General features: G+C 42.6%; 61 protein-coding genes (1 of these 61 running past the window's edge). 47 read left to right on the top strand and 14 right to left on the bottom strand.

What is annotated here, in order from left to right; genetic code table 11:
- The 4 genes in view from coxB to EAG18_RS18015 are tightly spaced (at most 1 nt apart) and all read left to right on the top strand, a layout consistent with a single transcriptional unit that may run on beyond the window.
- Positions 1-727, top strand: partial view of a cytochrome c oxidase subunit II gene (gene coxB, locus EAG18_RS18030; protein WP_125253752.1) — the 3' portion only. It extends 416 nt beyond the left edge of the window; only the last 727 of its 1143 coding nucleotides appear in the window; its start codon lies off the left edge, out of view; it ends in the stop codon at positions 725-727.
- Positions 727-2301 (top strand): cytochrome c oxidase subunit I, encoded by a 1575-nt coding sequence (gene ctaD, locus EAG18_RS18025; protein WP_125253751.1) that lies wholly within the window; start codon positions 727-729, stop codon positions 2299-2301. Before coxB ends, ctaD begins: the two co-directional genes overlap by 1 nt.
- Positions 2301-2867 carry a cytochrome c oxidase assembly protein gene (locus EAG18_RS18020; protein ID WP_125253750.1) on the top strand — a complete coding sequence of 189 codons (567 nt, stop codon included), beginning with the start codon at positions 2301-2303 and terminating at the stop codon, positions 2865-2867. Before ctaD ends, EAG18_RS18020 begins: the two co-directional genes overlap by 1 nt.
- A gap of 1 nt (position 2868) precedes the next feature.
- A complete protein-coding gene (locus tag EAG18_RS18015) occupies positions 2869-3744 on the top strand; it encodes a cytochrome c oxidase subunit 3 (protein WP_125253749.1) in 876 nt (291 codons plus the stop codon).
- On the opposite strand, the gene EAG18_RS18010 is transcribed toward EAG18_RS18015, so the two are convergent.
- The gene (locus tag EAG18_RS18010) at positions 3644-3946 is read right to left on the bottom strand and encodes a DUF2909 family protein (RefSeq protein ID WP_125253748.1); all 303 of its coding nucleotides are present in this window, start codon (positions 3944-3946) and stop codon (positions 3644-3646) included. The two genes, EAG18_RS18015 and EAG18_RS18010, sit on opposite strands and share 101 nt — an antisense overlap.
- 11 nt (positions 3947-3957) lie before the next feature.
- Here EAG18_RS18010 and EAG18_RS18005 point away from each other — a divergent pair, with 11 nt between their 5' ends.
- The 13 genes from EAG18_RS18005 to EAG18_RS17945 all read left to right on the top strand — a co-directional run bounded on the left by EAG18_RS18005 (position 3958) and on the right by EAG18_RS17945 (position 16309).
- The gene (locus tag EAG18_RS18005; RefSeq protein ID WP_125253747.1) at positions 3958-4686 is read left to right on the top strand and encodes an SURF1 family protein; all 729 of its coding nucleotides are present in this window, start codon (positions 3958-3960) and stop codon (positions 4684-4686) included.
- Positions 4679-5170: a transmembrane cytochrome oxidase associated protein gene (locus tag EAG18_RS18000; protein WP_125253746.1), complete on the top strand. Its 492-nt coding sequence runs from the start codon at positions 4679-4681 to the stop codon at positions 5168-5170. Before EAG18_RS18005 ends, EAG18_RS18000 begins: the two co-directional genes overlap by 8 nt.
- Positions 5171-5180: 10 nt before the next feature.
- Positions 5181-6188: a COX15/CtaA family protein gene (locus EAG18_RS17995; RefSeq protein ID WP_125253745.1), complete on the top strand. Its 1008-nt coding sequence runs from the start codon at positions 5181-5183 to the stop codon at positions 6186-6188.
- Positions 6172-7071 carry a heme o synthase gene (gene cyoE, locus EAG18_RS17990; protein WP_125253744.1) on the top strand — a complete coding sequence of 300 codons (900 nt, stop codon included), beginning with the start codon at positions 6172-6174 and terminating at the stop codon, positions 7069-7071. Before EAG18_RS17995 ends, cyoE begins: the two co-directional genes overlap by 17 nt.
- Positions 7068-7661, top strand: coding sequence for an SCO family protein (locus EAG18_RS17985; RefSeq protein ID WP_125253743.1), 594 nt, complete (start codon positions 7068-7070; stop codon positions 7659-7661). Before cyoE ends, EAG18_RS17985 begins: the two co-directional genes overlap by 4 nt.
- Before the next feature lie 153 nt (positions 7662-7814).
- On the top strand, positions 7815-8087 hold the full coding sequence (locus tag EAG18_RS17980) for an STAS domain-containing protein (RefSeq protein WP_125253742.1): 273 nt from the start codon (positions 7815-7817) through the stop codon (positions 8085-8087).
- 9 nt (positions 8088-8096) lie between these two features.
- Positions 8097-8459, top strand: a complete 363-nt coding sequence (locus EAG18_RS17975; RefSeq protein ID WP_099643757.1) for a response regulator — start codon at positions 8097-8099, stop codon at positions 8457-8459.
- 18 nt (positions 8460-8477) lie between these two features.
- Positions 8478-10571 carry a chemotaxis protein CheA gene (locus EAG18_RS17970; RefSeq protein WP_125253741.1) on the top strand — a complete coding sequence of 698 codons (2094 nt, stop codon included), beginning with the start codon at positions 8478-8480 and terminating at the stop codon, positions 10569-10571.
- Complete coding sequence (locus EAG18_RS17965) at positions 10568-11089, top strand: chemotaxis protein CheW (protein WP_125253740.1); 522 nt, start codon at positions 10568-10570, stop codon at positions 11087-11089. The genes EAG18_RS17970 and EAG18_RS17965 overlap by 4 nt, the downstream gene beginning before the upstream one ends.
- Position 11090: 1 nt before the next feature.
- A complete protein-coding gene (locus EAG18_RS17960; RefSeq protein WP_125253739.1) occupies positions 11091-13778 on the top strand; it encodes a methyl-accepting chemotaxis protein in 2688 nt (895 codons plus the stop codon).
- Between the two features lie 61 nt (positions 13779-13839).
- On the top strand, positions 13840-14670 hold the full coding sequence (locus EAG18_RS17955) for a protein-glutamate O-methyltransferase CheR (RefSeq protein WP_125253738.1): 831 nt from the start codon (positions 13840-13842) through the stop codon (positions 14668-14670).
- Entirely contained in the window at positions 14657-15271 is a 615-nt protein-coding gene (gene cheD / locus EAG18_RS17950) for a chemoreceptor glutamine deamidase CheD (protein ID WP_125253737.1), read from the top strand. The genes EAG18_RS17955 and cheD overlap by 14 nt, the downstream gene beginning before the upstream one ends.
- A gap of 9 nt (positions 15272-15280) precedes the next feature.
- Positions 15281-16309, top strand: coding sequence for a chemotaxis response regulator protein-glutamate methylesterase (locus tag EAG18_RS17945; RefSeq protein ID WP_125253736.1), 1029 nt, complete (start codon positions 15281-15283; stop codon positions 16307-16309).
- Between the two features lie 314 nt (positions 16310-16623).
- On the opposite strand, the gene EAG18_RS17940 is transcribed toward EAG18_RS17945, so the two are convergent.
- The gene (locus tag EAG18_RS17940; protein WP_125253735.1) at positions 16624-17673 is read right to left on the bottom strand and encodes a polysaccharide deacetylase family protein; all 1050 of its coding nucleotides are present in this window, start codon (positions 17671-17673) and stop codon (positions 16624-16626) included.
- 27 nt (positions 17674-17700) lie between these two features.
- Here EAG18_RS17940 and EAG18_RS17935 point away from each other — a divergent pair, with 27 nt between their 5' ends.
- A complete protein-coding gene (locus EAG18_RS17935) occupies positions 17701-18969 on the top strand; it encodes an MATE family efflux transporter (protein ID WP_125253734.1) in 1269 nt (422 codons plus the stop codon).
- Here the strand turns inward: EAG18_RS17935 and EAG18_RS17930 are convergent.
- Both EAG18_RS17930 and nfuA read right to left on the bottom strand, forming a co-directional pair.
- Positions 18966-19244, bottom strand: coding sequence for a hypothetical protein (locus EAG18_RS17930; protein ID WP_125253733.1), 279 nt, complete (start codon positions 19242-19244; stop codon positions 18966-18968). The two genes, EAG18_RS17935 and EAG18_RS17930, sit on opposite strands and share 4 nt — an antisense overlap.
- Positions 19244-19819, bottom strand: a complete 576-nt coding sequence (gene nfuA, locus EAG18_RS17925; RefSeq protein ID WP_125253732.1) for a Fe-S biogenesis protein NfuA — start codon at positions 19817-19819, stop codon at positions 19244-19246. The genes EAG18_RS17930 and nfuA overlap by 1 nt, the downstream gene beginning before the upstream one ends.
- A gap of 145 nt (positions 19820-19964) precedes the next feature.
- Here nfuA and EAG18_RS17920 point away from each other — a divergent pair, with 145 nt between their 5' ends.
- Complete coding sequence (locus EAG18_RS17920) at positions 19965-22490, top strand: M14 metallopeptidase family protein (RefSeq protein WP_125253731.1); 2526 nt, start codon at positions 19965-19967, stop codon at positions 22488-22490.
- Between the two features lie 50 nt (positions 22491-22540).
- Here the strand turns inward: EAG18_RS17920 and EAG18_RS17915 are convergent, their stop codons facing one another.
- Positions 22541-23209, bottom strand: a complete 669-nt coding sequence (locus tag EAG18_RS17915) for a phosphoribosyltransferase family protein (RefSeq protein ID WP_125253730.1) — start codon at positions 23207-23209, stop codon at positions 22541-22543.
- 57 nt (positions 23210-23266) lie between these two features.
- Between EAG18_RS17915 and bioH the strand changes: the two genes are divergently transcribed.
- From bioH to EAG18_RS17900, 3 genes are all read left to right on the top strand, one after another.
- A complete protein-coding gene (gene bioH / locus EAG18_RS17910; protein WP_125253729.1) occupies positions 23267-24004 on the top strand; it encodes a pimeloyl-ACP methyl ester esterase BioH in 738 nt (245 codons plus the stop codon).
- A gap of 107 nt (positions 24005-24111) precedes the next feature.
- Entirely contained in the window at positions 24112-24420 is a 309-nt protein-coding gene (locus tag EAG18_RS17905) for a hypothetical protein (RefSeq protein WP_125253728.1), read from the top strand.
- Positions 24420-25304 (top strand): putative metalloprotease CJM1_0395 family protein, encoded by an 885-nt coding sequence (locus tag EAG18_RS17900; protein WP_125253727.1) that lies wholly within the window; start codon positions 24420-24422, stop codon positions 25302-25304. The genes EAG18_RS17905 and EAG18_RS17900 overlap by 1 nt, the downstream gene beginning before the upstream one ends.
- Positions 25305-25441: 137 nt before the next feature.
- Here EAG18_RS17900 and EAG18_RS17895 read toward each other — a convergent pair whose 3' ends face one another.
- Together EAG18_RS17895 and greB are read right to left on the bottom strand one after the other, a co-directional pair.
- Positions 25442-27754 (bottom strand): Tex family protein, encoded by a 2313-nt coding sequence (locus tag EAG18_RS17895; protein ID WP_125253726.1) that lies wholly within the window; start codon positions 27752-27754, stop codon positions 25442-25444.
- 89 nt (positions 27755-27843) lie between these two features.
- Positions 27844-28329, bottom strand: coding sequence for a transcription elongation factor GreB (greB, locus tag EAG18_RS17890; protein WP_125253725.1), 486 nt, complete (start codon positions 28327-28329; stop codon positions 27844-27846).
- Between the two features lie 213 nt (positions 28330-28542).
- Between greB and ompR the strand changes: the two genes are divergently transcribed.
- The 5 genes from ompR to EAG18_RS17865 all read left to right on the top strand — a co-directional run bounded on the left by ompR (position 28543) and on the right by EAG18_RS17865 (position 32741).
- On the top strand, positions 28543-29262 hold the full coding sequence (gene ompR, locus EAG18_RS17885; RefSeq protein WP_125253724.1) for a two-component system response regulator OmpR: 720 nt from the start codon (positions 28543-28545) through the stop codon (positions 29260-29262).
- A 5-nt stretch (positions 29263-29267) separates the two neighbouring features.
- Positions 29268-30587, top strand: coding sequence for a two-component system sensor histidine kinase EnvZ (envZ, locus tag EAG18_RS17880; RefSeq protein ID WP_125253723.1), 1320 nt, complete (start codon positions 29268-29270; stop codon positions 30585-30587).
- A 93-nt stretch (positions 30588-30680) separates the two neighbouring features.
- Positions 30681-31349, top strand: a complete 669-nt coding sequence (locus tag EAG18_RS17875) for a hypothetical protein (RefSeq protein ID WP_125253722.1) — start codon at positions 30681-30683, stop codon at positions 31347-31349.
- Complete coding sequence (locus EAG18_RS17870) at positions 31333-32007, top strand: hypothetical protein (RefSeq protein ID WP_125253721.1); 675 nt, start codon at positions 31333-31335, stop codon at positions 32005-32007. Before EAG18_RS17875 ends, EAG18_RS17870 begins: the two co-directional genes overlap by 17 nt.
- A complete protein-coding gene (locus tag EAG18_RS17865) occupies positions 32007-32741 on the top strand; it encodes a hypothetical protein (RefSeq protein WP_185745618.1) in 735 nt (244 codons plus the stop codon). Before EAG18_RS17870 ends, EAG18_RS17865 begins: the two co-directional genes overlap by 1 nt.
- A gap of 60 nt (positions 32742-32801) precedes the next feature.
- On the opposite strand, the gene EAG18_RS17860 is transcribed toward EAG18_RS17865, so the two are convergent.
- From EAG18_RS17860 to hslR, 3 genes are all read right to left on the bottom strand, one after another.
- Positions 32802-34340, bottom strand: coding sequence for a phosphoenolpyruvate carboxykinase (locus EAG18_RS17860; RefSeq protein WP_125253720.1), 1539 nt, complete (start codon positions 34338-34340; stop codon positions 32802-32804).
- Between the two features lie 262 nt (positions 34341-34602).
- Positions 34603-35448: an Hsp33 family molecular chaperone HslO gene (hslO, locus tag EAG18_RS17855; protein WP_125253719.1), complete on the bottom strand. Its 846-nt coding sequence runs from the start codon at positions 35446-35448 to the stop codon at positions 34603-34605.
- 11 nt (positions 35449-35459) lie between these two features.
- A complete protein-coding gene (gene hslR, locus EAG18_RS17850; RefSeq protein ID WP_125253718.1) occupies positions 35460-35870 on the bottom strand; it encodes a ribosome-associated heat shock protein Hsp15 in 411 nt (136 codons plus the stop codon).
- A gap of 276 nt (positions 35871-36146) precedes the next feature.
- On the opposite strand from hslR, the gene gspC reads away from it, so the two are divergent.
- From gspC to EAG18_RS17785, 13 genes are all read left to right on the top strand, one after another.
- Entirely contained in the window at positions 36147-37031 is an 885-nt protein-coding gene (gene gspC / locus EAG18_RS17845) for a type II secretion system protein GspC (RefSeq protein WP_125253717.1), read from the top strand.
- Between the two features lie 27 nt (positions 37032-37058).
- Complete coding sequence (gene gspD / locus EAG18_RS17840; protein ID WP_125253716.1) at positions 37059-39125, top strand: type II secretion system secretin GspD; 2067 nt, start codon at positions 37059-37061, stop codon at positions 39123-39125.
- On the top strand, positions 39118-40704 hold the full coding sequence (gspE, locus tag EAG18_RS17835) for a type II secretion system ATPase GspE (RefSeq protein ID WP_125253715.1): 1587 nt from the start codon (positions 39118-39120) through the stop codon (positions 40702-40704). The genes gspD and gspE overlap by 8 nt, the downstream gene beginning before the upstream one ends.
- A complete protein-coding gene (gene gspF / locus EAG18_RS17830) occupies positions 40704-41930 on the top strand; it encodes a type II secretion system inner membrane protein GspF (protein ID WP_125253714.1) in 1227 nt (408 codons plus the stop codon). The genes gspE and gspF overlap by 1 nt, the downstream gene beginning before the upstream one ends.
- A gap of 64 nt (positions 41931-41994) precedes the next feature.
- Complete coding sequence (gene gspG, locus EAG18_RS17825) at positions 41995-42420, top strand: type II secretion system major pseudopilin GspG (protein ID WP_170178640.1); 426 nt, start codon at positions 41995-41997, stop codon at positions 42418-42420.
- Positions 42421-42423: 3 nt separating this feature from the next.
- On the top strand, positions 42424-43017 hold the full coding sequence (gspH, locus tag EAG18_RS17820) for a type II secretion system minor pseudopilin GspH (RefSeq protein ID WP_125253713.1): 594 nt from the start codon (positions 42424-42426) through the stop codon (positions 43015-43017).
- Complete coding sequence (gspI, locus tag EAG18_RS17815; protein WP_125253712.1) at positions 43014-43391, top strand: type II secretion system minor pseudopilin GspI; 378 nt, start codon at positions 43014-43016, stop codon at positions 43389-43391. The genes gspH and gspI overlap by 4 nt, the downstream gene beginning before the upstream one ends.
- Positions 43391-44026, top strand: a complete 636-nt coding sequence (gspJ, locus tag EAG18_RS17810; protein ID WP_125253711.1) for a type II secretion system minor pseudopilin GspJ — start codon at positions 43391-43393, stop codon at positions 44024-44026. The genes gspI and gspJ overlap by 1 nt, the downstream gene beginning before the upstream one ends.
- Complete coding sequence (gene gspK / locus EAG18_RS17805; protein ID WP_125253710.1) at positions 44023-45024, top strand: type II secretion system minor pseudopilin GspK; 1002 nt, start codon at positions 44023-44025, stop codon at positions 45022-45024. The genes gspJ and gspK overlap by 4 nt, the downstream gene beginning before the upstream one ends.
- Positions 45021-46226, top strand: a complete 1206-nt coding sequence (gspL, locus tag EAG18_RS17800; RefSeq protein WP_125253709.1) for a type II secretion system protein GspL — start codon at positions 45021-45023, stop codon at positions 46224-46226. The genes gspK and gspL overlap by 4 nt, the downstream gene beginning before the upstream one ends.
- Complete coding sequence (locus tag EAG18_RS17795; RefSeq protein WP_125253708.1) at positions 46223-46696, top strand: type II secretion system protein M; 474 nt, start codon at positions 46223-46225, stop codon at positions 46694-46696. Before gspL ends, EAG18_RS17795 begins: the two co-directional genes overlap by 4 nt.
- Positions 46697-46698: 2 nt before the next feature.
- Positions 46699-47457, top strand: a complete 759-nt coding sequence (locus EAG18_RS17790; protein WP_125253707.1) for a type II secretion system protein N — start codon at positions 46699-46701, stop codon at positions 47455-47457.
- A 291-nt stretch (positions 47458-47748) separates the two neighbouring features.
- Complete coding sequence (locus EAG18_RS17785; protein ID WP_125253706.1) at positions 47749-48318, top strand: UPF0149 family protein; 570 nt, start codon at positions 47749-47751, stop codon at positions 48316-48318.
- Between the two features lie 4 nt (positions 48319-48322).
- Here the strand turns inward: EAG18_RS17785 and EAG18_RS17780 are convergent, their stop codons facing one another.
- Both EAG18_RS17780 and EAG18_RS17775 read right to left on the bottom strand, forming a co-directional pair.
- Positions 48323-48526: a hypothetical protein gene (locus tag EAG18_RS17780; protein ID WP_125253705.1), complete on the bottom strand. Its 204-nt coding sequence runs from the start codon at positions 48524-48526 to the stop codon at positions 48323-48325.
- On the bottom strand, positions 48526-48885 hold the full coding sequence (locus tag EAG18_RS17775; RefSeq protein ID WP_125253704.1) for a hypothetical protein: 360 nt from the start codon (positions 48883-48885) through the stop codon (positions 48526-48528). Before EAG18_RS17775 ends, EAG18_RS17780 begins: the two co-directional genes overlap by 1 nt.
- Before the next feature lie 409 nt (positions 48886-49294).
- On the opposite strand from EAG18_RS17775, the gene ccoG reads away from it, so the two are divergent.
- From ccoG to EAG18_RS17750, 5 genes are read left to right on the top strand one after another with little or no spacing between them, the layout of a single operon-like run.
- Positions 49295-50752 carry a cytochrome c oxidase accessory protein CcoG gene (gene ccoG, locus EAG18_RS17770; protein WP_125253703.1) on the top strand — a complete coding sequence of 486 codons (1458 nt, stop codon included), beginning with the start codon at positions 49295-49297 and terminating at the stop codon, positions 50750-50752.
- 49 nt (positions 50753-50801) lie between these two features.
- Positions 50802-51776, top strand: coding sequence for a serine/threonine protein kinase (locus EAG18_RS17765; protein ID WP_125253754.1), 975 nt, complete (start codon positions 50802-50804; stop codon positions 51774-51776).
- 17 nt (positions 51777-51793) lie between these two features.
- Complete coding sequence (locus EAG18_RS17760; protein ID WP_125253702.1) at positions 51794-52417, top strand: thiol:disulfide interchange protein DsbA/DsbL; 624 nt, start codon at positions 51794-51796, stop codon at positions 52415-52417.
- 18 nt (positions 52418-52435) lie between these two features.
- Positions 52436-53065 carry a thiol:disulfide interchange protein DsbA/DsbL gene (locus tag EAG18_RS17755; RefSeq protein ID WP_125253701.1) on the top strand — a complete coding sequence of 210 codons (630 nt, stop codon included), beginning with the start codon at positions 52436-52438 and terminating at the stop codon, positions 53063-53065.
- A gap of 48 nt (positions 53066-53113) precedes the next feature.
- On the top strand, positions 53114-53572 hold the full coding sequence (locus EAG18_RS17750) for a DUF523 domain-containing protein (protein WP_125253700.1): 459 nt from the start codon (positions 53114-53116) through the stop codon (positions 53570-53572).
- A 10-nt stretch (positions 53573-53582) separates the two neighbouring features.
- Here EAG18_RS17750 and trmA read toward each other — a convergent pair whose 3' ends face one another.
- Positions 53583-54677, bottom strand: coding sequence for a tRNA (uridine(54)-C5)-methyltransferase TrmA (trmA, locus tag EAG18_RS17745; protein WP_125253699.1), 1095 nt, complete (start codon positions 54675-54677; stop codon positions 53583-53585).
- Between the two features lie 164 nt (positions 54678-54841).
- On the opposite strand from trmA, the gene EAG18_RS17740 reads away from it, so the two are divergent.
- Both EAG18_RS17740 and murI read left to right on the top strand, forming a co-directional pair.
- Positions 54842-55972, top strand: coding sequence for a DUF5610 domain-containing protein (locus EAG18_RS17740; protein WP_125253698.1), 1131 nt, complete (start codon positions 54842-54844; stop codon positions 55970-55972).
- A gap of 63 nt (positions 55973-56035) precedes the next feature.
- Positions 56036-56803 carry a glutamate racemase gene (gene murI, locus EAG18_RS17735; protein ID WP_125253697.1) on the top strand — a complete coding sequence of 256 codons (768 nt, stop codon included), beginning with the start codon at positions 56036-56038 and terminating at the stop codon, positions 56801-56803.
- A 6-nt stretch (positions 56804-56809) separates the two neighbouring features.
- Here murI and EAG18_RS17730 read toward each other — a convergent pair whose 3' ends face one another.
- A complete protein-coding gene (locus EAG18_RS17730) occupies positions 56810-57277 on the bottom strand; it encodes an RNA-binding protein (RefSeq protein WP_125253696.1) in 468 nt (155 codons plus the stop codon).
- Positions 57278-57671: the final 394 nt, after the last annotated feature.

Below are 57671 nucleotides of genomic sequence, written 5' to 3'. Positions count from 1 at the left end.
ATTTTACTCTTTACTATCTACACCAAGAGATGAAATCAATGATCTGCAAGATAAAAATGACAATTATCTTTTGGAAGTTGATAACCATTTAGTGATCCCAACGGATAGGAAAGTTCGCTTTTTAATGACGTCAGATGACGTTATTCACTCATGGTGGGTACCTGATTTTGCTGTTAAGAAAGACGCTAATCCGGGCTTTATCAATGAAGCATGGACCAAAGTTAATGAGGAAGGAATCTACAGAGGACAATGCGCAGAGCTATGTGGAAAAGACCACGGATTTATGCCTGTGGTGGTAGAAGCAGTAAGCCCAGAAAACTTTGAGGTGTGGCTCGATGATGCTAAAGCCGCCAAAGCAAAAGCTGCAGCAGAATCACAGGCGGTGGCAGAGCAAATTTTATCGAAAGAAGAGTTAATGGAGGTCGGCGAACAAACCTACATGGCATATTGTGCTGCTTGTCACCAGCCAACTGGGCTTGGCTTACCTGGCGTCTTCCCCGCTATGAAGGGGAGTGAAGTTGTCATAGGTGATCTTAAACCACACATTGATATCCTTCTGCTTGGTCGTCCTGGTACTGCTATGCAAGCATTTGCAAAGCAATTAACGATTAAACAAATTGCAGGAGTCATCACTTACAAAAGGAATAGTTGGGGGAATGACACAGGAGAGGTGATCCAGCCGAGTCAAATTCAGCAAGAAATTGATGCCTTAGAGGAGGCCAAGTAATGAGTGCTATAGTAGAAGAACATTCAAATCATGGAACTCCTAAAGGCCTAAAACGCTGGCTTTTTACAACCAATCATAAAGATATCGGCACGCTTTACCTATTATTCTCACTGACCATGTTTTTGATTGGTGGTGCAATGGCTATGGTGATACGGGCTGAACTCTTTCAGCCTGGATTACAGTTAGTCGATCCGCATTTTTTTAACCAAATGACGACTGTTCACGGCTTGATCATGGTATTTGGTGCAGTGATGCCGGCATTTACGGGGCTTGCCAATTGGATGATCCCGATGATGATCGGAGCTCCAGACATGGCGCTTCCAAGAATGAATAACTGGAGCTTCTGGATCTTACCTTTTGCGTTTGCCATTTTGCTCATGTCTTTGTTTCTAGAAGGAGGGGGGCCTGCTTTTGGATGGACTTTTTACGCACCACTATCTACAACCTACAGTAATGATAATACGGCGTTTTTTGTATTTTCAGTTCATATAATGGGGAYAAGCTCAATAATGGGCGCTATTAATGTCATCGTTACTATAGTGAACCTTCGAGCGCCAGGTATGACATGGATGAAACTACCACTATTTGTATGGACTTGGCTTATAACTGCATTTTTACTAATTGCAGTTATGCCTGTTTTGGCTGGTGCTGTCACCATGGTGTTAACTGATAAGTTCTTCGGTACGAGCTTTTTTGATGCCGCAGGTGGTGGTGATCCTGTTATGTTTCAACACATATTCTGGTTCTTTGGTCACCCTGAAGTATATATTATGATACTACCCGCCTTTGGGATTATCTCCACGATAGTGCCTACCTTTTCTAGAAAGAAACTATTTGGCTATGCTTCAATGGTATACGCCACAGCCTCGATTGCTTTACTTTCTTTTGTTGTGTGGGCTCATCATATGTTCACGACAGGAATGCCGCTAGCAGGTGAGCTTTTCTTTATGTATGCGACAATGCTGATTTCTGTACCTACAGGGGTAAAAGTATTTAATTGGGTCGCGACTATGTGGCGAGGGGCAATCAGCTTTGAAGTACCCATGCTCTTTTCTATCGCCTTTATTGTGCTATTCACGATAGGTGGCTTTTCCGGACTCATGTTGGCGATTACGCCTGCTGATTTTCAATATCACGATACCTACTTTGTCGTTGCACACTTCCATTATGTGCTAGTAACAGGTGCCGTGTTCTCTATTATGGCTGCTGCTTATTATTGGCTGCCGAAATGGACTGGCAACATGTTTGATATCAAACTAGCAAAACTGCACTTTTGGCTATCTCTTGTGAGTGTCAATGTATTGTTTTTTCCCATGCACTTTGTTGGCTTGGCAGGAATGCCTCGACGAATACCTGATTATGCACTTCAGTTCGCTGATTTTAATGCCATTATCAGCATTGGTGGCTTTGCTTTTGGTTTATCACAACTATTATTCGTGGCTGTTGTGTATAAGTGTGCCAAAGGAGGTGAGCAGGTGCCCGGTAAAGTGTGGGATGGAGCTGAAGGCCTTGAGTGGGAAGTACCGTCACCTGCGCCATATCATACATTTTCTACTCCACCGGAGGTCAAGTAATGCAACATGGACGCCTCCTTAGAAAGCTCCTGCTGCTGACTCTGGGCATGTTTGCTTTTGCTTTTGCATTAGTCCCACTTTACGACGTATTTTGTGATGTAACAGGACTCAATGGAAAACCTTCGATGAAAGTGGCAGAGCAAAGCGAGGCTATTATTGATAGCCGTCAAGTTGAGGTAAGTTTCACAACACATAGCCAGGGTCATGCACCATTTAAGGTTGATGCAGCTCAACACTTTGTCAGTGTGCAACCCGGAAAATTAACAGACGTGAAGTTTATTGCAAAGAATATGAGTGACAGTGATCGGATTTTACAAGCAATTCCCTCTGTATCTCCGGGGAAAGCTGCCAAGTATTTACATAAAATGGCCTGTTTTTGCTTCGATCAACAACCAATGAAGGGTAAAGAAGAGGTTGAGTTTGTATTGAGGTTTTATGTAGATACAGAACTGCCTGATGATGTGGAAGAACTAACGCTTTCATACACGTTATTTGATATTACAGAGCGAGTAAGCCAGACACAAAATGTGCAGTTGGGCCAGTTAGCCGCTCTAAAGGAGTTCTAACATGAACCATGAACAAGAAAAATACTACGTTCCAGAGCAAAGCCCTTGGCCTATTGTTGGCGCTTTTGCGCTCTTTTTTATCGCAGTGGGCTGCGCGCTTACAATCATTCAACTTGACTCCCCGAACAATAGTGGCGCAATCCTGTTACTTGTAGGTATCGCTACGCTGATCTATATGATTTTTGGTTGGTTTAGAAACGTAATTCAAGAATCCCAAGCTGGATTGTATTCAGAGCAAATGGATCGCTCGTTTAAACAAGGGATGGGTTGGTTTATTTTTTCCGAAATAATGTTTTTTGGTGCTTTCTTTGGCGCGCTGTTTTATGCACGCATGATAGCTGTTCCTTGGTTAGGTGGAGCAAGTAATAATGTGAGCACAAACGAAGTGCTGTGGCCTCAGTTTGAAGCCGCGTGGCCACTATTAACAACGCCAGATGGAACGGTAACACAAGCCATGGGGTGGCAGGGCTTACCATTGATCAACACCATCATACTGCTCGCCTCTTCAATAACGTTGAGTTTGGCACATGTTGCCCTAGAAAAAGATCAAAGGGCAAAAGTAAAAGCCTTTTTAGGGTTAACGGTACTGCTTGGTATTGGCTTTTTAACTCTACAGGTTGAAGAGTATATTCATGCCTATCAAGAACTTGGCTTAACTCTTCAATCTGGAGTTTATGGCAACACCTTCTTTTTACTAACTGGATTTCATGGAGTTCATGTCACGCTTGGGGCGATAATTTTATTTGTGATATGGGTGAGAGTTCTGAAAGGGCACTTTAGTGCGAAAAATCACTTTGCGTTTCAGGCTGGTGCTTGGTATTGGCACTTTGTTGATGTGGTGTGGCTGTGTTTGTTTGTATTTGTTTATGTGTTGTAGAAATAGGCGACGAATGTAATTTGATTAAATCAAACTGAGCAGCCAGACAAATAATAAGAATCACAGCTATAGAGGCGTATACTCGATTTAATAGCTGCTTTGCCATTGACCCTTGTTGCCCTGATTTGAGCATGACGAACATCGCTTTAAATAAACTAAGAAAAATAAATAGCAGAAGTACTACGATAATAATTTTAATCATAAGGAGTGTCCGTGAATTTAGGTGCACTTTTTAAAGGTAGATCAAAAACGCCTATATTGGCAGCGTTAATCGTGATGTTGTTATGTGTAGCTCTTTCATATTGGCAATGGCAACGTGCAGCCAAAAAGCATGCAATAAACCAACATATAGAGAAGCGACAAGACCAAAACCTTGCAAATAGAAATAATCCTGAAAGTAAAGTTCCTATCGAGCAAATTGATGGTGAAGTGCAACTAACTGGGCGCTTTGTTGCTGGTGCGGTATGGTATCTTGATAACCAAGTAGTAAAAGGCCGAGTAGGTTTTGACGTTATATCTATTTTAGAAGTGAGTAAGACTGGTGAATATGTTGTGGTAAATTTGGGTTTTGTCCCACAGCAAGCAAGTCGAATTCCAACACTCACTTCTCTTTCCGAAACTAAGGTAACTTTCCCTGCATACATTAAAACAAACGTGAGTAAAGGCTTTACGTTGGCTGACTCTGCAGCGGAAAGTCAGCAGGCTCATTCGATAATTCAGTATATTGATCTCGACTACCTATCTAAAGCTTCTAACCGCACTCTATTGCCTATCATTGCATACATGACACATGACGTACTTGGTAGTACTGAGCCACATTACCAACCAGTCGTAATGTCACCACAGAAGCATGAGGCTTATGCTGTTCAGTGGCTGCTGATTGCGTTTTCGGCACTAGTGATCGGATGGAAACTTTCAAAAAAGGAGAGTGGATATGTCTAAGACAGCGATATGGTTTGTCAGTTTGTTCATTATGCCATTACTACTAGCATTCGTTGCACTAAAGTTGGGTTGGCTTCCCAGTAGCACAACTAACCATGGTGAATTTCTACGTCAAGAGGTGAGGCAGCCTGCAGTCGTCCAAGATACAGAGTGGAGTATTGTGTATCAGCGTCCAAAGTCATGTAATGAGCAATGCTCTTTGTTGCTTAACAGTCTTCCTAATTTGTATTTGGCACTTGGCAAGCATCAGCAGAAGGTAACTATCGTGGTGTTGCAGAATCAAGGCGAACCTCTTATTGAGCACGCAACTTCATTGCCGCTACAAATCTCCCAACTGCAAGATAACTATATTTACTTGGTAGATAAGACTGGTCTATTTGTTCTTCAGTACGCGCCTATATTAGATCAAAGAAAAACGAGAAGTATACAAAAAGGCTTGCTAAGTGACCTCAAAAAACTATTGAACTACTCTCGCTCAAGCTAGGAGGTTATATATGAATAGAATCAAGCTCGTAATATTTACCTGTTTTGTTACGCTTGCGGTTGTCACTCTTGGTGCTTTCACACGCTTGAGTGACGCAGGTCTTGGCTGCCCTGATTGGCCTGGGTGCTATGGTTTTTTGACTGTGCCCAATGAAGCTCATGAGTTAATCGCTGCAAAAGATCAGTTTCCGCATTTAGAAGTCGAAGCCGACAAAGCTTGGATCGAGATGATCCATCGTTACTTTGCTAGCTTTTTGGGGGCCATTATTCTCCTCCTGGCATGCTTACAATTCTTTAAAAAGCCACAGGTTGAAGGCCCTAATAAACATTACTATTTACTTCTGCTGTTAGTGTTGTTTCAAGGAGCTTTAGGAATGTGGACTGTAACAATGAATTTACAGCCGATAATAGTAATGGGGCATTTACTAGGAGGGTTCAGTATTCTGGCGTTGCTTGTTTTGCTTGCTTTACGACTGAAGCACCGTGACATTATCGCTGATGTCCCAAAACGCCTTGCTCTGATGTGTTATGTAGCGCTTTATATTTTGGTTATTCAAATTGCGCTTGGAGGTTGGCTAGCTGCCAACTATGCTGCGCCTCACTGTACAGGCTTACCGCTTTGTGACAACTTACAATTGTTTTCTTGGCAAAGTCTATTTACCCTGCCTGAGCCTTCAGCCACCTACGAGTTTGGCGTGCTCCCTTTTGAATCAAGGGTGTCTATCCATTTTACTCATAGAGTGTGGGCAATTATAACCGTATTCAGTTTACTTATAGCATGCTGGCCTTTATTAAAGCAGGCACAAAATCAGGTGATCAGAAATTCAGCTTATCTGGTATTAGTGCTGATTACTCTGCAAGTGGCCGTCGGCGCCGCTATCGTTCATTTCCAATTTCCATTGCTACTCACCTTATTTCATAACTTTATGGCAGCCATGGTATTACTAGCTATGGTGAGACTATGCTTTTTTGTGAATTTAGCGCAAAAAGTAGGAGATAAATATGCACCAGTTAACTAATACTTTTGAATATCAAAGAATAACATCGTTGCTAAAGGCCTATTTTGGCATGTGCAAGTTTAAAGTAGTTTGCATGCTGGTGATCACCGCGTGGGTTGGTCTGGCTTTAGCGCCACAAAGCGATAAAACGCTATTGTCTCAAATCATGAGTCTATTGGGAATCGGCTTGCTGTCGAGCAGTGCCGCAGCAATAAATCATGTGGTTGACAGAGAAATAGATAAAAAGATGGTCAGAACGCGTGACCGACCGCTCGCAACAGAGTCAGTCTCTGTTTCTTCAGCCATAATGTTTGCCAGTACTTTGGCTTTATTCGGCTATGTACTACTCTCCATTTTTGCAAACCAGCTGTGTGCTTTGTTAACTCTCGCTGCGTTAGTTGGATATGCCGTTGTGTATACGCTACTTTTGAAGCGAGCAACCCCCCAAAATATTGTGATTGGAGGGTTAGCAGGTGCTATGCCACCGCTGCTTGGGTGGGTTAGCGAGACAGGACAGCTGGGTGCTGAACCATGGTTATTAGTGATGATAATTTTTGCATGGACTCCACCACACTTTTGGGCTTTAGCCATAGCGCGAAAACGTGACTATGAGAAAGCTGAAATACCCATGCTACCTGTGACACACGGTGATGAATTTACCAAGCTTTGTGTATTATTTTACACCATATTACTGACCGTAATTTGCCTATTGCCTTATTTGGTCGGAATGTCGGGGTGGATTTATTTACTGTGCTCTGGGGCAGTTAATGTGGCCTTTATATATAAGGCCGCAAAGCTTATTAAAACGAAGAGTTTAGAGTATGCTATGCGTGTATTTTATTTTTCAATTTGGCATTTGCTAATTGTTTTCGTAGCACTTTTTGTGGATAAAGCATTTATATGAAAAAAATTCTTTTGATCGTTGTAGTGGCGATATTATCTGGCTGTAGCCCTGCGCCTGATGTGTCTGAAAAAGTAGTTTGGTACCCAAAACCAAAAGAAGTGCAGTCGTTTCAACTTCAAGACCAGTATGGTGAAGTGTTATCCAATCAAGACTTTGCAGGCAAGTGGAATTTACTTTTTCTTGGGTATACCAGCTGTCCTGACGTTTGTCCGATGACATTATTGAAACTGACTCATGTGTACCAATCAATGAAAGATAAGAGTAAATTACAAGTATGGTTCGTATCTGTTGATCCTCACAGAGACTCAAAGGAGCGACGACAAGCGTATATTAGGCACTTTGATCCAACCTTCAAAGCGGTCTCTGCAGAGCATTCGGTATTGTTTCCTTTTGTCAGAGATCTTGGCTTGATCTATGCGATAAATCAAGAACAGCAAGAAGAATACTATGTTGATCACAGTGCATCAGTCGCACTAATCAATCCAAAGGGACAGCTGGAGGCTATTTTTAAACCCTCTCATGAAGTTGGAGCTGTGCCGACGATCGATGAAAAACAGTTATTAAAAGACCTTAATAGCATAATAAACTAGCTCCATATCGCGTAGCCTGTGCCCTACGCGATTTTATTTCCTACCTCTAACGCTTTCATTATTTGCGGATTTTTATTTAATCTTTGTGGCAATTTTACGATCACAGTCTAAGCTAATTTTATTACTCACTTTTACAGGGATAGTCTTCAGCTCATGTTGAAACTTCCACCAGAAATGGCAATTAATCATGTGGAAAGCTTGTACCATCAAATTTTCCAGGACTCTTTGGAAACATCTGACATTTCTATCGACATTAGCGAAGTGCAAAAAGCAGACACTGCTTCTATCCAGTTACTATGCGCTGTGCAAAAGCACCTACATTCAATGGAGCACAAAATTGTTTGGCATGGTGAAAGTGAAGCGCTCGCACAAGCCGTAAATGAGCTCGGATTAACGCACTATTTATTCCATGGTATTGAAAACTAAGAGGTGATTATGAAAAAGATTTTAGCTGTGGATGATTCTGCCTCTATGCGTCAAATGGTTGGCTTTACATTAAAAAAAGCTGGCTTTGATGTGATAGAAGCAAAAGATGGCAGTGAGGCTCTATCTATTGCAAAACAGCAGGGCTTTGATGCTGTGATCTCAGATGTGAATATGCCAGTTATGGATGGCATAACTCTGATCAAAGAACTTCGTAGCCTGCCTAATTATAAGTTTACTCCTTTGTTGATGCTAACTACTGAATCAGGACTGGATAAGAAAACAGAAGGTAAGGCAGCAGGTGCTACTGGATGGATAGTTAAACCTTTTAACCCTGAACAATTGTTAGCCGTATTAAAGAAAGTCATCAGGTAGACATAAAGGGGCGTCGATATGAGTATTGATTTAAGCCAATTTTTTGATGTCTTTTTTGAAGAGAGCTTTGAGGGGCTGGATGTGATGGAAGCAGAGCTTCTAAACTTACAGCCAGGGCAAGAAGATTCGGAGACCATCAATACTATATTTCGAGCAGCGCACAGTATCAAAGGTGGAAGTGGAACATTTGGTTTTACATCCGTATCTAACTTCACCCACGTTTTAGAGACCTTGCTTGATCAAATCCGTGATGGTAGACGTCAACTAACAGCTGAACATGTAAATCTTTTACTTCAGTCCGTCGATTGCTTAAGAGCTCTATTGACAAGCCTGAAAGCTGAAGAAGAGCCCGATCTTTCTGTGGCGAATGCGTTACGAGAGAAGTTTGAAGGGATTTTGGGCGCTCAACAGTCGCAAGATGCTCACACCTCACCAAGCCGAGAGGTAGCTCCTGAATTACAAACCTATCAAATTGACTTCAAGCCGCTTACACACCTTTTTAAAACAGGCAATGAACCTTTGTATATGTTGAGCGAACTGTCAGAGCTCGGAGATTTGGAAACGCATGCCTTTTGCGATGCAATTCCAGATATTGAAGGGTTTAACCCTGAAGACTGCTACCTAAGTTGGCGTTTATATTTAAACACTACCCACTCTGAGTCAGCCATTAGAGAAGTTTTCGAGTGGGTTGAGGATGACGCCGAGATAGTGATCACATTGTGTGGCGGCCTATTTGAAAATGATAGTGCTCCAGAAGTGAATATAGCGCCCAAAACAGATACTGAATCGCAAGTAGCGCAAAAAGAAACTCAGAACAATACTGAAACAACTCAGAAACCGACCGCCATGGCTAAGCCTAAATCTGAGGTGAATAAGAAGTCAGGCGAATCTACATCAATCAGAGTAGGTATAGATAAAGTCGACTCACTGATAAATATGGTGGGTGAATTAGTAATAACGCAAGCAATGTTAACTCAACTCGGCGAACAAGAGCCCACAGAGCATACATTGGCTGCAATGCAAGAGGGGTTGGCACAGCTGGCTCACAACACCCGAGACTTGCAAGAAAACGTAATGCGGATAAGGATGTTACCTATTAGTTTCGTCTTTAGTCGCTTTCCACGCTTGGTTAGAGATACATCGCAGAAGCTGGATAAACAAGTAGCGCTCAAGCTGCTTGGCGAACAAACAGAGTTAGATAAAACAGTGATGGAAAAAATCTCTGATCCTATGGTGCATCTTGTAAGAAACTCGTTAGATCATGGATTAGAAACACCCGAGGAAAGAATTAAAGCAGGAAAGGATCCCGTTGGGACTGTGACGTTAAATGCTTTTCACCAAGGTGGAAATATCGTCATTGAGATTATGGATGATGGCAGAGGTCTCAATACAGAAAAAATCAAGAGTAAAGCCGTGGCGAATGGGTTGGTACAGGCAACAGATGAGCTTACCGTTGAGGAAGTAAATGAGCTTATTTTTAAGCCGGGGTTCTCTACTGCGGATGAAGTAAGTGATATTTCGGGTCGTGGTGTCGGGATGGATGTTGTACGCCGAAATATTCAAGCGCTTAATGGTAGTGTAGAGGTTACTTCGGCCAAGGGAGTTGGCTCAACATTTACGATTCGTCTACCGCTTACACTCGCTATTTTGGATGGTCAGCTAGTCAAAGTTGCGCAACATACCTATATCATCCCCCTTATTTCCATTGTGGAATCACTGCAGATCGATATTAAAAAAGTGAGTAGAGTCGGAAATGGTTTAGAGGTTTTGCGATTGAGAGACGAGTACATTCCAATCATCAGACTCTATCGGTTATTTAGCCATGAAGGAGCAATCGAAGAACTCGATAAAACTTTGCTTGTTGTGGTTGAAAGCGACAACCATAAAGTTGGGCTGCTGGTGGATGACTTACTGGCACAGCAGCAAGTGGTGATAAAAAGCCTAGAAGCGAATTATCAAAAGGTCAATGGCATATCTGGCGCTACTATTCTCGGAGACGGCAGAGTGTCGTTGATTATAGATATCAGTGGCTTAATAAAACTAAGCGGCCTTAAGCGACCCGGAAGTCAAGAGCTGTTGGTAGAGCAGGAGCTAGAAGAGGTGATGACATGATCACTGAACGTGCAGCAGTTAATGAGCAAATTATGCTGGCTAATAAGGAAGGTGATAAGCAGTTTTTGACCTTTATGATGGCAGGAGAAGAATATGGCATGGATATCTTGGCTGTCCAAGAAATTAGGGGATGGGAAGAGGTCACAGCAATTCCTAATTCACCAAGGTATGTAAACGGTGCAATTAATCTGCGTGGAACCATAGTACCTATCATTGATTTGCGGATCCGCTTTGGCTTACCTCAGATCGAATATGGTGCTTTAACAGTCGTTATTGTCGTGTCTGTGGTCATCAAAGGAATGCAGAAAATTATGGGACTAGTGGTAGATGCAGTCTCGGACGTGTACAGCATCAATGAAGAAACTGCTAAAGATGTACCTGACTTTCAGGACTCGGAAAATAGTCAGTTCGTACAGGGACTTGTCAATGTTGGTGAAAAAATGGTTGTACTTTTAAATTTAAAAAAAATTTTAGATCTTGAAGTAAAACATGATGAGCAATCGGTTGTCGGGGGATAACATGCGCGATCACGCACTAGTGAGTCAAGTCAATAGCAGAGTATTAGTTGCCAGTGCCATAATAGTTGTGGGTTTGGCAATCAGTATTCAGATGTTAAACGTGAGTATGTCTACTCAAACTTACGTCGCGATAGTAATTGCGGGCGTAAGCGTTGCATTAGCGGTTTTGCTACTGAAGCAAAGTGTAAACACGCTGCTAGCTAGGTTACAGAGCGTTGAAAGTATTATACCGGCAATCGAAAATAACGATGCAAGCTTACTAAATAACCACTTCAAGGCAGAGCATCCGACGCTGTTCAGAGCAGTAGCTACTTTTTTAAATGATGATATAGCGAATGATAAAGAACATAACCACAGCCTGTTATTAGCGCTCAAAGTTTGTCAAGCAAACATAATGTTGGCTGATGCGTCTCTTAATATCGTTTATTTAAATGACTCCCTTACGAGTATGTTGCGAAAGAATCAGGCCAAACTACAGCAAGAATTACCAGGTTTTAATGTAGATAACTTGATTGGCGCTAACATCGACTCATTTCACCGTAACCCCAGCCATCAAAGAGGTATTTTAGCTAATCTCTCTAGGCCCTATGTTGCCCAGATTATAGTTGCTGGACTTACCTTCGACCTTATTGCAACACCAGTATTTGATGAAGAAGGTAAACGCTTAGCCACCTTAGTGGAGTGGAAAGACTTAACAAGAGAGCTTGAGGTTGAAAAGAGGCAAGCTGAGTTGGCGAGTCACAATGCGAGAATTTCTAGTGCACTTGATGTTTGCCAAGCCAACGTCATGCTCGCGGACGATAAATTAAACATTGTTTATGTCAACGATTCTGTAGTTAGGATGCTAAGAGATAATCAGCCTCAGCTTAGAAAGTCTCTTCCAAATTTCGATGTAGATAAACTTGTTGGGCAATGTATTGATGTATTTCACGAAAACCCGAGTCATCAGAGACACATACTCGATAAGTTAAACGAGGTATATCGTGCTGATATTCAGATTGCAGGGTTCACATTTGGGTTAATTGCAACCCCAGTTTTTGATGATGGCAGTAAGCGTATTGGTACGGTGGTTGAGTGGGAAGACAAGACTGATAGGTTAAATCGGGAAGCTCTGGAAAAAGCGGCTGCAGCGGAAAACCTAAGAGTACGAAGAGCGCTGGATAATGTGTCGACTAATACCATGATCGCAAACGAAAAGTTTGAGATCGTATACTTAAACCGCGCCGTTAAAGAAATGATGAGAGGCGCAGAGAGTGATTTAAAACGTGACTTGCCAAACTTTGACAGCAGGCAGCTTATGGGGGCTAATATTGATGTTTTCCATAAAAATCCAAGTCATCAGCGTAGTATGCTCTCTCGTCTTGAATCTGAGTACAAAACTGAGATAGCCGTTGGCGGACGTACTTTTAGTTTGGTGGCAAATCCCATTTTTGATAGTAATAACGAACGTGTAGGGACCGTAGTTGAATGGAACGACAGAACCAAGGAAGCCCAGATTGAAAAAGAAGTCGCAGGACTAGTGCAATCAGCTAACAGTGGTAACTTAAGTGTTCGTTTATCTGATGAGGGTAAAGAAGGATTTTATTTGCGATTAGCACAAGGACTTAATAGCTTAGTTGCGACTGTCGATGAAACAGTTACTGACATGGGAGAAATGCTGGATTCGTTGGCTACGGGTAATTTAACCCAGCGGATAGAGGGAGATTATCGTGGTGCTTATGAAAAGCTTAAAAAGGACGCCAACACCACTGCTGAAAAATTGACCGAGGTGTTAGGCCGGATCCGCACTTCAGCAAACCTAGTCGCAAGTGGCGCAGAAGAAATATCACAAGGCAATGCTGACTTGAGTCAGCGGACTGAAGAGCAGGCATCTTCCTTAGAAGAAACGGCTTCTAGTATGGAAGAAATGACCAGTACAGTTAGGCAAAATGCGGATAATGCAAAAGTCGCAAACCAACTGGCAGAAGAAACGTGTGATAAGGCAACTAAAGGTGGAGAGGTGGTGACTCGCGCGGTAGAAAGTATGTCAGAAATAAACAGCTCGAGTAAAAAAATAGCGGACATCATAGGGGTTATAGATGAAATTGCTTTCCAAACAAACTTACTGGCCTTAAACGCGGCTGTGGAAGCCGCGCGAGCAGGTGAACAAGGACGTGGATTTGCTGTTGTTGCTGGAGAGGTGAGAAACTTAGCGCAGCGCTCCGCGGCGGCGGCAAAAGAAATTAAAGATTTAATACGAGATAGTGTCAGCAAAGTCGAAGATGGCACATTATTGGTGAATGAATCAGGCGAAACCCTAAAAGGGATTGTGGAGTCGGTAAAGCGTGTAACAAACATGATCTCGGATATTGCTGAAGCCTCTGTTGAGCAAAGCTCTGGGATAGAGCAAGTGAATAAAGCTGTTTCCCAAATGGATGAGATGACCCAACAAAATGCCGCACTAGTTGAAGAGGCGTCTGCTGCTGGTGAGTCTATGGCTGAGCAAGCGAACGATATGAGAAGGCTTCTGAACTTTTTTACGCTAGACGACCTAGCTAGTCACAGCCACGATGTGAGCTCGTCAAAACGTCATTATGATATTCAAGAGAAACAACCACCCAAGCACACCATGATACCGAGCAAAACATCATTGCAAAACACAAAAAACAACCAGTTTGCTGATGATTCTGAAGAGTGGGAAGAGTTTTAGCATAAGGTGTGTTTAGCTGGTACAAAACCAGCGTGATGAGTAAGATTGAGGGAATATTGCGATGCGGGAGTTTTTGCTTACAGATAAGGACTTCTCTGAGGTTTCGGCTCGAGTATATGATGCTTGTGGCATAGTGCTTGGGCCACATAAAAAAGAAATGGTGTATTCGCGGTTAGCAAGACGCATACGCGCTAATGGCTTGAGTTCATTTGCTGAATATCTATCATTTTTAGAAAAAAATGAAGACGCAGAATTTAGTCACTTCATTAATTCTATAACTACAAATTTAACCTCTTTTTTTAGAGAAAATCATCACTTCGAATTTCTGGCAAAGACGGTGGTGCCAGAAATTACTACTCGGCATAAGCAGGACAAAAGGGTGAGGATATGGTCTGCGGGGTGCTCAACGGGTGAAGAGCCATACAGTATTGCAATGACAGTTGCTAACGCGTTTCCTAATGATTGGGATGTAAAGGTGCTGGCAACAGATTTAGATTCAAATGTATTAAGTAAGGCGAGTATCGGAGAGTACACCGCAAATAATGTCACAGGTTTGGACGAAGATAAATTGAAAAAATGGTTTCTGCGTAGCGCAGATGGCGGTACATATAGAGTCAAACCAAAATTACAGTCTTTCATTCATTTCAAGCGCTTGAATTTGCTGGAACCATGGCCAATGAAAGGGCCGTTTGATGCCATATTCTGTCGTAATGTTCTGATTTATTTTGATAAAAAAACAAAAGACAAACTTTTCGAGCAGTACCACCGGATGCTAGTACCGAATGGATATTTGCTAATTGGGCATTCTGAAACCATGGGTAAGGAGCACTTGCAGTTCAAAAACTTAGGTAAAACCATTTATCAAAAAGGCCAGTTGAATGAGAGAATTTAAACCTGTTTTAAGGGGCTTTGAACACGTTAAACGGTTTTGGGACTCAGGACGAGCGATGGTTGTTGCAAAAGTATTGCCTGGAGAGTTTTATGTATCTAAACAAGATGAGCTAATTTCAACCGTACTTGGCTCGTGTATTGCCGCATGTGTGTATGATGAGAAGTTAGGGATCGGGGGGATGAATCACTTTATGCTACCCGGTGCAAAGTCCCTACGAGAGGTTCATGCTGATGATCTTAATTGTCGCTATGGTAACTGGGCGATGGAATATTTAATAAACGAAGTTGTTAAAAACGGCGCGTCTAGAGCGAACTTAAAAATTAAATTGTTTGGTGGCGGTAAGATAATTAGTTCAATGACGGACATCGGTGAGGGGAATATCCGATTTGCCCAAGCTTATGTTGAAGAAGAGTGTTTGAAGCTAATTTCCCAGGATGTAGGTGGTCCATGGCCAAGGAAAGTTATTTTTCATCCTCAAAGTGGTAAAGCACAGGTAAAAAAACTGCGCACCATGCACAATAACACGATTGAGCAACGTGAGGTACGTTACCTACACGACATTGAAGCTCAAGACAACAAAACAGACATCGAGCTGTTTTAAGGGTGAAATATGGTCAAAGTTCTTATTGTCGATGATTCACCGCTAATACGCGGCTTATTAAAAGAAATATTAAATCAGGGGAATGGTATTGAGGTTGTAGGCGTCGCCGAGGATCCGTATCAAGCACGAGAGTTGATTAAATCAACCGCACCGGATGTGCTGACGCTAGATATTGAGATGCCAAGAATGAATGGTATCAGTTTTTTAAAAAACTTGATGCGTTTGAGGCCTATGCCAGTGGTGATGATATCAACGCTGACACAAGAAGGGTCACCTGCAACTATTGAAGCATTAGAACTAGGTGCCGTTGATTTTGTTTCTAAGCCGACCAGTCATGTTATAGAGCAACTGCAATCATATTCAGATATTCTGCAGAAAAAAGTAAAAGTCGCAGCCAAAGCCAGAGTGCGAACGTTTAAAGCACCAAAGTCAGAAAGACAATTAGAGGTAGGAACCTCCTTCACCTTTGCACACAATGCTATTCTTGCTATCGGCGCTTCAACCGGAGGGACGGAAGCTATACGTGAAGTATTAATGCGTCTACCTACTCATGCCCCGCCTGTGGTCATTACTCAGCACATTCCACCCGTATTCAGTACATCTTTCGCACAAAGAATGGACCGAACGTGTGCAGTTTCAGTGAAAGAGGCAGAAGATGGCGATATGTTGAAGCCCGGGCACGTGTTTATTGCCCCTGGAGATAAACACCTCAAAGTCGAGAGAGTATCTTCTGGGTACGTTTGTCGACTGGATGACGGCGAACCTGTGAATAGACATAAACCGTCCGTAGAGGTGTTATTTAATTCATTAGTGCCAATAGGAAAGCATGTTTGTGCAGTGATGCTGACCGGAATGGGCAGCGATGGAGCAAAAGCAATGTTGGCACTTAAAAAGAACGGAGCGAAGACATTCGCCCAGGATGAATTGAGTTCTGTGGTATGGGGAATGCCAAGAGCGGCTTATGAGTTAGGTGCAGTGCAATCTTTGGTGCCACTGAGTAAGGTAGCAGAAACAATGCTTGATGTAGTAAAAAAGTAACGACGGATGAGCCTCAATAGGGCTTGTGCCAGTAGAGGAGGAGTGTGAGCGAGTTTATGGCGAAACTCGCTCTAATGCTAACTTAACCCACTGCTACCTCTTTCTAACGAATACAGCTTTGAAAGCACTTATACCAATTTGACTTAATACTTGCTCAATTTGAAGGAGTAAATCTGACGCTAACCGCGTTAAAAATTTCTTATTTAGAACAACTAAATAGCAAAATTTTTGCCTGGTTATCGACAAGACTTTCTCGCCTCAAAATAGACCACTTAATTAAGAAAATTGGTATTATTATCAAATACTCAGGCTAACTACTGCTGCTCTACAATAACCCAAGGTTGAGAAAACCAATGGTAACGCCCCGGCTCTTGAATAGACGGTGCTGTACAGTTGTATCTTGATCTCCCCTTAGGTAATTCAGCAGGAGTTTGGATCCGAACACTATCTTTTGACTCCCAAACAAGCGTGGCTTGACCAACACCTGAAACGTAACAGGCAAACTGAGTATTGTGAAAGTCCTTAGTTTTGAAATGTAGAGTGATTTGTGGTTTTGTATTACTAGTAACACTATCTGCGTAGTGCATATTTTGTAATTGAAACGCTTTGGTGTCTAATTTCGTTTTGAGGGTCTCAAGGTTGCTGTATATGCCTGAGGCAGGGAACCGAGGGAGGCGCGTAAAATCAGATGTGAGCCCCACCGCACCAGAATGTTGACCAATACCAATTAGCCCTAACTCGCTTACAAGTTCTTGCAATTTACGATTAAATTCGCCGTAAGGGTAAGCTAAGTAGGGGTAATCATGACCGATTTCTTCTTTAATACGCTGTTGTGACCAAGTGATATCTTGCTTGACTCGTGCTCGCCATTCGGCAATGGATTCATCATCAAGCTTTTGATGAAGGTAATCATGCTTGGCACTATGATTCGCTATCGTTGCCCCTCGTTTGGCCAATTTACGCAGTTCATGCCAAGTCATTACATAACTTTTTTGTTCATCGATAAGTTGAGGATTGACAAAAATAGTGTACGGGAAACCAAACTGCTCTAAAAGTGGGGCTGCGGCAGTGATATTGTTTTCATAGCCATCATCAAAAGTGATGGCTATGGTTTTTGCCGGTAGTGTCTGTTCGGATTGCAGTGCATTCAATAGCTTCGGCAGTGGCATCACGTTATAGCCATTGTTTTTAATATAACTCAAGTGTGACTTGAAAGTATCTTCACTGACACTGGTTACCGCAGGAAGTTTTTCACTGACGTGATGATACTGTAAGATGACAGCACCCCAACTATGTGCCGAGAACAGGGCTAAACCAAGAATAATATGTTGTATCAATTTATTAAGTGTTATAAAGCGCAACATCTGAGCCTCTTACTGCTTGCAGGTCCGATGATATTATCAAATATTACGGTGCCATTGTTAGGATTAGTCGATACAGCGGTAATTGGTCATCTAGATAGTGCTCATTTTTTGGCAGGGATTGCGCTTGGGTCTAGCTCTATCTCAGTACTATTTTGGTTGGCTAGCTTTTTGAGAATGAGCACAACGGGCGTAATTGCGCAGTCAAGCGGCGAGCAGGATAACGAAAAGCTCGTGGGTTCACTTTACACTAGTGTGCTAATAGCAATCTGTTTTGCGTTGAGTCTAATTTTATTATCACCATTTTTACTTCAAGTAATCGCATCACTGTCAAATGCGTCTAATGAGGTATTTGCACAAGCAAAGCTGTACTTTCAAATTCGTGTATTTAGTGCGCCTGCTGCCATGTTAAACCTAGTGCTACTTGGTTTTATGCTAGGCATGCACTATGGACGCGGGCCATTTTATCTGGTGCTTTTCACCAATGTCGTGAATATTGTTCTGGATGTGTTATTTGTTATCGGTTTTGAGTGGGGTGTCGCGGGGGCTGCGTGGGCATCTTTGATTGCGGACTACGCAGCACTGGGGTTATCAATATTACTGACCATCAATGTTGCTAATAAACATGGGCTTGAACTAAAGTTCAGCTTTGTAGAACGAGCACACTGGCTGAGTTTGCTGACATTGAATAGGGATATTTTTGTTCGTTCATTGATCTTACAGTTGTGCTTTAGCTTTATGACCTTTTATGGTGCTCGATTGGGAGAAGTTACACTTGCGGCAAATGCTGTATTGCTCAATTTTCTGATGTTAGTTAGTTTTGCAATGGATGGAATTGCCTATGCCTCAGAGGCTAAAGTGGGTACGGCTAAAGGCCGAGCGGATCCTGTTCAATTGCAGTTATGGGTTAAAATAAGCCTGTTTTGGGGAGCGTTATTCGCATTACTTTACAGTATGGTCTTCTATTTTTTTGGTGACTGGATTATTGGCTCTCTTACTACTATACCAGAGGTTATAGCGGCTGCGAGTATTTACTTACCTTGGCTGGTGGCTTTACCTTTAGTGGCAATGAGTTGCTTTTTATTTGATGGAATATTTGTAGGGCTGACTCGGGCAAAGGAAATGCGAAACAGCATGTTGATCTCAGCACTTTTTGGCTTCTTTTTACCTTTTTGGCTTACATATTCACTTGGAAACCATGCGCTATGGCTGGCAATGAGTTGTTTTATGGGGTTACGAGGGCTGACATTGGCATATAAATATTACCAGTTGTCTCGTCAGGGAGCATTATTAGCCTAGGCAAAGGGGTCTTGGTTTCTCAGTGCTTGACGGCGTTTTTCTCGTGCTTCTATGACCTGTGAAAACCGATTGGCGAAAATACCGATGTAACCATAAAAGGCACTACACAGACCAATTGGCAATATGAATAAGCCAGCTATCTGAAAACGGTGGTCTTGATAGTATCCAAGCGCAATCAGAATTGCGGCAAGAATAACATCGCATAAACCAAAGAGAAAAAACTTGAGACTTCGCTTAGGGTTAGACCCTAAGCGATAAATGAGAGCTTTGCTCATTAATAGTAAGAGTGCTCGCCGCGCGCATGCTCCGTGATGTCACGCACACCATTAATTTCGTCAAACTTTGCAACCATCTCTTTTTCGATGCCTTCTTTTAACGTGACATCAATCATTGAGCAACCATTACAGCCGCCGCCAAACTGAAGTACAGCAATACCATCTTCAGTAATTTCGACTAGACTAACTTGGCCACCATGGTTCGCTAATTGTGGATTCACCTCAGTGACCAACATATGCTCCACACGTTCAGCAAGGCTTGCGTCTTCGCGTAGTCGTTTTGCTTTTGCATTTGGTGCTTTGAGAGTTAGCTGGCTACCCATTTTATCGGTAACGAAGTCGATGTCGGCTTCGTCTAGAAATGGTGCACTTTCTTCATCAACAATAGCTTCAAATCCATTGAATGGTAGACGGATATCGCTGGCTTCAACAGCGTCTGCTGGGCAATATGACACGCCACACTCAGCCTGAGACGTGCCTGGATTAACCACGAAAACTCGAATGTTGGTGCCTTCAGCTTGATCAGCTAATAGCTTTGCGAAATGGCTTTGTGCAGAATCTGAAATACGGATCATAATTCGCTCTATACTTGACTAAATTACTCGGTTAATACGTATCATACTCTCCTCATCGTATTGTCGCTAGTGTTCAGCGTAAAAATTTGGCAATCGACAGAGTGCTTGTTAGCTTGAAAAGTACACAGAACTAAAGGAAACCATCATGCGCTTAATAAGCTGTTTTATCTTGCTGCTGAGCTTCAGCTTGCAGGCAAAACCGGTTGCATATTATTTTGGTAACGACGTGGAGTTTGACTCAAGTATTACTTCCCCAAAACAGGCATTTGGTTATGAGGTGGGCCAGTGGCATTTACGCCATGATCAAATTGTCCACTACCTTCAGACACTCGCTAAAGAGAGTCCAAGGCTCAGCATTGAAACGATAGGCTACAGCCATCAAAAGCGACCACTATTATTATTAAAGGTAAGTTCACCGAAAAACCAGCAGAACCTAGCCCGCATTCAACAAAATCACTTGGCCTCAATCGGTGATGACTTAAACCGCAGTGATAAACCTGTGGTGATGTGGATGGGATACAGTGTGCATGGCAATGAGTCGTCTGGCAGCAATGCGGCTGTTTTACTTGCTTATTATTTGGCCGCGGCGCAGGGGAAGTGGGTATCTCAACTATTGGATAATGCTATTATACTGCTAGACCCTGCTTTGAACCCTGATGGGCTTGCCCGTTTTGCAACGTGGGTTAACAGTAATAAAAGTAACTCTCCATCGACCGACCCTGCACATCGTGAACACTCGGAGGCTTGGCCTTCAAGTCGCACTAATCATTATTGGTTTGACTTAAACCGTGATTGGCTGCTGTTACAGCATCCGGAATCACGTGCGAGGATCAAAGCTTTTCATAATTGGAAGCCCAATATATTAACGGACTTTCATGAAATGGGCCCCAACAGTACCTATTTTTTTCAACCTGGGATCCCATCTAGAACGCATCCTATTACACCTGCGGAGAATACCCAGTTAACGAACTTGATTGGTAAATTTCATGCCAAAGCTTTAGATGCACAAGGTAAGCTATATTTCACTCAAGAAAGTTTTGATGACTTTTACTATGGTAAAGGATCAACTTATCCAGATGTGAATGGCGCAGTGGGAATTTTATTTGAACAGGCGAGCAGTCGAGGACACGCTCAAGAAACCCAATATGGTGTGCTCAGCTTTGCTGAAACGATTAAAAACCAAGTGACTACTAGTTTATCGACTTTTCAAGCAGGCATAACACATAGACGTGCTTTACTGGAATATCAGCAACAATTTTACCAACAAGCAAAGGTGCTTGCGAGTAAAGATGATACTAAAGGGTATGTGGTTGCACGTGGTCAAGATAGCTATCGCTTTGAAGCATTCATTCACTTATTAAAGCAGCACCAGATTGAGGTAAAGTATTTATCAAAAGAAAAAGAAATTGACGACCAAGTATACCAACAAGGTGATTTATATATTCCACTGGAGCAGCCGCAATACCGATTGATCAAAGCATTGTTTAGCACGCAAACGCATTTCAACGATAACACATTTTATGATGTCTCTGGCTGGACAATGCCTTATGCTTACGATCTTGATTTTGTTGCATTGAAAAGTGAGTGGGGGCTGAAGTTAAGTGATAACACGAATGCTGAAAAACAAAAGCTTACACCAGTAGAAGATAGCTATGCGTACGCGATAAGCTGGCATCATTATTTGGCTCCACAGCTAGCTAATCGTTTGTTGCAAGGTGGGGTAAAAGTAGCAGCTGCTATGTCACCATTTTCGGCATCGACCACTTCTGGTAAACAACACTTTCAGGCTGGTACTTTGGTGATTGCTCGCGGAATTCAACAACATGATGATTGGTATGAGCAATTAAAAACGATCACAAGTGAATTAGGACTGCCGGTATATAGTGTCACCACAGGGTTGACTGAAAGCGGTATAGATTTAGGTTCAAGACAAATGCTGCAACTGCAAAAGCCAGAAGTACTTATTTTTGCAGGTGCAGGTATTAGTCAATATGAAGTAGGCGAGCTTTGGTATCACCTAGATAGGCACCTGATGCTGGCTCCCTCTATCGTAGAAAAGCAGATGATAGATAAACTTGAACTTACACGCTATAGCCATATTTTGTTAGCGGATGGCAAGTACAATGATTTAAGTGATAAAGCAAAAGCCAAAATACATAGTTGGATAGCAAAAGGAGGCGTGATTTGGGGCCACAAGCGTGGAGCACAATGGCTTATAGAACAGCAGCTCCTTGATGCAGAGATGATTTCTAGCAAAGAAATGCGCAAACAATTTGACACTAAAAATCTGACTTTTGCAGACAAAGACCGATTGTCCGCAAGACAGCGTATTGCCGGTGCTATTTTTGATACTCGACTTGACCTTAGCCACCCACTCTCTTTTGGTTTTGAGAATAAAGAGTTGCCAGTGTTTAAGAATAGTACTTGGGTTATGTATCGCAAAGATAAACCTTTTATTGAGTCGCTAGCTTATACCAGTGCTCCGCTATTGTCGGGCTACGCCGATACTACTAATGTTGAACAAATAGCAAGCTCTTCAGCTCTTATTGCATCAAAAGCTGGTCGCGGAGTTGTGGTCGGTATGGCTGATAATCCTGTCTTCCGCGGCTTTTGGTATGGTTCAAGCAGGCTATTAAACAATGCGTTGTTCTTCGCTCAAGGCGTGCGATAGCCTGAGGCAATAAACATGAAATAAAGCGAAAATAATAAACCCATTACCAGCTAACCTTCAAACGGTGTGAGGCAAATACTCATCGCCCACACCGACTTGGCCCCTTGCTGTTTGCAGGCTTTAGCTGCCGCATCCATTGTTGCTCCTGTTGTGATCACATCCTCTAGCAACAGAATGTTTTTTCCCTCAACAGGAGTTACGGTTGAAAACGCGCCACGTAAATTTACTTTACGGCGAGCTTTGCTAAGAGTGGATTGCGCCTGAGTTTTTTTGTTTCTTATTAAAACTGTTGGTTGTAATGGTAACCCCTGCCATATTTGCTCTACCTGATTGTAGCCTCTTTGAATGAAGCGAAAGCGGTGTAAAGGTAAGCAACACGCTACATCTACGCAGAGGGGGGATGCTTTTTGAAATCGCTGCCAGAGTGTATGCGCCAAGATACTTAGCGCACACTGGTGTACTTTGTTGTGGTGAAACTTAATCCCTTGAAGCCAGTGTGAAATGGGTGGCCGATACCAACTTACTGCACTTAATCCATCACAATGATCAAGGCTTACCAAGCGTTTTATATTAGGATAACTTAAGAGGTTTATCTCCTTATCATCAAAATCTAAGCATGTTGGTAAACAATATTTGCACACAGGATCCGGTGCGCGTTGTCCGCAACTGGTACAAGTTTGTGTGATTGCGCTTGTAAAGCGCCTGTTGAGTTGGAGCATTGCTTTCCATCCTGGGTTAGCTATCATGGCTTCAAGTGTGGTTGAGAGAAGAAACAAATGCAAAATGAAGTCGTATTTCTTCACGGCTGGGGAATGAATAAAGCTGTGTGGCAATTATGTGAAGCCACATTACAAAGTGAAGTACCTTATACACTCAAGGCAATAAACCTTCCTGGATTTGGAGGTTCAAGCAGTGCCGCAGGTAGTTATATATTTGAAAAAAATGCAGAGCTAATCGCCGAGCAGTTGTCCTGTCAGAGTGTTGTTGTTGGTTGGTCTTTAGGTGGGCTATTTGCACTTTACTTGGCGAAACATTTTCCAGAAAAAGTGAGTAAAGTAATATTGGTCGCTTCCACTCCACTTTTTGCTGAAAAGTTTAATTGGCCGGGCATTGCTCCTAAAGTGTTAAATAACTTTGCGACACAACTGACAACGAATACAGGTAAAACCATTGAGCGCTTTTTGGCTATTCAAGCGATGGGAAGTGAGCATGCTAGAGATGATATTAAACAGCTTAGAACCTTACTTGGGCAGCTCCCCCAAGCGGAGGATAAAGCGCTTTCTGGCGGACTTACGATATTAGAAACAGTGGATCTACGAGATATGTTTGTAGAAATTAAACAACCAATATCGGGTATTTTTGGCCGGTTAGATTCACTTGTACCGCATGCTGCGATAGATCAAATGCACCAATTGAACCCTAAATTTGAGAGTCATGTTCTGCCAAAAGCGTCTCATGCACCATTTATTTCGCACAAAGATACGTTTATATCATTACTAAAATCAATTATTTAAATAGGCAAAATAATAAAGCGGCAAAAAATTGCCGCTTTTACTTTCCTTTGTTGATTTTTTGCGCAATAATTAGTCAGTAAGAAAAGGTCTATTTAATAGGTGTGCTTATGCCAATAGGTGATGTGCTAAATAACGGGATTGATGGTTACAACCGTGCTGCTCAAGGCATTGCTCAGGCGAGTGCCGATATAAATAGAGCCGCAGCTGAAGAGCAAACGTCCACAGACCGTGCATTTGGGCGACAGTTACAAGGGGCGAGTACCGAAGAAGCGGTGACTGCGCCTGTTAGTGAGACCCCGAGTCTCACTGAGTCTGTTGTTGCCTTGAAAGTGGAAGAATTTAATGCGAAAGCCAATGTGCAAAGCATCCGCACAGCAGACGAAGCACTAGGTACGTTGATTGATATAAAAGTGTAATGAACATAGTAACGCCACCACCGGCGATGAACCTCAACACTGCCAACGTGTACACCGAAACGGTCGTACGCGACAACCAGCTACGTGAAGCGATCCCCAAGGCAACCCCTACTAACCCTTCATTTGCAGATAACCGTAATCTCTCTGATTCAGAAAAAGGCAGAGCGGCTGAGCCTGATGAAACCAAACTTTATGGCTCTGATGGAAAAACCGAGCAAGGTAAGAAAGTAGAAGGTAAAGGAGAGGAGCAGCAAGAGGAAGGCCAGGAAAAAGGTAAAAGTGAGCAAGAACAGCAGCAAGCTGAGCAGGAAGAACAAATTGTTCAAGAGTTAAAGGCTCGAGATAGAGAGGTTCGATTACACGAACAAGCTCATGCTAGGGTTGGGGGGCAGTATGCTGGCTCTCCAAGTTACGAATATCAGCGTGGCCCTGATGGTAATAATTACGCCATTGGTGGTCAGGTTATGATAGACGTCGCGCCGATCGAAGGAGATCCACAAGCGACGATCGAGAAAATGCAAACGGTGAGGGCCGCAGCATTGGCTCCTGCCGAGCCGTCTGGCGCTGATAGGGCTATTGCTGCAGATGCAACGCAAAAGTTGTCGGCGGCGCAAGCAGATCTTGCTAAGGCTGCTATTAGTGGTGAAGAACAAAATGACAGTCAGCGCGTGCAAAACATTCAAACAAGGCGTTTGAGTGGGGAACAGGCGAAAGCGGAATCTGAAGAAGAGCAAGCAAAGCTCAAACAAGATGCTGACCCTTATGCTGTAGCGATGCCGATAGAAGCTGATCCTGAAATACAAGCCAGGTCGCTTCGGATCTCAGATTTTTACCAACATGTTGCAATGCCAAACCAGCCAGCTTCGCTGTCTGTACAGATTTAACCCTAGATATTGGTCTTCTCCTCCGCGGATCAATGTAGTAATAGCGAGTTAATCCCCCAAAATCGAAAAGCGCGACTAAGGCCGCGCTTTTCTTTGTTAGCTCATCGAAGTGAGCATTACCCCTATCTTAAATAGTATTACTTTTTCAGCTTGGCAAATGCTTCTGCAAAGGCATTGCCCATGGCCGCATTACCAGCATCTCGTGACTTTGGTTTTGACGGCTTTTGTGTTGATTTGCCTTTGTGAGACTTGGTACTTTGTTTTTGTGCTGGGTGATGTGACACCTCATCGTTGAGGCGCATTGTAAAGCTAATTCGCTTACGAGGTACGTCAACTTCAATCACCTTAACTTTTACAATATCGCCAGCTTTAACCACTTCACGTGGATCGGAGATAAATTTATCCGTAAGTGCAGAGATATGCACTAAGCCGTCTTGGTGAACACCAACATCAACGAAAGCGCCAAAGTTAGCAACGTTTGACACCACTCCCTCTAAAGTCATCCCGACTTTTAAGTCATTAATGGTCTCAACACCCGCTTTGAATTGTGCTGTTTTAAACTCAGGACGAGGATCTCGGCCTGGCTTATCTAATTCTTTAATAATATCAGTGACGGTAGGTACACCAAATTTCTCGTCTACGTAGTCGTTAGCAACCAAGCGATTTAAAATATCATGATTACCTATCAATGCGTCTACTTCTATATTTTGTTTTGTACAAATAGCCTTAACGACAGGGTATGCCTCTGGGTGTACCGCTGAGGCATCTAATGGATCGTCACCGTTTGCGATGCGCAAAAAGCCAGCGGCCTGTTCAAAGGCTTTTGGCCCCAAGCGCTCAACTTTCTTGAGTGCTTTACGATTAGTGAAAGAGCCGTTTTCATCGCGATATTTGATGATATTGCTGGCTAAAGTTTTGTTTAACCCCGAGACTCTGGTTAATAATGGGATTGATGCGGTATTCACGTCTACCCCAACAGAGTTTACACAGTCTTCCACAACGGCTGTTAGTGTTTGTCCTAATTGGCTCTGCGAGACATCATGCTGGTATTGGCCAACACCGATTGATTTTGGCTCTATTTTTACCAGCTCTGCAAGCGGATCCTGTAGTCTCCGTGCGATAGAAACTGCCCCGCGCAGTGACACGTCAAGATCTGGAAATTCATTGGCTGCAAACTCAGATGCAGAGTAAACAGATGCACCTGCTTCACTCACCATGATTTTATTGAGCTTGAGTTCTGCTGCATTCTTTAACAGCTCTGCTGCAAGTTTATCAGTTTCTCGTGATGCCGTACCATTACCTATCGCAATGAGTTCAACTTTATATTGGCGACACATTTGCTCAAGTGTCTTGAGTGACTTTTCCCATTGGTTTTGAGGCGCATGTGGATGAATAGTGCTAGTGGCAATCAATTTTCCTGTTTTATCGACAATGGCAACTTTACATCCAGTGCGAAGGCCAGGATCGATACCCATAGTCGTTTTTGCACCGGCCGGCGCTGCCATTAACAGGTCTTTTAGATTTTTAGCAAATACTTCGATGGCATCAAGTTCAGCCTTTTCGCGCATAGCACCCAAAAATTCATTTTCTAAGTGTAATGATATTTTGATCTTCCAGGCCCATTGCACCACGCTCATCAGCCATTCGCTCGCTGGCGCGCCTGAAACCGCAAGAGTATAATGATCGGCAATGATCTGCGCACAAAATTGATTAGCGTCTTCGACACTTGGCTCAGGATTGATTGAAAGCTGCAGTACTCCTTCATTACGTGCTCTTAACATTGCCAAGGCACGGTGAGAAGGGATTTTATTTAATAGCTCAGTGTGCTCAAAGTAATCGCGATATTTGTTGCCAGTCTCTTCTTTACCTGTGATGACCTTAGCTTCTATTTGCGCATGCTCTTTGAGATGGGCGCGAAGCTTAGCAAGTAATTTTGCATCTTCTGCAAAGCGCTCCATTAAGATAAATTTAGCACCATCTAGCGCAGATTTACTGTCAGCGACTCCTTTATCTGAGTCAATAAAGGTTGCTGCTTGTTGCTCTGGGTTAAGGTTTGGATCGTTAAATAGCGCGTCAGCCAGCGGCTCAAGTCCCGCTTCAATGGCTATTTGTCCTTTCGTTCTGCGCTTTGGTTTGTAAGGAAGGTACAAATCCTCTAATACGGTTTTGCTATCAGCCGCTTGGATTTCTGCATGTAGTTCAGGCGTGAGCTTGCCTTGTTCATCAATGGTTTTGACAATAAACTCACGGCGCTCATCTAGCTCTCTTAGGTAGCTTAACCTTTGCTCAAGTAAGCGTAGTTGGGTGTCATCTAGGCCACCTGTTGCCTCTTTACGGTATCGTGCAATGAATGGTACGGTTGACCCTTCGTCTAGCAAAGCGATAGCAGCATTAACTTGCTGTTCTTTGGCGTTAAGCTCAGTTGCTAAACGTTGTGCGATATTGCTCATGCAAAATCCTTATACTCATCTTAATCAGTTTGTGCAGGCCCGATATAAAAGTGCGTTAAGTTGGGCAAGCAAAATTCAGTTCAATGTTATCATTGTTCCGTGTTATTACGATATTCGATTTGGTTGATAAACCAAAGTCTCTGACTGTGGGCTGTCTTGACCATGATTTCATCATCTACTTGTTTACCTAATAAAGCGCGAGCCATAGGCGCATCGATGGAAATATAGTCATTACGTTCGTATATTTCATCAGGCCCTACAACACGAAATACGCGCGTTTCTCCGTCTTCGCTCTCTACTTCTACCCATGCACCAAAATAGACTTTGCCGTTTTGTTCAGGGCTATACTCCACGACTTTAAGTTCAGGTAAGCGCTTGCGCAAAAAGCGTACTCGCCTGTCAATTTGTCTCAGTAGGCGTTTATTGAACGTGTAGTCAGCATTTTCTGAGCGATCGCCTAAGCTTGCGGCCCAATTAACTATTTTGGTAATTTCTGGACGTTTTTCAAACCACAGATGGTCATGTTCTTGCTGTAGTTTGCGGTATCCCTCGGGTGTGATTAAATTCGTTTTCATGTAGCTTAGGTCTGTTGAGTTAAAGCGTTGTAATGTTCGGTAACAATCTAGTATCAATGTATGGTGTCACAAAGCACTAAATTCAATTATATTTAAGCATAATAATACATAGTCCAGATTTACGATGAGCGTTGAATGAACAGGAATAGAAGTTGCGTGCGCAATACCGCAACTCGGTAAACGTTAGTAAATTGATAAATAGAAGAAATAAAAATGGGAAATGAAACCACCAAAGTTCTCGTCGTTGACGATGATATGCGCTTACGTAGTTTATTGGAGCGTTATTTAGTTGAGCAAGGGTTTATTGTACGAAGTGCTGCTAACTCAGAGCAAATGGATAGATTGCTAGAGCGAGAAAACTTCCACCTGATGGTATTAGATTTGATGCTTCCGGGAGAAGATGGTTTATCTATATGTCGCCGTTTGAGGCAAAAAGAAAACGAAATCCCGATCGTGATGTTGACGGCCAAGGGTGATGAAGTGGATCGGATTATTGGTCTTGAGCTTGGTGCCGATGATTATATTCCGAAACCATTCAATCCCAGAGAGTTGCTTGCCCGTATTAAAGCTATTTTGCGCCGTCGTGCGAAAGAAGTGCCGGGGGCTCCTGCTGCTGAGGAAAACGAGGTTAGTTTTGGTGATTTTACGCTTAATCTAGCTACTCGAGAAATGCAGCATGGAGAAAATACAATTTCACTGACCTCTGGTGAATTTGCAGTATTGAAGGCACTAGTTAGCCACCCAAGAGAGCCTTTAAGCCGTGATAAGTTAATGAATCTTGCCAGAGGCCGAGATTATAGTGCGCTAGAGCGTAGTATAGATGTTCAGGTCTCTCGACTGCGTCGGATGATTGAAGATGATGCGTCAAATCCGCGTTATATCCAGACCGTATGGGGTCTAGGTTACGTGTTTGTGCCTGACGGCGTGAAGTAGCTGCGATGTTACCAAGAAGTGCTTTTGGGCAAACCGTTTTCTTTGTTGGTGCTTTGCTGCTGATAAATCAGGTTGTGTCATATATTACTGTCACCCTTTATGTGTTTAAACCGACATTTGAACAAGTCAATTTAATGTTAGCCAAGCAAGTCAAAACGGTCTTCATTGATTGGGAAGAGGGAGTTGAGGTCGGCAGTGAGTTATCTCAAAAATTTTTTGAGATAACGGGGATTGAAGTAATGACACAGCGCCAAGCATATGCCAACGGGCTTGGTCAGGCAAAAGAGTACACTTTGCTTTCACGTAGTATGTCTGAGCAGTTAAATGGCTCTGCACGTGTGAGGATAAGCCAAGGAGATCCGGTGGTTTATTGGGTAGAAGCACCTCAAGCCCCCGGTTATTGGGTGAGAGTTCCACTAAGCGGTCTGAGTGAAACTAAAATGGAATTTCTTGTTTTTTACTTATCCAGCATCGGCTTTTTGAGTGTTTTAGGTGGTTGGCTCTTTGCTCGTCATCTAAATAAGCCATTAAAGTCCCTACAAATTGCAGCCAGTCGAGTTGGTGTCGGAGATTTCTCTACACGACTAGTTGAAGAAGGTTCTACAGAAGTCATTGAGGTAACTCGTGCGTTCAACAAAATGTCCAAAGGTATCGCAGAGTTAGAAAGTGATAGAAGGCTTCTTATGGCAGGCGTATCTCATGATTTAAGAACGCCCTTAACTCGAATTCGCCTAGCCACAGAAATGATGTCGGACGAAGAAGACTACCTGCGCGAAGGTATCATTGATGACATCGAAGATATGAATGCGATTATCGATCAGTTTATCGAATATCTACGTCACCACAATGGCGCTGAGATGTCGGCCGATGACATTAACACCGTGATTGAGGAAGTTGTGCATGCTGAGCAGCAGCATCAGCGCCCAATCCGTTTACAAGCTGAGCAATATTTGCCGTCAGTTATGATGAATGCTGTTGCCTTGAAGCGAGTATTTACTAACATGATTGAAAATGCCATCCGCTACTCAGATAAAGATATTGAAGTTACAACCGAATATAGTCCAAAGCATCGTGCTGTGATTGTTAAAGTAATGGATAGAGGACCTGGGATCCCAGAGTCTGAACTCGAGTCTGTATTTGAGCCCTTTAAGCAGGGGGATCAAGCAAGAGGCAGTGAGGGAAGTGGTCTAGGACTTGCGATTATCAAGCGGATCGTGACTACGCATGGTGGTAAGGTGAAACTACGCAATCGTGATGGCGGGGGGCTGATCGCTGAGGTTTCTTTGCCAGCCTACCGTGGTAAGCTAGAAGAAAATAATAATTAATACCTTATATGATATACCTTCAGGTTAGCTCGAATACTGTTTGGCTTCAGTTTTCAAAACTGTGCCTCCAGTAGATCGTAAGGAAAGTAATTTGTGGCTATAGTAGTATCCAGCACACGATTGATCCCTGTTTTGCGACGTGTCGTTGCAGCGAAAAAGTTTGCCCAGCTTCACCCATCTCTGATCCCATTCTTGCTGTATTTAGCCATTAGTGGTATTGGTTTGTATTATCTTGCCTGTTTGCTTAATGCGTTTGGTTTTTCAGCTTTGAAGCATATAGGGATCAGTGATTTCTTAACGGTGATCATGACTAATTTTCTATTTGTCCCAGCATTGCTACTAGTTAGTTTGAGCCTGCTTACGCTAATTAAACAAGATAAAAAGCTGGTTGCGATCCGATTTCTGGGCTTAGGTAAATTGAGTTATATCGTGAATCAACCACTTTATAAATTTCCGGTACTTAGTGTTTCAATATCGACGCTTGTGTTATCTGCTTATGCAGCTGATTTCGCTGCAAGTAGCGCTGTGAAAGAAGTGAAAAGTTTACAACAGGGTAACGTTGACGTTTATTTAAGTTACCCGATTGACTGGTTTGGCCAATCTGTAATGACTATTCCTTCGGCTGTGATTTTGTTATCAACCTCACGATATACTTTTATTTATCACCCCGAAACGAAAAAAGCAGTTGCGATCCCTGATGCGAATTTAGGCAGTATCGTCAAGATGACTCGTTTGGAGCATTCGCATGAAAAAAGTAGATAACGACGCGGAATATTTTGCTTGGTTTGCAATCACAAAGGATAAGTGCACGCAGTTTATTTACCAGCAGCCTGCATTACTCATGACTTTAGGTTACCTTACACTCAACCTATCCGGATTTACCTACCTCTGGAGTCTATTTGATGTTTTCTCAATAGAGATCATCAAATATATGGAATTAAGTGATTTTGTAATGGCATTCTTAGCCGAGCCAAGCATTCTCTTAGCCTCTTTAGGGGCTATTATGGTAGGCGGCGGTGGCGTTTACTTTATCAGTAAAATAAACATAAAACTGAGTGATGCTAACGCGCCTAAAGGCTGGAAAAGCTGGTTGCTTAGCAATCGTCTGTTTTACTGTTTTAACCCTTTTTATTCTTTGGTCGTTATAGCGACTCTCATTTATCCAAACATATACGCAGGTGTCGTGGGTAAATGGAACGCGCAAAGTATCAAGCAGGGCGCGATGGCACCATATAATATTGATTTAATTAACCCGGTTCACGTTGGCCAACTTCAACAGTATCACTTCCAAAACATGCAGATTATTTTCGAATCGGGGCGGTACCTTTTTTTGTTTGAACACTCAAAAGGTCGAACAGTGGTCTTTGCAAGAGATAATATTGCCAGCATTCAAATGGCGACACAGGGTGTAGATAACTAATGCTGCGTCATTCATTCAAGCTTACACATACTGATCTGACATATCGAGAAAGCGCACTTGATGATAAGAAAGTTTGTCAATTAAAGCATATTATTGCTAAGAGTTTTGCTGACATTGATGTCGACGCCTACTTTGAATATTATTTTGAACAAGATGCCAAAGTAAAGCGTAGGCTGAGATTATTTTTTATTGATCACAATATCGTAGGCTATTGCCTTTTAACATTTACCGATAGTCACCATCATTTTTGCTTAGTAGGGGCGTCAGCTGCATTTTTACCGGAACATAGAGGCCAAAATAGCACTTTTGCGTTTTCATTGTCTGAAGTGCTTAAGTACTATCTTCGCAACCCGTTACGCCGAGTATTATACGCGGACACCATGTTAAGCCCTGCGATGTTTAGAGCCATGGCGAAAAACATCGCACAGGTTTACCCCAACCAAGGGCCTCCCGATGGAGCCATTGCTGAGCTATACAATGAGATTAACTCTGAAGGCTTAATTAGTAAGGAAAATGGCTTGCGCTGCCTAAAAGCCGTGGGGCGTAAAACTAACTATAGTAACGCGGAGATTGCGCGCTTTCGAGAAAGTCAAAAAGCAGAAATTGCGCTTTATTGTCGTGTTAACCCAAACTTTGACAAAGGGATTGCACTAGTCACTATTATTCCAATTACGTTCACACAGTTTGTGCTGACGTTGAAAAAAATGATCTGGCGCGCGATTTTTCAAAAATGAGACAATAAAAAAACGCCCAACGAGGGGCGCTTTTGATAAAGGAATCTTTATCTATCGTGTTTAGCCACGAGGCCCTGCTGCTTTGATTGCCTCAGAAACATCGTATTTAGCAAAGTTCTCTTTAAAATCAGCTGCGAGCTTAGCTGCATATTCAGCATACTTAGTCTGATCTTGCCAAGTGTTCACAGGATTTAATAGTTTGCTATCTACGCCTTCAACAGCAACTGGCACATCTAGATTTAATGCTTCAATATGTTGTGTTTCAACACCTTCTAATGTGTTGTTCACAATGGCATCAATAACTGCACGAGTAGTCGGAATGTCGAAGCGTTTACCAATACCGTACGGACCACCAGTCCAACCTGTGTTTACTAGGTAAACTTTAGCGCCAAACTCACGCACGCGTTTCATTAGTAGCTCAGCGTACACGCCTGCTGGACGCGGGAAGAAAGGAGCACCAAAACAAGTTGAGAAAGTTGATTCGATATCAGAGGTTGAACCAATCTCAGTTGAGCCTACTTTCGCCGTGTAACCACTAAGGAAGTGGTAAGCAGCCGCTTCTTCGCTTAGGATTGAAACTGGAGGAAGTACACCGCTCACATCACAGGTTAAGAATACAACTGCACGAGGCTCGCCCGCGCGGTTTTCCACTTTGCGTTTTTCAACGTGCTCTAGTGGATAGGCTGCACGAGTATTTTGGGTGAGGCTGGTATCCGCAAAATTTGGTACTTTGTTTTCATCAAGTACAACATTTTCTAAAATAGTACCAAACTTAATTGCATTCCAGATCACAGGCTCATTTTTCTGTGAAAGGTCAATACACTTAGCGTAGCAGCCACCTTCAATATTAAATACGCTGCCTGGCGCCCAGCCGTGCTCGTCATCACCGATAAGGAAACGCTTGGGATCTGCCGACAGTGTTGTTTTACCGGTTCCCGATAATCCAAAGAACAAGGTGGTGTCGCCAGCTTCACCAACGTTCGCACTACAGTGCATAGGCAATACGCCTTTCGCAGGAAGAAGGAAGTTCTGTACTGAGAACATCGACTTTTTCATTTCACCGGCATAATGCATACCCGCGATAAGTACTTTGCGCTGAGCAAAGTTGATGATAACGGTACCATCACTGTTTGTACCATCACGTTCTGGATCACAAACAAAAGAAGGTACATTCATCACCTGCCATTCAGGTAAATCAGCTTTGTTATATGAAGTAGGTTCAATAAACATGTTCTTTGCGAAGATGTGATGCCAAGCAGTTTCAGTAGTAACCACCACTGGTAAATAGTGCTCTGGATCTGCACCCACTTCTAAGTGAGAGACGAAGTGGTCATTTTCAAGAACGTGCGCTTCAACGCGAGTCCACAGCGCATCAAATTTAGCACTATCGAATGGGCGATTTACATTTCCCCACTGAATATCATTTTCTGTGCTTGATTCTTGTACGATGAAACGGTCATTAGGTGAACGTCCTGTACGACGACCTGTTTTTGCAACAAAAGCTCCATTTGCGGCTAAAGTGCCCTCGCCACGACGGATAGCGTGTTCGACAAGTTCAGCTGCGGTTAGATCGACAAAACGAGTAGCGCTTGAAGTCATGTTTATACCTAAAATGTGAGAGTTGAACGGGATAGCTCTGGGGTACTCTTGCCCTTAGCTAAATTTATAGTAACAGATGAAATTGAGATATTCGAGCCTTTGGAGGCCTTAAAATTACATAAAAACGTCAAAAAACTTGAATAATTTCAATGATACCGGTGTCATAACTTTTGCCAGTTTTATGACACCGGTATCACCATGGGGCGACAAAAAAACCGCCAAAAATGGCGGTTTCATTCTACAATAAAGTCCTACTATAAATTTAATTAAATAGTGACTTCACATCTTGTTCGCTAAAAACATAGTTCTTTAAGCAGTAATGGCAGCTGATGTTGATTTCACCCTGCTTTTGTAAGTCTTCAAGTAAGGCTGCTTGCCCAACATTTACTAGCGCGTTTTCGGTTTTCTCACGGCTACAACCACACACAAACGAGATAGTTTGCGGCTCAAATAGCTGTGGGTTATCTTCGTGATACAGGCGTGTTAATACAGTGTTAGCATCAAGATCCAGCATTTCCTCTTGCTTTATTGTATTACTCAATGCCTCAAGGTGTTGGAAGTCAGCAATCGACTTTTCTTTATTTACAGGTAAAACTTGTAAGAACAAGCCCGCAGCTTTTACTTTTTCGTCCGTTACACTTGTTGCAAACCATAAGCGTGTTTTTAACTGTTCAGATTGTTCAAAGTAATCTTCAAGACATTCTGCAAGGGTATCCTTTGAGAGCGGTACAATACCTTGATAGCGCTCGCCTTTGATAGGGGTAATGGTAATAACCATATAGCCTTTACCAATCATCTCAGGGATAGATCCCCCTTTAATTTCTGATTGCAGCCTGGCGATACCACGCATTTGTTGCTTGTGGTTTCCGTTGATCACTGCGTACTTCACCGGTCCATCACCTTGTAATTGGACGGCAATATCACCTTCAAACTTTAGTGTGGCAGTCAGCAAGCTGGTTGCAACTAATAGCTCACCAAGCAGATGTTGTACTGGCTCCGGGTAATTATGACCACTGATAATGTCAGTAAAAGTTTGTTCTATTTGTACAAGCTCTCCGCGCACGTCAAGTTTGTCAAAAATATAACGATGGAGTAAATCAGTCTGCATCAATGAAAATCCTAGTTTGATTTCAGTTTAAGTAATTCACGGCGTTGTTTCTTATCCGGCTTAGTTGCTGGACGTGGCGCAAACAAACTATTATTTTGGCGCGCCAACGCGTTTTGAGTTCGTTTCTCAATACTCGCTTCAGATTCTTCGTAAAGCGTTTGAGCGATAGGAGCAGCCTGGCGCTTCTCCATAATTTTGAGTATGGTTACTTCTTTTTCTTCATAACCTTGAGCCAACTTGATAACCGCACCGACTTCAACCGTTTTACTAGGTTTACATCGTTGACCGTTATAGTGTACTTTGCCACCTTGAACCATATCACGCGCAAGTGCTCTGGTTTTATAGAAGCGGGCAGCCCATAACCATTTATCAATTCGAACTTTCTGTTCAGATTGGTTGTTTTCCTGTTGGAGTTTTGTCACAATTCGTTAACTATTTGCAAGAGTGAAATTTAACCTAGTAAATTTAGCATAATTCGCTATGCAAACAAAGTGAACGGCAGGCACTAAACTTGTGAGTTAATCGCATTTTACCTAAAAAGTGAACGAATATGGGTGTCTATGTTCTAACGTTAAGTTTAGATTCAGTTAATTGGCTTACGGTGTACCTAATTAAATAAAAAGTTTAACAATTGCGCGCTTGTTGAAAAAATATCAAGGCGGTACACTGGGGCGTTAAATAGAATAAGAAAGTATTATATGGAATTACAGATACAACAGCTTCAGAAGCTCTGGCTTGGTTTGCCCCATGCAAAATTGAGTCGCATTATTGTTGTCCTGTCGGTTGTTTATGTTGCGTTTCTCTTCTCGCAACTGTTTTGGTTGTTATGGCCTGTGCCACAAACACAACCTTTACTGCCAGCTTCACAGTTATATAGCCAATCTGGTAAAAGCGTTACTAGTCAAGGGATCGTAGCACAAAACTTATTTGGAAAAGCCAATTCAGTAGCTGAAGTTAAACCGGAACCGATTGTCTCAGATGCGCCCGAAACGACATTAAATGTGAGATTAACTGGGATTGTTGCTGTCAGCCAAGATGATGGTGCAGGACTGGCGATTATTGAGTCACAAGGTCGCCAAGAAACGTACTCAGTAAATGCTGCGATTAAGGGGACTCGAGCAAAGTTGGCGCGTGTGCTTCCAGATCGTGTGATTTTGGATGTAAGCGGCCGCTTTGAAACTTTGATGTTAGACGGATTAGAATTTAGCCGTACTGTGGCAATGCCCACGAGAACCAAACAAATAGTAAATAATACCACTTCGCCTACCCCGACCCGCAATGAATTAGCAAATCGTCGTCAAGAGCTACTCAGCGATCCTGGAAAGCTATTTGACTATATAAAAATTTCACCCGAGCGACGCAGTGGTGAGTTAATCGGGTACCGCCTTTCACCCGGCAAAGATCCTGAACTATTCAAACAGGTAGGACTACAAGCGAATGATTTAGCAATCGCTATTAACGGGTTTCAACTCACGGATATGAAACAGGCTATGTCAGCAATTAACGAGCTGAGAACCAGTACAGATGCGAACATCACGATCGAGCGAGACGGTCAAGTGATGGATGTGCAGTTTAGCCTGTAAAGTTATTAATTTTGGAGTTTTAGAATAATGGGTAAAAAGCTACACCTCACAAAAACCAAAAAAGGGTTAGCTAAGTATGCAACACTCTTAATTGCTGCTGGTATTTCACTTTCTGTTTCTGCGGTTGAATATGCAGCGAACTTCAAAGGCACAGATATCAATGAGTTCATTAATATCGTTAGTGATAAGCTAAACAAAACCATCATTATCGATCCTAATGTGCGCGGTAACATTAATGTGCGCAGCTATGAGTTGATGGATGAAAAGCTATATTATCAGTTTTTCCTAAATGTGCTCGAAGTGTACGGCTATTCCGTTATTGAAATGGATACTGGTGTGCTTAAAGTTGTTCGTAGCTCCGATGGTAAGAAGTCAAATGTGCCACTGGTATCAGGTGAAGAACGCGGAAATGGCGATGTGATGGTTACGCGCGTGGTGCGTGTGAAAAACGTGAGCGTACAGGAGCTCGGCCCTCTTATCCGTCAATTCAGTGACCAAAAAGATGGCGGTCACGTGACTAACCTTAACTCCGCCAATGTGATGATGCTGACAGGGCATGCTTCATCTGTAAATCGCCTTGTTGATATCATCAAAACGGTAGACCAAGCCGGTGATAAACGAGTAGATATTGTAAAGCTAAAGCATGCGACCGCAGACGATGTGGTAAAAGTGGTAGAGAAAATCTTCCAAGACTCGGGTAAAGGCGGCATGCCTGATTTTTTGATCCCCAAGATTGTATCAGACACCCGTACCAACAGCGTCATTGTGAGCGGAGAGTCTCAAGCTCGTAGCCGAGCAGCAGAACTGATCAAACGCTTAGATGACGAGCTGCAATCACAAGGCAATACTCAGGTTTTCTATCTGAATTATGCAAAAGCTGAAGACTTAGTGAAGGTACTGCAAGGGGTCAGCAAGTCAATCGAGGAAGAGCAAGCAGGTGGTCAAACAGCTAGAAAGCTAAACACTAAAAAACAAGATACCAGCATAGAAGCCCACGAAGACTCGAATTCATTGGTGATCACTGCACAACCTGACACAATGCGCTCGCTCAGCCAAGTGATTAAAAAACTTGATATTCGTCGGGCTCAAGTACTCGTTGAGGCAATTGTTGTAGAGGTATCTGAAGCTGATGGTATTAATTTAGGTTTGCAGTGGATCTCTGAAAAAGGTGGCATGCTGCAATTTAATGATGGTACCACAGTCCCTGTTGGTTCTTTGGCCGTGGCAGCAGAACAAGCACGAGATAAAGAGATTAAAGGAACCATCATAGGAACTGATGATAATGATGTGTCTAATACAACAACCACTGAGCGTGGAGATTACAGCGGGTTAGCTGGGTTGCTTAAAAACATCAATGGTCTAGCAGCAGGTATCGTGAAAAACGATTGGGGTGCGATTATTCAAGCCGTCACCACAGACACCAATTCAAATATTTTGGCAACGCCATCGGTAACAACGATGGATAACGAAGAAGCCTCTATGATTGTCGGTGAAGAAGTGCCAATCGTAACAGGCTCGACTGCTAATGATAATAATTCTAACCCATTCCAAACGGTGGACCGTCAAGAAGTGGGTATCAAGTTAAAAGTAACGCCACAGATCAATGACGGAAGTGCTGTTCAGCTGACCATTGAACAAGAAGTTTCTAGTGTTAAAGGTGCCACTTCTGTCGACATTAGAGTAGCGAAACGGGCTATTAATACAACCGTTATTGCTGATGATGGTGGCATGGTTATTCTTGGTGGTCTGATTGATGAAACGGTACAAGAGAGTGTTTCTAAAGTTCCGTTACTCGGTGATATACCAATTCTTGGACACTTATTCAGATCGACAGGTACCAAAAAAGAAAAGCGTAACCTATTGGTGTTCATTCGCCCAACTATCATTCGTGATAGTCGTAGCATGAATGAAATCAGTCATTCTAAATACAACTTCATTCGTGGTGAACAGCATAAACACAGGGAAGAGGGAATTGAGCTTATGCCGTTTGAGGATACGCCAATACTACCCAAGTGGGATGACAAGCTGACGTTGCCACCGACGTATGAAGAGTTTTTAAAAGAGCAAAACCGTAAAGAGCGTGAAGATGATTAACGAAGAAGTCGCGCCGAGTTTAGATGCTGAAGCTGAGGAAATGGCGGCGCAGTTACAAAATGCCAGCTCAGCATCTGATGATATTGTTGCGGTAGCAGATACTTCTACGGTAGCACTTCGTTTGCCATTTTCTTATGCACGTCGAAAAGGTGTGTTACTCAGTCCAGATGGCGATCAGGTCAAGTTAATTCACAAAGGCACGCTTGACTTAGAAACCTTGATGGAAGTTCGCCGCGTCGCAGCTAAAGCACTTTATCTTGAGGAGCTAGATGAAGCTCGGTTTGAGCACATGCTAGAAGCTGCCTATCAACGAGATAGCTCTGAGACTCAGCAGATGATGGAAGACATTGGCAACGAAATGGATCTATTTTCGTTGGCTGAAGAGCTTCCACAAACCGAAGATTTGCTCGCCGCAGATGATGATGCACCAATCATTAAGCTAATCAATGCGATGCTGAGCGAGGCGATTAAAGAAGGTGCGTCGGATATACACATCGAAACGTTTGAACAAGAGTTAGTGATCCGCTTTAGGGTTGACGGTGTGTTAAAAGAGGTTTTAAAACCTAACCGTAAGTTGTCTTCGCTACTAGTATCGCGTATCAAAGTAATGGCAAAGTTAGATATTGCTGAGAAGCGTGTACCGCAAGATGGTAGGATCAGCCTTAGGATCGCAGGTCGAGCTGTGGATGTTAGGGTATCAACCATGCCTTCGAGCTTTGGTGAGCGAGTCGTATTACGTTTACTTGACAAAAACAACGCAAGGTTAGACCTGGAAGACCTTGGTATGACTCAAGCTAATCGAGATGCTTTTGCTGAGATTATCGCAAAACCTCATGGCATCATCTTGGTTACAGGCCCGACAGGTTCTGGTAAAAGTACCACTTTGTATGCAGGTATGACGCAAATCAACTCCAGAGATCGTAATATCTTAACGGTTGAAGATCCCATTGAATACGAGATCCCCGGCATAGGCCAAACTCAAGTTAACCCTAAAGTAGATATGACATTTGCTCGAGGGTTGCGTGCAATCCTGCGTCAAGACCCTGATGTTGTTATGGTTGGTGAGATCCGAGATTTAGAAACTGCACAAATCGGCGTGCAAGCCTCACTAACTGGTCACTTGGTGTTATCAACCCTACACACGAACACTGCCGCAGGTGCCATCACTCGTATGGAAGACATGGGAGTGGAACCATTCCTGTTAAGTTCGTCACTGTTAGGGGTGTTGTCGCAGCGTTTGGTCAGAACACTTTGTTCTAATTGTAAAGAAGCACATTTAGCCGATGAACGTGAATGTGAGTTACTGGGTGTAGCCAAAGACAGTAATACACAAATATATCGTGCTGTAGGGTGTGAGGAATGTAATTACAACGGCTATAAGGGTCGAACTGGTATCCATGAACTACTAATAGTGGACGAAGCAATCCGTGAGCTTATTCACAACGGCAAAGGTGAACAAGCCGTCGAAAAGTATATCCGTAAACGTACGCCAAGCATTAGGCAAGATGGTTGCTCGCGAGTACTTGCAGGCCAAACAACCTTGGAAGAAGTATTGCGTGTAACGCGTGAGGAAGGCTAATGGCAGCTTTTGAATATCGCGCCTTAGATGGTAAAGGTAAAGAAAAAAAAGGAATTTTAGAAGCTGATACCGCAAAGCAAGTTCGGCAGATGCTAAGAGAAAAGGCGTTAATGCCGCTTGAAGTGCTACCGGCTGCTGAGAAAGAAAAGAGTCAAAGTAACGCTGGATTTTCGCTATTTAAAGGGTACCGCCCTTCGGTTTCAGATATTGCGTTGATCACCCGTCAACTTGCTACCCTAATACAGTCTTCGTTGCCAGTAGAGGCGGCGGTTATGGCGGTAGCAGAGCAATGTGAAAAGCCAAGATTAAAGCGTATGCTGATGGCGGTACGCTCCAAAGTGGTCGAAGGTTATACGCTTGCTGATGGTATGTCAGAATTTCCGCATGTGTTTGATCACTTATATCGCTCAATGGTCGCGGCAGGTGAAAAATCAGGCCACTTGGATGAAGTACTGAACCGCTTGGCTGATTATACAGAGCAGCGCCAACATATGCGCAGTCAAATTACTCAGGCCATGGTATATCCAATTATTTTGGTTGTATTTGCCATTGCGATTGTCTCTATATTGCTCGGTACCGTAGTACCAAAAATTTTGAAAACGTTTGAAAAGTCAAAGCAAGCGTTGCCATGGACAACTGAGTGGGTAATGGCAGCAAGTAATTTTGTGCAAAACTACTGGATGATCACGTTAGCTGTGTGTGTCATTGGTACCTATATATTTAAAAAAGCACTTCAAAAACCTAAATTTCGTTTTTGGTACGACAGCAAATTGCTGAGCTTACCGGGGCTAGGCAAGGTAACTCGTAGTGTTAATACTGCGCGCTTTGCTCGTACCCTTAGTATATTGTCATCAAGTTCGGTTCCGCTGCTTGAGGGAATGAAAATTTCAGGGCAAGTACTCGAAAACGAAAAAATAAAGGCTTCAGTCGCTGAGGCTGCCACTCGGGTGAGCGAGGGGGCAAGCCTTAGAGCTTCACTTCAACAAACCAAGATGTTCCCGCCAATGATGTTACATATGATAGCCAGCGGAGAAAAATCAGGTGAGTTGGAGCAAATGCTTGAGCGTGCAGCTAATAACCAAGAGCAAGAGTTTGAAAGTATGGTAAATGTCTCGCTGAAATTGCTAGAACCTGCAATGATAGCGACAATGGCGATTATTGTACTGTTTATTGTTATGGCAATACTTCAGCCAATAATGGCGATGAACAAAGCCGTAGGATTATAGTCAAAAAGGAAAGGCCTTGTACTTGTTGTATTTGGCCGTTAATAACAGCATTGAGGTAAACATTGTGAAAAAGCAATCAGGTTTCTCACTACTAGAAGTGATGGTAGTACTAGTGATCATTGGTATGATTTTATCTATCGTTGCACCAAATGTGATGGGGCAACAAGAAGAAGCAGCAAAAGAGAAAGCACGCTTAGATATTCGTCAAATCGAAGATGCGATGAAAATGTATAAGTTAAAAAACAAGCGCTATCCGACGACAGAACAAGGCTTAGAGGCGCTTGTAACTCAAACAAATATCGATCCTGTGCCAAAGCGCTTCCCTGAAGGTGGTTTTATTTCTAAGCTGCCAGAAGATCCGTGGGGAAATCCTTATCAGTTAGTTAGTCCTGGTGAAATGAACCAAATCGACATTTTCTCGATGGGACCTGATGGAGAAGTGGGCACCGATGATGATATCGGTAACTGGGACTCAGAAGACGAACGTTAAGCGATGAAGTATCCTCTGCGTGGCAAAGTGGGTAGTAAACTCAAGGGCTTCAGTTTACTCGAAGTCCTCGTTGTTTTAGTGATCATTGCCTTTTCCGTTAACTTAATTACTTACACGGTTAGTGATAGTAACGAAGAAGAGCTTGAACAAATGGCGCTTCGCCTGCAGGGGACAGTGAATCTTGCTTCTGAATTTGCAGTGCTCAATCAGGTGGAGCTTGGCTTCCATCTAGATAAAGAAAAATTAGAGTTTTTGGTATTTGACAGTGAGAAATGGCGTCCTTTTGAAGCTGACGATATTTTCAAAGCTGTTGAATTTCCAGAGCAGTACAAGGTTGAATTGATCTTAGAAGATCTTCCTTGGTCACAGGATAACTTGCTTGAGCAAGCGAATTGGCGAGAGCTAATGGGAGGTGGCGATGATGATAATTTCCTTGAATTGAAAAAGCTTAAAATTCCCCAGGTACTGATTTTATCCTCTGGTGAAGTGAGCGCGTTTAGGCTCAGTATTGAAGACAAAGCGCTTCAAGAACCTATATTTTTCATTGAAGGGGAGTTTATGGCACCTGTTGCGCTTAAGCGGGAGCCGCAGCTATGAGTAGTCATAAGAGCTTAGGCTTTACCTTACTCGAAGTCATGGTTGCATTAAGTATTTGTGCTGTAGCAGGTATTGCTGCGATGCAAGCAACCAGTGAACATATCACTCATATCAGCTCACTTGAGGAGCAGACTTATGCGTCATGGGTTGCTGAAAATCGCTTAGTTTTCTTACGTGCTCAAGGGGAAAACTGGCACGGAAAGAGCGGAAATAAAGGCGAAGAGGAAATGGCTGGGGTAACTTGGTATTGGCAGCAGCAAATCCAAAAGACAGCAGATCCAAACTTTGTGAAACTGACCGTTCACGTCTTTCGCGAACCTGAACTTAAAAACTCGGTGTATGACATCACGACATTTATGTACCGAGGTAAGTAGTGAAAATAGATAAACATCGCGGCTTCACACTCATTGAGGTGTTATTAGCACTCGCTATATTGGCAGTAGTGGTAACTGCCACGCATCAAATCTTAGATTCAACATTAAAAGCGCAGGCTGCGTCAGAAGAGACGATTAAAGAAATAGAAGGGCTTCAAACGACTTTKCGTTTAATGGATCAGGATTTTAATCAGATCACTAAGCGCGAAGTTCGCAATGAAGCTGGTGACTTTAGTCCGACTTACATTATTCATGGTCGCTATGAGTTAGAGAGTCAATACGATGGTATTGCGTTTGTTCGTGATGGCTGGACTAACCCAATTAGTTTATTGCCTCGCTCTGAACTGCAAGCTGTAGGTTATCGTGTAGTCGATGACAACTTAGAACGTATTTACCGCGTGTATGTTGATCAGCTTGATGGTACAGAGCCTCGAGCTCAGGTTATTTTAGAGGATGTAGAAGAACTTAAATTTGAGTTTCTTGATGATAAATTAAAATGGCAAACTGATTGGAAGTCAAAATCACTCCCCAAAGCGGTTAAGGTTACGTTACAAAGAAAAGATTCTGAACCTATCAGCCGGTTGTTTCTAACTCCAGGTAGTGGAAAGGCTGATGATAAGGAGCAAAACCCATGAAGCAGCAGGGGGCAGCGCTAGTCATCGTGCTATTTATTGTCGCATTGGCTGCCACGATAGCAGCAGAAATGGCTACCAGTTTGATGGTTCAGGTACAAAAGGCCTCAAACATTCAGACACAACAGCAAGCAAAGTGGTACAGCTATGGAGCGGAAGAGCTTGTAAAAAGGGCGCTAATTAAAGCTAAAAAAGATGACCCAGATTCGGTCAATTTAGATCAGCCTTGGGCGCGAGAAGAAGTTCCATACCCAGTTGATCATGGCACATTAAGTGGCAAAGTAACGGATTTACAAGCTTGTTTAAATCTTAACGCATTAAGAGCCAAAGCACAGGTAAATGATGGCAATCAGCGCAGCCAGCAAGTTGGTGCTAAGAGCACCAACGTCGCTCATGGCGCGCTACTCGAACTGTTAAAAAATATCGAAGACCTGCCGAGTACGGAAAGTGAGGAAACGCTAGCTGACAGTGTTTACGATTGGCTTGATGAGGACAGTATTACATATCGCTCTGGCGCTGAAGAAGATGAATATATGTCAAATCAAACTCCTTATTTGGCTGCAAACAACTTGTTGGCATCAGTGAGTGAACTTCGAGTGATTAAAGGCTTTAACCCATTAGTCATGGAAAAGATAAAGCCATATGTTTGTGTTATCCCAGGCAGTGAAGAGTTGGCGGTTAACGTCAATACAGTGTTGCCAGAGCAAGCGCTTTTATTGAGTGCCTTAATTCCAGGTTTATCAAAGTCAGGTGCAGAAGCCATTATCTCTGCGAGACCCAAAAAAGGGTTTACAGATCTGAACGAGTTTTACACGGAAGTCGCAAATCAAGGGGTCAAAGAGCCTAACAAGACTTCCAAAATATTTACGATTAACAGCAACTATTTTCAGTTGCGAGCAACAGCTGTGTTTGATGAGCGGCGCTTTTCTCTCACATCAATTATAGAAACAAAAGATGGTAAAGCGTACGTGCTTGCTCGCAAATTTGGAGGCGTAGAGTGACAGAACAATTATTGATCCGAGTGGATCAGTCACACCAAGCGATAATAAACTGGATGGTTTGGTCAACCGAGCAGCAGCAAATTATTGCCAGTGGTGAGCTGGAAGGGAGTGAGCAACTCAGCAATCTTGCTGAGAAAGCGCAAACAAGAAATGTGGTGTTACTACTGCCAGCAACGGCAGTACAATTGCGAACGCTTGAACTGCCAGCAAAATGGAATAGAAAATTAGAGCAAGCAATTCCCTTTATGTTGGAAGAGCAGGTCGCAACAGACATTGATGACTTATTTGTTGCAATCGGCAAGCCCGGAATGAAAGGCGATGTGCACACGATTGACGTGGCAATCTGTGACAGTGAGTGGCTTCAGGATTGGTTCAATATCTGCGAAGATGCGGGGATCACTGTTTATAAAGCAATTCCTGATGCGCTGTGCCTCCCGCTAAAGGAGGGGATGCAAAGTGCTGTGCAGTTAGGAGCACAGTGGTTATTTAAGCACAGTGACTGGCAAGTTGGTGCAGCAGAAATAAACTGGGTTAATGACTATCTCAATATAGCCGGCACTGAACAGGTCGCGCATTTTAGCCCTGCGACCGGCTTCTCAAATGATGTCGTGCTTTCGGCACAGCAACAAGAATATGACCTGCCACTGGCAATTTTTGCAAAAACACTGCCCACGATTGACTTTAATTTACGTCAAGGGTGCTTTGCTGCAAAGAAAAAGCAACCACAGTGGTGGCGAGATTGGCGTAGTGGCTTGTTAGCTGCAAGTGTTGCGGTAGTGAGCTTTATTGCCATCAAAGGGACTCAGCTATATGTGGTGAGTCATCAAGCTGAGCAATTAGAGGGTCAAGCCGTTGCGCTTTACCAGCAGGCGTTTCCAAATAAAGTTGTTCGCCCGCACTTGTTAAAAAAGCAAATTCAAAATGAGTTAAATGCTTTATCGGGTGCAGAGCAAGGTGGACTATTAGAGCTCACCAACCACTTTATTGCTATCTATGATGAGGTTGAGGCCTTTACACCAGAAACGTTACGTTACGACAAGCGCAGAAATGAGCTAAGGATCAGAGCGCGAGCGAAAGAGTTCCAGGTTTTTGGTCAAGTGAAATCAATTTTGGAACAGCGAGGAGTGAGCGTCGAACAGGGGGCACTGAATAATGATGGTGACTTTGTGGTTGGTGAAATCCGCATAGGAGGTGCAGCATGAAGCAGCAGGTGATCAACTACTGGCAAGGCCTGAAAGAACAAGAGCAGAAGCTATTGATTTTTGCTGGTGCTGTCTTTGTCGTATTCGTATTGGTAATGGGGATCTTTAGACCATTAAACCAAGCGGTTAATGATGCTGAACTAAAATTACAGCGTAATCACGAATTGGTTAATTGGGTGGGGCAAAGTGTTAATAAGCTAAAAGCTAATAGCCCTACACGAGTGACTAGTAGTGGTAGCATTAGTCAGGTTGTAAATAGTACGCGGAGTCGTTTTAAAATCGATATTAGTAAAATGCAGCCAAATGGTGACGCATTAAGATTGACGATAGATAACGTTGAGTTCAATCAATTAATTGCTTGGGTCGATGAGCTAACCAATCGCCACGGAGTGAGAGTAGAAAACTTAGATTTAACACAAGGTAATACTCCAGGTTTTGTCCGTGTTAGTCGCTTGGTTTTAGAGAAATAATTATGAAAAATACACTAACTCTGCTAATCATTTTCTTATTTGCTTTCATTGTCTTTTGTACCTTCACTATGCCAGCAGCCGTATTGTTGCAGGTTTTTAAAGGGCAGTTACCGAATAATCTTCAATTGGGCGCAGTCAATGGCTCAGTATGGGATGGTCAAGTCAGTGGAGTAAGATTCAATAACATTCAGCTAAACCAAGTGAAGTGGGAGATTGAGCCTGCCGCTTTAATACTTGGAGAGCTTGCTGGCAATATCAAGTTTGGTAACCCAAGAGATACAAGTGAAATTTCGGGCAAAGCGAGTTTTTCTTCAAGTCTACTAAACCGCTCGGTATCTGTGAGTAACGCTTCGTTGCGCTTTAGTGTTGAACAAGCGATGGATCAGGTCACTTTACCGTTACCTGTTGACGCCAAAGGGCGCGTTATTGTGAACATCAAAAAGTATCAAAGCGGCGCACCTTATTGTAACGGGCTAAACGGTGAGATTAGTAGTCCAAATATCGATGTGAAAGGAATGAATGGATGGTTTAGCATCGGTGACTTAAGTGGTCAGCTTGACTGTAAATCTGGTGACATTGCAGTGGTTGTTGATCCTGAAAATCGTTTAGGACTGCAAGCTGATGCTACGTTGGCTGCAAACTTTCAGTTTCGAGTGGCCGGTAATATTAAACCTGAAGCTAGCTTGCCCAAAGAAGTGCATGATGCTGTGAAATTTCTTGGCCGCCCAGATGCGGATGGACGTTATCCTGTAAACCTTTAATAGCAATTAGCCTTAATACTTGCTCAATTTGAAGGCGTAAATCTGACGCTAACAGCGTTAAAAATTTCTTATTTAGAACAAGTAAGTAGCAAAATTTTTGCCTTACCTACACGGATGTAGGTGCCTTGGCGATAGCAGGACGCGGTAACGGGGTTATTGACAAGATGTTCTCGCCTCAAAATAGCAATCTTAATTAAGACAATTGATAAAAAAACAGTGTACCAAGGTGCACTCATAGATTTAGATCTTTTTTCAAGGCGCAAAAAGGTGCGTCTTTGGTAAGGCAATATTATGCACAATTTCTCATTCACTCCTGCACAACAGCACTGTCTAGAAAACTATTTCTCAACGCGTAAGCTGTCAATTGATATCTCTTTTTTGCAAGGCTATTTATACGCAACCTGCATCGATCCTAACGGGATTGAAGCACAGCAGTGGCTTAAAGTTTTAACGAATGCGGATCCTGCATTGGATGAAAGTGTGGTATTTGCATTAATGGCACTCCATCATGAGATTTCAGAACAGGTGTATGAAACAGGATTTACTCTACCATGGCATGCGGACACCCCATTGCCTGAAAAAATAAATTGGGCCGAAGGGTTTTTGATGGCTGCCACGCCATTTTATGAGCAACTGATGTCAAGTCCATTGGCTGATGACATAAAGCAGGCGCTCCAAGTAAGTACTGAGCAGCTCGGGTTGTTTGCCTTAGGTGAACACCAGCTCACCTTGTATTGTGAAAAGATAGGGCAATCGCTAGAGGAATTTCAAGTAACGCAAGCTCAACTTGCCGATGAATTTGCAGGGTCTTATGCCGAATTGGTTGAAGTGGCAGCAGTAAAAAGTGGACTATTTGAATAGTCCTCTACATAAGGTCAAGCTCAATGAGTGTGCAGCCAGTTTGACAGCGTGCTATGGCGCTACGTTGGGCGTGTTGATTTAGCGTAAGTGAGATTGGTAACTCGCAGTGAGGGCAAATAACCGTTCTACCTTGGCTCAGTTTTTTAATTAACGCTTTTTGATCATTGAAAGATTTTGCACGTTGTTTGTTGAGTTGACTAAAGTCCATTATAACCCCTCAGCTTCTTGGATTGCTTGGCTGGCTATTTCACAAATAGTAATGAGGTCTGAACCGTAAAAGTACAGGTTATAGTCATTCTCTTTACAGTATTTGAGGTGAAAAAGTCGCACTTTCTCATCACTTGCAAGCGCCTCGTTGATATAAGCTTTCTCATCTTCTGTCATTGTGATTGCTTTAGCGACGTTTGCCCTGGCAATTCTTGCAGCTGTACTTCGCTGGATTTTGCTAGATTCACTGAGTGTGTTTACACCTTGTCCCAAAAGCCTTTCTCTGGGCTCTTTGATTAAAGGATGATCTACAGTGAATAACGCAACGACTATAATGGCTAATACTAAAAATTTTTTCATAATCTAGTGCAGACTTGATCTAGCTAACAAAAATATTGCACCTAGTGTAATAAACTTGCCAGTCAAGCCGCAACTAATCTCTCATCATTTATGATGGGTTTTAGCTCAACTTACTATTAATCATAGAGTTTCAAGGCGTATAATGGCAGTTGCTAAACAATGTCATGGGGCACATCGCAATAGTTTAGCGTTTATTATGTAATGCCAATTTGCTTAATTAAGAAATGTATTCTAGGACGAGAGGGTCGTCTCGATAACCAAACAAAACTTGTTATTTAGCTGTTCTAAATAAGAAAGTTTTAACGCAGTTAGCGTCTGAAATACTCCCTTAATTGAGCTAGTATCAAGATAAAATGGTATAAGGTCACTGTAGCAAGTGCATCTCGTTCCAAAGCACTAAGGAGCTTCCATGGAGAACGATAGAATCAAGGTTAAAAACATACCGTCAGAAGTTAAAATTCAGCCACCGTCAAATGGCGCAGCAGGGAAGTCACTCAATAGCTCGACGCCGGATCGCTTCAATCCTCGAAATCGTATCTATGTACGCGCTGTATCGGGCTTACATCAGTTGTTGAGAAGGCGAATTGGTTTTATCGGCATGTTGGCGTTTATGGTATTACCTTGGCTAAACTTTAACGGCCATCAAGCTGTGTTGTTCGATATCTTTGAACAAAAGTTTAATATCTTTGGCATGACTTTATGGCCACAAGATCTGACAATTTTCGCCTTTATTCTAATGATTGCTGCCTTTGCGCTATTTCTGGTAACTACGTTTTACGGTCGAGTTTGGTGTGGCTACACTTGCCCACAAACAGTGTGGACTTTTATTTTTATCTGGTTTGAGGAAAAGTTTGAAGGCACTGCCAATCAACGCAAAAAGCTAGATCAAAGACCCATGGACTTTGATAAATTTTGGCGTAAAAGCGCTAAGCATGGCTGCTGGATTTTATTCTCGTTATACACCGCGATAACTTTTGTTGGCTACTTTACGCCAATACGTTCGCTGATCCCTGATCTGTTGGCTTTCTCAGCGGGATTCTATGCCGTGCTCAGTATCATCGTTTTTACAGTATGTACCTACGGCAATGCTGGTTGGATGAGGGAAATTATGTGCTTACATATTTGTCCATATGCACGTTTCCAATCAGCCATGTTCGATAAAGACACTTTTACTGTGAGTTATGATGCGACGCGCGGTGAAAGCCGAGGCCCTAGAAGTCGTAAGCAAGACCCCAAAGCACTCGGACTTGGCGACTGCATTGATTGTAATTTATGTGTTCAAGTGTGCCCGACAGGGATTGATATTCGTAATGGGTTGCAATATGAGTGCATAAACTGTGGCGCTTGTATCGATGCGTGTGATGGCGTGATGGATAAAATGAATTATCCTAAAGGACTAATCGCATACACGACAGAGCGCAATCTAGAAGTCTCTACTGAAAAAACCAAAACAGTACGAGGCAAGCTAATTGGTTACTTAATGATTCTGCTCGTAATTACGGGAGCGTTAGTGGCTAACATAGCGATGCGTATGCCGATGGATCTTGATATTATTCGCGATAGAAACCAGCTATACCGTGTTAATATCGAAGGGCTAATCGAGAATACTTATACCCTTAAGGTGATAAATAAAGCACAAGTTGAGCAGAAATTTTCGATTGAGATCTCTGGTCTAGATAATTATCAAGTGTTAGGTAAGCAGCAAGTTCATTTAGCGGCTGGCAGCACGATGGATGTGCCGTTGTCTGTGGTTATTGACCCGTACGACTTGAAAAAGCCAGTGACTGAGTTTGAGTTTGTTCTCATCAATCAAGATAACCCTGATGAGAGGCTAGCCCAGCCGACTAACTTCTTTAAGGGAAGATAAATTACTAAGGTAAAGAGCGAGGTAAGCCCTCGCTTTTTTAATAAATATGATGAATGATTTTAGTTTTAACGCACTGACACCTGATTTGATCCTCGACGCGATAGAGGCGCTAGAAGTGTACCCGACAACCGGATTGCTGCCATTAAACAGCTATGAAAATCGTGTTTATCAATTCGGTGCCGATGACGGCAAACGTTACGTTGTGAAGTTCTATCGTCCAGCACGATGGACAGATCCCCAAATACTTGAAGAGCACGAGTTTGCATTGCTTGCTAAAGATGCAGAAGTCCCTGTTGTCGCACCCTTGGCTATCCAAGGTAAAACGCTACACTGCTACCAAGGTTACCGATATACGCTTTTTCCCAGTGTTGGTGGGCGGCAGTTTGAACTAGATAACCTTGAGCATTTAGAAATATTAGGCCGTTATCTTGGACGTTTACATTGCTTATCTGCACAGCAGGCTTTTGAGCACAGGCCAATGTTAGATACACAGCGTTTCCTGTTTGATGCAAAAACATTACTTTTAAAAAGTGACTTAGTGCCTAGTCATTTGCATACTCCATTTGTTACTATTCTCGAGCAAGTTATTAACAAAGCGGCGCAGAAGTATAAGGTTCCAAAGACAATCAGGCTTCATGGTGATTGTCACGCGGGTAACCTACTGTGGTCCGCAGATCAGTTAATGTTAGTTGACCTCGATGATTGTCAGCAAGGTCCCGCGATACAAGATCTGTGGATGATGCTAAATGGCGATCGAAATGAAAAACTTGTACAACTAGACACCCTACTAATGGGATATGAAGAATTTATGCCTTTCGATGCTAACGAGTTGGCACTGATTGAGCCTTTACGCGCTATGCGAATGATCAACTATATGGCATGGTTGGCACAGCGTTGGCAAGATCCTGCATTCGAAAGGAACTTTTCTTGGTTCGCGACAGGCAAATACTGGGAGCAACAGATCCTTGCACTAAAAGAGCAACTGGCAGCCCTTGATGAACCAAGTTTGAGCCTATTTCCTTGAAAATTAGAGAGAGTAACATGCTAAAAAAATTAAAAGTTGCACTGATTGCGCTATTTTTGCCCGTTGTCGCAATGGCGTCAGACTTTGTTGATGGCAAACACTATTCGACATTGACAACAGCACAAAGTAAAGATCAAAAAGTGACAGAGTTCTTTTCCTTTTACTGCCCTCACTGTTTTCGCTTTGAACCGATTGCAAAGGCGATAGAGAAGAATTTACCTGATGGTGCGTACTTTGAGAAAAGCCATGTGAACTTTTTAGGTGGTATTCCTAAAGACACGCAAACGAACTTAAGTTATGCGTATATTATTGCTAAGCAAGCTGGTAAATCAGATCTTATCGCTGAGAAAATTTTTCACACGATCCATGTTGAACAAAACAGACTACTCGATATTAAAGACCTTAAAACACTCATGGAATTAAATGGGATCTCTGCCACACAGTTTGATCAAGCAGTGACAAGTATGCCTGTAATAAGTGCTGAAAATAACATGCTGACAGCACAAGAGAAGTTTTCAAAAGCTGGAGCGTTGACAGGCGTCCCAACTTTTATTGTTAATGACAAGTACAAAATCGAGATGAAAGGTATTGAAAGCCAAGAGCAACTCGATAAATTGATTGCATATTTATTAAAGAAATAAGGACTGGAGAAAGCGAGTATGTTTAAGGTATTAAAAGGCTTAGCTGTTGCATTGATGCTACCGCTCATGGCGCAAGCAGCACCATATGAAGAAGGTGTTCACTACGAGGTCATTGCTGAGCGTGGTACTAAAAAGCCAGAGCTTACGGAGTACTTCTCATTCTATTGCCCCGCTTGTAATGTAATGGAAAATTTGATTGTTGACGTGAAGCCAAAGCTAGACGAAGGGGTGAAGTTTAAAAAGAGCCATATTGACTTTGTTGGCCCTAGAGAGCCAGAAATCCAACAGGTTTTGGCACAAGCACTAGCGACAGCGGAAGTATTACCGCAAAAAGACAAAATCGTTGCAGCGATGTTCAACCATATTCATGGTAAACGTGCCAAAATTAACGAACTTGCAGACGTAAAAGATATTTTTGTGGCTCAAGGAGTTGATGGAGAGAAATTTGATAAGCTGTATGCCAGTTTCGCTGTTCGTACTAAAACATCGAAAATGCAGCGAATGCAGAAAACCCTTTCAGGTAAAGGTGCGCTAACTGGTGTGCCAACGTTTATTGTCAATGGCAAGTATAAATTGTTGCTACGTGAGTCTGGTACTACCAAGCCTGAACAAATTGCAGCGCTGGTGAACTATTTAGCCAAGAAATAGTCGATAATTTGTATTAGACTAGCCTCGCCATAATTGCGGGGCTTTTTTATGTTTAAAATTTTAGTTTCAAGTTGTCTATTAGGTTATCCGGTGCGCTACGACGCATCATCGCAAAGTTTACAAGATAATACCTTGCAATATTGGCGGAAAAAAAACTGGGTGTTACCTTTGTGCCCCGAAGTATCAGGTGGGTTACCAACACCCCGCCCACCTGCAGAGTTAATAGAGGGTAGAGTGCTGAGTAAAGATGGTGATGATTTTACTGCATCGTTTGAGCTTGGTGCTAGAAAAGCGCTTGCGGCATGCCTTCAACACGATATAAAGTTTGCGTTATTAAAAGAGTCCAGTCCGTCATGCGGCAGCAATCTGATTTACGATGGTAGTCATACCGGTAAAAAAGTAGTGGGGCAGGGTCTGACGGCGTCTTTATTACAGCAATCCGGTATTCAAGTATTTAGCGAAACTCAGCTGCCAGCGCTTATCACAGCAATGGCAGCCAGTCGTTAAACGTTATAAATCACTTTCTTACTAAGTAAACGCCAGATTCAATATGATGGGTGTAAGGGAATTGATCGAAAATTGCCATACGTGCGATTTTATGTGTTTCACATAATAAGGCTAAATCACGCTCTAACGTGTCTGGATTACATGAGATATAAATAATGTTGTCGTAGTTGCTGACTAAGCGACAGGTTAGCTCATCCATACCCGCTCGCGGCGGATCGACCAAAATGGTTTGGCAATCATAGGACTGTAAATCGATACCTTCTAATCGTGAAAACTTCTGCCCTTTCATGGCTTGCGTAAACTCTTCACTCGACATGCGGATAATATCAAGGTTGTCGACTTTGTTTGCTGCGATATTAAACTGTGCAGACTTTACCGATGATTTAGAAATTTCCGTAGCCAGCACTTTGTCGAATGAACCAGCTAATGCGATAGAAAAGTTACCGTTACCACAGTAAAGCTCAAGTAAATCATTGCTAAGCGGCTCGCTGATAGACTGCGCCCACGCTAGCATTTTTTGATTCACTTGGGCATTTGGCTGCGTAAAGCTGTTTTCAACTTGCTGATAAATATATTCTTTACCATTAACCACGAGCTTTTCTGTGACATAATCATGACCAAATACGACCTTTTGTTTTCTAGCACGTCCTATAAAGTCCACTTTGTAAGTCTGTTGCAACTCAGAACGCAACTCCAGCATAGCAGTGTGCCACGCTTCATCAAGTTGCTTGTGATATAAAAGGCTAATCAGTACTTCACCACTTAGGGTAGTAAGGTAATCAATTTGGAATAATTTTCGGCGTAAGACCTCATTGCCTTTAAGTTTGTCTATCATGACTTGCATCATTTCATTGACAAGCTCGGCACCCGGGTCAAAGCTATCAACACGAAGCTTTTCTTTACTTTGTTGATCAAACATGATGTGAAACAAGTCGTCGCCATCATGCCAGACTCTAAATTCGCAGCGTTGGCGGTAATGGCGAGTTGCAGAGTCATACACTTCTAATTCTGGCGCATTAAACTGTGCAAATTGTGCTGTGATACGCTCAGCTTTTTCAGCCAATTGTTGCTCGTATGCTGAATCATCAATCTTTATTACTGCCATACTAAAACCATCTATGTTGAATTAAGAGGCGCTATTTTAGGGAGCGTCGTTAATTTGTCCAGTCTAGCATAGTGACTAAAATCGTTTTGGCGTTTTTTTAGTCATTTTACTTTAGCTTTGCACAAATATGCCGATAATCTAACTAATATATTGGAGGGCATACCATGAAAATCGGGCATTTAAATCAATTGCTCAATCCAGCGATGCAGCACAAGCCTGGACAGAGCAAAGGGATAGGACCACATATCCAAATAAATTCAGATAGTTATGCGGGGGATAAATCTAAACTCGCTGCCAAAATTCTTGATGACAAACTCGCAGAAGCGCTTGGTATTGAGAAACCTACGCAGGATAAAAAAGACAAACCATTGTTTGACTTTGAAGCGATAGTGAAAAACGTACTTGATTTCGTTCAAGGTGCAGTGAAAAAAGCGAAAGTAGACGGTAAAAATGACGATGAATTAAAATCTATGCTGGATGGGGCACGCAAAGGTGTGCTGCAAGGTATTGATGAAGCCAGTGAAGAGCTAAAAGGGATGGGGGCGTTTAATTCTGATATTGAAGAAGGGATTGAAAAGTCTCGAGAGGGTATATTTAAAGGGCTTGATGACTTCGAAAAAGAACTATTTGAAGAAAAGTCTCCAAAGGCAATGGCTATCAGTGCGGCGCAATTTGCAAGCTTATCGAATCAGGCCGAATATGCGTTCACTACAGCGGAAGGTGATGAGGTTGTTATTTCATTTTCTGACGCATATTCACAAGGGTCTGCTGCGAGCGTGGCCCAAAAAGGCAACAACTTTGGTGCTGCATATGGCTCCCAGTCATCTCAAGAGGTGAACTTTTCGATTAAAGTAAATGGAGAGCTGAACGAAGAAGAGCAGCAAGCAATCAACGATATGATGGAAGATATTCGCAATGTCAGCGATGCGTTCTTTGGCGGTGAGTATGATGAAGCGTTCGATATGGCAAAGTCACTTAGTTTAAACTCTGACCAAATCACCAACTTCACAATGGACTTAAAGCAAACGAAAACATCTGCCGCGATTGCACAGTATCAACAAGGCAATCCGATGAAAGAACTAGAGAAGGCGTTTGTACCTCTGAATAAGCAACTAGCAGACATTCAAGAGCAAGCAAAAGCGCTCAATGCTAACAACGAATTGCCAAATATACTTGCATGGATGAATGAAGGGCAATCCAGGTTAAATGAATTCTTGGATTATGCGAGCAGCTTTTTCAACCGCTTAAATGAATCAAATAAGGGCTCATCAGCAGAGCAACAACAAACAAGCTGATCGAGTTTATTTTCATTGTGACTCATGGCAAACTTCATTCCTTAAATATTTAGGGGATGAAGTGTGTCACATATTCTAGTTTTTGACTCCGGTATTGGTGGAACAAGTGTTCTGTCACACTTGCGCTATCGTTTTCAAAATTCCACTTTTAGCTATGTTATGGATAACGCATTTCTTCCTTATGGTCTGCAACCTCAGGAATTAATTAAATTACGCATTAAGGGACTCATTGTTTGGCAAGAGCAATACTTAAGTAATGTTGATATGATTGTTATTGCCTGTAATACCGCCTCAACTTATGCGTTAGAAGAGGCGCGAAAACATACTCAAATCCCTATTATAGGTGTAGTTCCTGCTATTAAGCCTGCTGCGTATAGCTCTCAGACTAAGCACATCGCTTTGTTAGCAACACCTGCGACATCCAATAATACTTACACACAAAAACTCATTCATGACTTTGCAGGTGGATGTAAAGTCGAGATTTTGCATTCTACAGAGCTAGTTAGAATAGCTGAACATTTTTACTGGCACAGTACGCTTGATCAAGCGGCGCTGTGTGAGGAACTCAAGCTGCTACATATTCCGTATTCCATTGACCGTTTAGTGTTAGGCTGTACGCACTTTCCGTTAATTGCCGATAATATCAAAGAATGCCTACCTGATCATATTGAGTTGGTTGACTCGGGAAAGGCCATAGCTAACAGAGCTGTTTCTTTGCTTGGAAAGCAGGAAATAAATATAGAAAAGGCGCAGCCAAAAGAAGTCAAGTTCTATGCAACGGCGCCTGTTTTGGATAGCAAAGAAGAAGTAGCGTTAATCTCCTTCAGTTAAAGCAAGTCAAGCTGGTGAGTGATTTACTTCACCCTCAGGCTTTTGCTTCGCCTCTCTCACTTTTAGTGTGCGCTGTTGAAACTCACTTTCATTGAGTTGGCTGATGGCCTTGTCCGCATCCCCTTTAGCCATCTCTACAAAACCAAAGCCACGCCGCTTACCTGTATTCTTGTCCTTTAATAGACGAACAGAAAATACTTTACCTTGTTCTTCGAAAAGCTCACGAACAACGTGCTCATTGGCTCTATATGGTAAGTTACCTACATATAATGTAGTAGTTGCTAAGTTTGATTGTTTTTCTTGTTGTGTATCACTTTTTGAAAGCTGGGCTACGATACTGCCGACAATAATACCTACGGCCAACATCAATGCAGCGTCGAGTTGAGCAGAGCTTAATGCAAGATCGACAATGAAAAAGCTCATAACTGCAATAACCAAAGTGATCAAAATGACTTTATGATCAAAAGACTTCATATACATATACCAATTAAAAGAAGGTTAAACATTAATTTAACAAATAAGCTAGCTATCTTAACGAGTTAATTAAACTTCGCAATAATTAATATAGTTCTAATAGTAAGATTTGTCTTATTTTGGATGTTATCTGTACATAATAGCTGTTTTTGTTCAATAGTTGTTCGAACGAATAAAAAGATCAAAAAAAGGGTTGCACTTAAATCGGATCTCCCTATAATGCGCATCCACCGACACGGGGAGCCGCGCTGAAAAGCAACGAGCCAACGAGTCGGGAGTCAAATAAAACTTGAGTTTGAATGCTTCGAAAGAAAATCAAAATTAAGTGTTGACAACAAATGGGAAATGCTTAGAATGCACAACCCTCAGCGCTAACGGCGCAGCGATGATAAGT

Origin of the sequence: Pseudoalteromonas sp. J010 (genome assembly GCF_003934235.1) — a bacterium.
GTDB lineage: Bacteria > Pseudomonadota > Gammaproteobacteria > Enterobacterales > Alteromonadaceae > Pseudoalteromonas > Pseudoalteromonas peptidolytica.
The sequence above is the reverse complement of the archived record's forward strand: the minus strand, read 5'-3'. Positions and strand labels throughout refer to the sequence as shown.

Bases quoted from the DNA above. Each gene is read 5' to 3' on its own strand.
- EAG18_RS17870 (WP_125253721.1), top strand. From the start codon at position 31,333: ATGAAAAAAGTAGATAACGACGCGGAATATTTTGCTTGGTTTGCAATC.
- gspC (WP_125253717.1), top strand. From the start codon at position 36,147: ATGGAATTACAGATACAACAGCTTCAGAAGCTCTGGCTTGGTTTGCCC.
- ompR (WP_125253724.1), top strand. From the start codon at position 28,543: ATGGGAAATGAAACCACCAAAGTTCTCGTCGTTGACGATGATATGCGC.
- EAG18_RS17790 (WP_125253707.1), top strand. From the start codon at position 46,699: ATGAAAAATACACTAACTCTGCTAATCATTTTCTTATTTGCTTTCATT.
- nfuA (WP_125253732.1), bottom strand. From the start codon at position 19,819: ATGATCCGTATTTCAGATTCTGCACAAAGCCATTTCGCAAAGCTATTA.
- EAG18_RS18015 (WP_125253749.1), top strand. From the start codon at position 2,869: ATGAACCATGAACAAGAAAAATACTACGTTCCAGAGCAAAGCCCTTGG.
- EAG18_RS17995 (WP_125253745.1), top strand. From the start codon at position 5,181: ATGAATAGAATCAAGCTCGTAATATTTACCTGTTTTGTTACGCTTGCG.
- envZ (WP_125253723.1), top strand. From the start codon at position 29,268: ATGTTACCAAGAAGTGCTTTTGGGCAAACCGTTTTCTTTGTTGGTGCT.
- EAG18_RS17895 (WP_125253726.1), bottom strand. From the start codon at position 27,754: ATGAGCAATATCGCACAACGTTTAGCAACTGAGCTTAACGCCAAAGAA.
- cyoE (WP_125253744.1), top strand. From the start codon at position 6,172: ATGCACCAGTTAACTAATACTTTTGAATATCAAAGAATAACATCGTTG.
- EAG18_RS18020 (WP_125253750.1), top strand. From the start codon at position 2,301: ATGCAACATGGACGCCTCCTTAGAAAGCTCCTGCTGCTGACTCTGGGC.
- greB (WP_125253725.1), bottom strand. From the start codon at position 28,329: ATGAAAACGAATTTAATCACACCCGAGGGATACCGCAAACTACAGCAA.
- EAG18_RS17980 (WP_125253742.1), top strand. From the start codon at position 7,815: ATGTTGAAACTTCCACCAGAAATGGCAATTAATCATGTGGAAAGCTTG.
- EAG18_RS17975 (WP_099643757.1), top strand. From the start codon at position 8,097: ATGAAAAAGATTTTAGCTGTGGATGATTCTGCCTCTATGCGTCAAATG.
- gspD (WP_125253716.1), top strand. From the start codon at position 37,059: ATGGGTAAAAAGCTACACCTCACAAAAACCAAAAAAGGGTTAGCTAAG.
- EAG18_RS17900 (WP_125253727.1), top strand. From the start codon at position 24,420: ATGAACATAGTAACGCCACCACCGGCGATGAACCTCAACACTGCCAAC.
- EAG18_RS17940 (WP_125253735.1), bottom strand. From the start codon at position 17,673: ATGTTGCGCTTTATAACACTTAATAAATTGATACAACATATTATTCTT.
- EAG18_RS17935 (WP_125253734.1), top strand. From the start codon at position 17,701: ATGATATTATCAAATATTACGGTGCCATTGTTAGGATTAGTCGATACA.
- bioH (WP_125253729.1), top strand. From the start codon at position 23,267: ATGCAAAATGAAGTCGTATTTCTTCACGGCTGGGGAATGAATAAAGCT.
- EAG18_RS18010 (WP_125253748.1), bottom strand. From the start codon at position 3,946: ATGATTAAAATTATTATCGTAGTACTTCTGCTATTTATTTTTCTTAGT.
- gspI (WP_125253712.1), top strand. From the start codon at position 43,014: ATGAGTAGTCATAAGAGCTTAGGCTTTACCTTACTCGAAGTCATGGTT.
- cheD (WP_125253737.1), top strand. From the start codon at position 14,657: ATGAGAGAATTTAAACCTGTTTTAAGGGGCTTTGAACACGTTAAACGG.
- EAG18_RS18000 (WP_125253746.1), top strand. From the start codon at position 4,679: ATGTCTAAGACAGCGATATGGTTTGTCAGTTTGTTCATTATGCCATTA.
- EAG18_RS17965 (WP_125253740.1), top strand. From the start codon at position 10,568: ATGATCACTGAACGTGCAGCAGTTAATGAGCAAATTATGCTGGCTAAT.
- EAG18_RS17765 (WP_125253754.1), top strand. From the start codon at position 50,802: ATGAATGATTTTAGTTTTAACGCACTGACACCTGATTTGATCCTCGAC.
- EAG18_RS17785 (WP_125253706.1), top strand. From the start codon at position 47,749: ATGCACAATTTCTCATTCACTCCTGCACAACAGCACTGTCTAGAAAAC.
- gspH (WP_125253713.1), top strand. From the start codon at position 42,424: ATGAAGTATCCTCTGCGTGGCAAAGTGGGTAGTAAACTCAAGGGCTTC.
- EAG18_RS17865 (WP_185745618.1), top strand. From the start codon at position 32,007: ATGCTGCGTCATTCATTCAAGCTTACACATACTGATCTGACATATCGA.
- EAG18_RS17730 (WP_125253696.1), bottom strand. From the start codon at position 57,277: ATGAAGTCTTTTGATCATAAAGTCATTTTGATCACTTTGGTTATTGCA.
- EAG18_RS17985 (WP_125253743.1), top strand. From the start codon at position 7,068: ATGAAAAAAATTCTTTTGATCGTTGTAGTGGCGATATTATCTGGCTGT.
- EAG18_RS17955 (WP_125253738.1), top strand. From the start codon at position 13,840: ATGCGGGAGTTTTTGCTTACAGATAAGGACTTCTCTGAGGTTTCGGCT.
- EAG18_RS17755 (WP_125253701.1), top strand. From the start codon at position 52,436: ATGTTTAAGGTATTAAAAGGCTTAGCTGTTGCATTGATGCTACCGCTC.
- gspK (WP_125253710.1), top strand. From the start codon at position 44,023: ATGAAGCAGCAGGGGGCAGCGCTAGTCATCGTGCTATTTATTGTCGCA.
- EAG18_RS17860 (WP_125253720.1), bottom strand. From the start codon at position 34,340: ATGACTTCAAGCGCTACTCGTTTTGTCGATCTAACCGCAGCTGAACTT.
- EAG18_RS17930 (WP_125253733.1), bottom strand. From the start codon at position 19,244: ATGAGCAAAGCTCTCATTTATCGCTTAGGGTCTAACCCTAAGCGAAGT.
- EAG18_RS17780 (WP_125253705.1), bottom strand. From the start codon at position 48,526: ATGGACTTTAGTCAACTCAACAAACAACGTGCAAAATCTTTCAATGAT.
- EAG18_RS17740 (WP_125253698.1), top strand. From the start codon at position 54,842: ATGAAAATCGGGCATTTAAATCAATTGCTCAATCCAGCGATGCAGCAC.
- hslO (WP_125253719.1), bottom strand. From the start codon at position 35,448: ATGCAGACTGATTTACTCCATCGTTATATTTTTGACAAACTTGACGTG.
- EAG18_RS17795 (WP_125253708.1), top strand. From the start codon at position 46,223: ATGAAGCAGCAGGTGATCAACTACTGGCAAGGCCTGAAAGAACAAGAG.
- EAG18_RS17970 (WP_125253741.1), top strand. From the start codon at position 8,478: ATGAGTATTGATTTAAGCCAATTTTTTGATGTCTTTTTTGAAGAGAGC.
- EAG18_RS17905 (WP_125253728.1), top strand. From the start codon at position 24,112: ATGCCAATAGGTGATGTGCTAAATAACGGGATTGATGGTTACAACCGT.
- EAG18_RS17750 (WP_125253700.1), top strand. From the start codon at position 53,114: ATGTTTAAAATTTTAGTTTCAAGTTGTCTATTAGGTTATCCGGTGCGC.
- EAG18_RS17920 (WP_125253731.1), top strand. From the start codon at position 19,965: ATGCGCTTAATAAGCTGTTTTATCTTGCTGCTGAGCTTCAGCTTGCAG.
- gspE (WP_125253715.1), top strand. From the start codon at position 39,118: ATGATTAACGAAGAAGTCGCGCCGAGTTTAGATGCTGAAGCTGAGGAA.
- ccoG (WP_125253703.1), top strand. From the start codon at position 49,295: ATGGAGAACGATAGAATCAAGGTTAAAAACATACCGTCAGAAGTTAAA.
- EAG18_RS17915 (WP_125253730.1), bottom strand. From the start codon at position 23,209: ATGCTCCAACTCAACAGGCGCTTTACAAGCGCAATCACACAAACTTGT.
- EAG18_RS17775 (WP_125253704.1), bottom strand. From the start codon at position 48,885: ATGAAAAAATTTTTAGTATTAGCCATTATAGTCGTTGCGTTATTCACT.
- EAG18_RS17760 (WP_125253702.1), top strand. From the start codon at position 51,794: ATGCTAAAAAAATTAAAAGTTGCACTGATTGCGCTATTTTTGCCCGTT.
- trmA (WP_125253699.1), bottom strand. From the start codon at position 54,677: ATGGCAGTAATAAAGATTGATGATTCAGCATACGAGCAACAATTGGCT.
- EAG18_RS17960 (WP_125253739.1), top strand. From the start codon at position 11,091: ATGCGCGATCACGCACTAGTGAGTCAAGTCAATAGCAGAGTATTAGTT.
- EAG18_RS17945 (WP_125253736.1), top strand. From the start codon at position 15,281: ATGGTCAAAGTTCTTATTGTCGATGATTCACCGCTAATACGCGGCTTA.
- gspF (WP_125253714.1), top strand. From the start codon at position 40,704: ATGGCAGCTTTTGAATATCGCGCCTTAGATGGTAAAGGTAAAGAAAAA.